The sequence below is a fragment of the Streptosporangium minutum genome, assembly GCF_002149035.1.
Classification (GTDB): Bacteria; Actinomycetota; Actinomycetes; order Streptosporangiales; family Streptosporangiaceae; genus Streptosporangium; species Streptosporangium minutum.
In genome coordinates, this window is sequence record NZ_NGFP01000032.1 from 1 (window position 1) to 50,758 (window position 50,758).

The 50,758-nt window shown below is 69.4% G+C and carries 49 protein-coding genes and 6 pseudogenes; 33 read left to right on the forward strand and 22 right to left on the reverse strand.

The features are described from left to right. The 5 genes from CA984_RS09840 to CA984_RS09865 all read left to right on the forward strand — a co-directional run. Positions 1–175, forward strand: a 175-nt coding sequence (locus tag CA984_RS09840; RefSeq protein ID WP_165781185.1) for a zinc ribbon domain-containing protein, incomplete at its 5' end; no start/stop codon positions are given. Between the two features lie 631 nt (positions 176–806). After that, a complete protein-coding gene (locus CA984_RS09850; RefSeq protein ID WP_086570478.1) occupies positions 807–1,181 on the forward strand; it encodes a VOC family protein in 375 nt (124 codons plus the stop codon). A gap of 195 nt (positions 1,182–1,376) precedes the next feature. After that, positions 1,377–1,784 (forward strand): hypothetical protein, encoded by a 408-nt coding sequence (locus CA984_RS09855; protein ID WP_086570481.1) that lies wholly within the window; start codon positions 1,377–1,379, stop codon positions 1,782–1,784. A gap of 56 nt (positions 1,785–1,840) precedes the next feature. Beyond that, positions 1,841–3,697, forward strand: coding sequence for a CocE/NonD family hydrolase (locus tag CA984_RS09860; protein ID WP_086570483.1), 1,857 nt, complete (start codon positions 1,841–1,843; stop codon positions 3,695–3,697). A gap of 78 nt (positions 3,698–3,775) precedes the next feature. Next, a complete protein-coding gene (locus tag CA984_RS09865) occupies positions 3,776–4,615 on the forward strand; it encodes an SDR family oxidoreductase (protein ID WP_086570485.1) in 840 nt (279 codons plus the stop codon). An 817-nt stretch (positions 4,616–5,432) separates the two neighbouring features. On the opposite strand, the gene CA984_RS09875 is transcribed toward CA984_RS09865, so the two are convergent. Further along, positions 5,433–5,984, reverse strand: a complete 552-nt coding sequence (locus CA984_RS09875) for a hypothetical protein (RefSeq protein ID WP_086570489.1) — start codon at positions 5,982–5,984, stop codon at positions 5,433–5,435. A 106-nt stretch (positions 5,985–6,090) separates the two neighbouring features. Beyond that, positions 6,091–6,708, reverse strand: coding sequence for a hypothetical protein (locus CA984_RS09880; RefSeq protein WP_086570491.1), 618 nt, complete (start codon positions 6,706–6,708; stop codon positions 6,091–6,093). A 382-nt stretch (positions 6,709–7,090) separates the two neighbouring features. Here CA984_RS09880 and CA984_RS09885 point away from each other — a divergent pair, with 382 nt between their 5' ends. Continuing rightward, positions 7,091–7,300: a hypothetical protein gene (locus CA984_RS09885; protein ID WP_207620804.1), complete on the forward strand. Its 210-nt coding sequence runs from the start codon at positions 7,091–7,093 to the stop codon at positions 7,298–7,300. Between the two features lie 439 nt (positions 7,301–7,739). Next, positions 7,740–9,116, forward strand: coding sequence for a M4 family metallopeptidase (locus CA984_RS09890; protein ID WP_086570493.1), 1,377 nt, complete (start codon positions 7,740–7,742; stop codon positions 9,114–9,116). Between the two features lie 208 nt (positions 9,117–9,324). Here the strand turns inward: CA984_RS09890 and CA984_RS09895 are convergent, their stop codons facing one another. Further along, positions 9,325–9,972, reverse strand: coding sequence for a TetR/AcrR family transcriptional regulator (locus CA984_RS09895; RefSeq protein ID WP_165781186.1), 648 nt, complete (start codon positions 9,970–9,972; stop codon positions 9,325–9,327). Between the two features lie 76 nt (positions 9,973–10,048). Between CA984_RS09895 and CA984_RS09900 the strand changes: the two genes are divergently transcribed. Next, positions 10,049–10,885 (forward strand): arylamine N-acetyltransferase family protein, encoded by an 837-nt coding sequence (locus CA984_RS09900; RefSeq protein WP_086570497.1) that lies wholly within the window; start codon positions 10,049–10,051, stop codon positions 10,883–10,885. Positions 10,886–11,020: 135 nt separating this feature from the next. On the opposite strand, the gene CA984_RS09905 is transcribed toward CA984_RS09900, so the two are convergent. Beyond that, on the reverse strand, positions 11,021–12,217 hold the full coding sequence (locus CA984_RS09905) for an IS701 family transposase (protein ID WP_108724548.1): 1,197 nt from the start codon (positions 12,215–12,217) through the stop codon (positions 11,021–11,023). Positions 12,218–12,347: 130 nt separating this feature from the next. Between CA984_RS09905 and CA984_RS09910 the strand changes: the two genes are divergently transcribed. Further along, positions 12,348–13,328 carry a serine hydrolase domain-containing protein gene (locus CA984_RS09910; RefSeq protein WP_086570499.1) on the forward strand — a complete coding sequence of 327 codons (981 nt, stop codon included), beginning with the start codon at positions 12,348–12,350 and terminating at the stop codon, positions 13,326–13,328. Here CA984_RS09910 and dnaE read toward each other — a convergent pair. The 7 genes and pseudogenes from dnaE to CA984_RS09950 form a co-directional block, all read right to left on the reverse strand. Further along, on the reverse strand, positions 13,279–15,975 hold the full coding sequence (gene dnaE, locus CA984_RS09915) for a DNA polymerase III subunit alpha (protein ID WP_242675843.1): 2,697 nt from the start codon (positions 15,973–15,975) through the stop codon (positions 13,279–13,281). The genes CA984_RS09910 and dnaE overlap by 50 nt on opposite strands. 265 nt (positions 15,976–16,240) lie before the next feature. Further along, positions 16,241–16,714 (reverse strand): hypothetical protein, encoded by a 474-nt coding sequence (locus CA984_RS09920; protein ID WP_086570502.1) that lies wholly within the window; start codon positions 16,712–16,714, stop codon positions 16,241–16,243. Between the two features lie 357 nt (positions 16,715–17,071). Beyond that, the gene (locus tag CA984_RS09925; RefSeq protein WP_242675844.1) at positions 17,072–17,521 is read right to left on the reverse strand and encodes a sigma-70 factor domain-containing protein; all 450 of its coding nucleotides are present in this window, start codon (positions 17,519–17,521) and stop codon (positions 17,072–17,074) included. Between the two features lie 160 nt (positions 17,522–17,681). Beyond that, entirely contained in the window at positions 17,682–18,353 is a 672-nt protein-coding gene (locus CA984_RS09930; RefSeq protein WP_086570504.1) for a ribonuclease FAU-1 family protein, read from the reverse strand. Positions 18,354–19,163: 810 nt separating this feature from the next. Then, positions 19,164–19,718, reverse strand: a pseudogene (locus CA984_RS44535) (sigma-70 family RNA polymerase sigma factor); the annotation flags it as partial. Positions 19,719–19,725: 7 nt separating this feature from the next. Continuing rightward, a pseudogene (locus tag CA984_RS44540) lies at positions 19,726–20,535 on the reverse strand (IS5 family transposase). Positions 20,536–20,603: 68 nt separating this feature from the next. Beyond that, positions 20,604–21,014, reverse strand: a complete 411-nt coding sequence (locus CA984_RS09950; RefSeq protein WP_043652228.1) for a PPOX class F420-dependent oxidoreductase — start codon at positions 21,012–21,014, stop codon at positions 20,604–20,606. A gap of 136 nt (positions 21,015–21,150) precedes the next feature. On the opposite strand from CA984_RS09950, the gene CA984_RS09955 reads away from it, so the two are divergent. After that, positions 21,151–21,717: a recombinase family protein gene (locus CA984_RS09955; RefSeq protein WP_133061598.1), complete on the forward strand. Its 567-nt coding sequence runs from the start codon at positions 21,151–21,153 to the stop codon at positions 21,715–21,717. Positions 21,718–22,315: 598 nt separating this feature from the next. After that, positions 22,316–23,173 carry a phosphotransferase gene (locus CA984_RS09960; RefSeq protein ID WP_086570516.1) on the forward strand — a complete coding sequence of 286 codons (858 nt, stop codon included), beginning with the start codon at positions 22,316–22,318 and terminating at the stop codon, positions 23,171–23,173. A 100-nt stretch (positions 23,174–23,273) separates the two neighbouring features. Here the strand turns inward: CA984_RS09960 and CA984_RS09965 are convergent, their stop codons facing one another. The 3 genes from CA984_RS09965 to CA984_RS09975 all read right to left on the reverse strand — a co-directional run bounded on the left by CA984_RS09965 (position 23,274) and on the right by CA984_RS09975 (position 24,526). Continuing rightward, positions 23,274–23,702, reverse strand: a complete 429-nt coding sequence (locus CA984_RS09965; RefSeq protein ID WP_086570518.1) for a hypothetical protein — start codon at positions 23,700–23,702, stop codon at positions 23,274–23,276. A gap of 204 nt (positions 23,703–23,906) precedes the next feature. Beyond that, positions 23,907–24,215, reverse strand: a complete 309-nt coding sequence (locus CA984_RS09970; protein WP_012891600.1) for a hypothetical protein — start codon at positions 24,213–24,215, stop codon at positions 23,907–23,909. A 41-nt stretch (positions 24,216–24,256) separates the two neighbouring features. Then, the gene (locus CA984_RS09975; protein WP_086570520.1) at positions 24,257–24,526 is read right to left on the reverse strand and encodes a hypothetical protein; all 270 of its coding nucleotides are present in this window, start codon (positions 24,524–24,526) and stop codon (positions 24,257–24,259) included. Positions 24,527–24,667: 141 nt separating this feature from the next. Here CA984_RS09975 and CA984_RS09980 point away from each other — a divergent pair, with 141 nt between their 5' ends. From CA984_RS09980 to CA984_RS10005, 6 genes and pseudogenes are all read left to right on the forward strand, one after another. Further along, complete coding sequence (locus tag CA984_RS09980; RefSeq protein WP_012891602.1) at positions 24,668–25,132, forward strand: helix-turn-helix domain-containing protein; 465 nt, start codon at positions 24,668–24,670, stop codon at positions 25,130–25,132. Positions 25,133–25,188: 56 nt separating this feature from the next. After that, the gene (locus CA984_RS09985; RefSeq protein WP_242675845.1) at positions 25,189–25,641 is read left to right on the forward strand and encodes a M78 family metallopeptidase domain-containing protein; all 453 of its coding nucleotides are present in this window, start codon (positions 25,189–25,191) and stop codon (positions 25,639–25,641) included. A 1-nt stretch (position 25,642) separates the two neighbouring features. Continuing rightward, positions 25,643–26,812 (forward strand): MAB_1171c family putative transporter, encoded by a 1,170-nt coding sequence (locus CA984_RS09990; RefSeq protein ID WP_086570525.1) that lies wholly within the window; start codon positions 25,643–25,645, stop codon positions 26,810–26,812. Between the two features lie 75 nt (positions 26,813–26,887). Continuing rightward, the gene (locus tag CA984_RS09995) at positions 26,888–27,316 is read left to right on the forward strand and encodes a hypothetical protein (protein WP_086570527.1); all 429 of its coding nucleotides are present in this window, start codon (positions 26,888–26,890) and stop codon (positions 27,314–27,316) included. Next, positions 27,313–28,605: a hypothetical protein gene (locus CA984_RS10000; RefSeq protein WP_086570529.1), complete on the forward strand. Its 1,293-nt coding sequence runs from the start codon at positions 27,313–27,315 to the stop codon at positions 28,603–28,605. Before CA984_RS09995 ends, CA984_RS10000 begins: the two co-directional genes overlap by 4 nt. 108 nt (positions 28,606–28,713) lie before the next feature. Continuing rightward, positions 28,714–30,594: pseudogene (locus CA984_RS10005) on the forward strand (transposase); the annotation flags it as partial. Here the strand turns inward: CA984_RS10005 and CA984_RS45385 are convergent. Beyond that, positions 30,569–30,757: a hypothetical protein gene (locus CA984_RS45385; RefSeq protein WP_133061599.1), complete on the reverse strand. Its 189-nt coding sequence runs from the start codon at positions 30,755–30,757 to the stop codon at positions 30,569–30,571. The pseudogene CA984_RS10005 and the gene CA984_RS45385 sit on opposite strands and share 26 nt — an antisense overlap. Positions 30,758–31,002: 245 nt before the next feature. Between CA984_RS45385 and CA984_RS47780 the strand changes: the two are divergent. Together CA984_RS47780 and CA984_RS10015 are read left to right on the forward strand one after the other, a co-directional pair. Then, positions 31,003–31,290, forward strand: a pseudogene (locus CA984_RS47780) (DUF4158 domain-containing protein); the annotation flags it as partial. Between the two features lie 38 nt (positions 31,291–31,328). Further along, the gene (locus CA984_RS10015; protein WP_242675847.1) at positions 31,329–32,144 is read left to right on the forward strand and encodes a recombinase family protein; all 816 of its coding nucleotides are present in this window, start codon (positions 31,329–31,331) and stop codon (positions 32,142–32,144) included. On the opposite strand, the pseudogene CA984_RS49010 reads toward CA984_RS10015, so the two are convergent. The 3 genes and pseudogenes from CA984_RS49010 to CA984_RS10030 all read right to left on the reverse strand — a co-directional run bounded on the left by CA984_RS49010 (position 32,086) and on the right by CA984_RS10030 (position 34,085). Further along, positions 32,086–32,831 (reverse strand): annotated as a pseudogene (locus CA984_RS49010) (recombinase family protein). The gene CA984_RS10015 and the pseudogene CA984_RS49010 sit on opposite strands and share 59 nt — an antisense overlap. Before the next feature lie 226 nt (positions 32,832–33,057). Beyond that, complete coding sequence (locus CA984_RS10025) at positions 33,058–33,801, reverse strand: hypothetical protein (protein WP_086570532.1); 744 nt, start codon at positions 33,799–33,801, stop codon at positions 33,058–33,060. Then, a complete protein-coding gene (locus CA984_RS10030; RefSeq protein WP_133061600.1) occupies positions 33,801–34,085 on the reverse strand; it encodes a hypothetical protein in 285 nt (94 codons plus the stop codon). The genes CA984_RS10025 and CA984_RS10030 overlap by 1 nt, the downstream gene beginning before the upstream one ends. Positions 34,086–34,321: 236 nt before the next feature. Between CA984_RS10030 and CA984_RS48630 the strand changes: the two genes are divergently transcribed. The 10 genes from CA984_RS48630 (at position 34,322) to CA984_RS10070 (ending at position 45,007) form a co-directional block, all read left to right on the forward strand. Next, positions 34,322–34,450 carry a hypothetical protein gene (locus CA984_RS48630; RefSeq protein WP_278248995.1) on the forward strand — a complete coding sequence of 43 codons (129 nt, stop codon included), beginning with the start codon at positions 34,322–34,324 and terminating at the stop codon, positions 34,448–34,450. 128 nt (positions 34,451–34,578) lie between these two features. Beyond that, entirely contained in the window at positions 34,579–36,336 is a 1,758-nt protein-coding gene (locus CA984_RS10035) for a YcaO-like family protein (RefSeq protein WP_108724550.1), read from the forward strand. 26 nt (positions 36,337–36,362) lie between these two features. Further along, positions 36,363–37,430, forward strand: a complete 1,068-nt coding sequence (locus tag CA984_RS10040; protein WP_086570538.1) for a hypothetical protein — start codon at positions 36,363–36,365, stop codon at positions 37,428–37,430. Then, positions 37,427–38,683, forward strand: a complete 1,257-nt coding sequence (locus tag CA984_RS45390; protein ID WP_133061601.1) for a hypothetical protein — start codon at positions 37,427–37,429, stop codon at positions 38,681–38,683. Before CA984_RS10040 ends, CA984_RS45390 begins: the two co-directional genes overlap by 4 nt. Further along, complete coding sequence (locus tag CA984_RS10045) at positions 38,680–39,663, forward strand: TylF/MycF/NovP-related O-methyltransferase (protein ID WP_165781187.1); 984 nt, start codon at positions 38,680–38,682, stop codon at positions 39,661–39,663. Before CA984_RS45390 ends, CA984_RS10045 begins: the two co-directional genes overlap by 4 nt. 56 nt (positions 39,664–39,719) lie before the next feature. Then, positions 39,720–40,748 carry a hypothetical protein gene (locus tag CA984_RS10050; protein ID WP_086570542.1) on the forward strand — a complete coding sequence of 343 codons (1,029 nt, stop codon included), beginning with the start codon at positions 39,720–39,722 and terminating at the stop codon, positions 40,746–40,748. Between the two features lie 89 nt (positions 40,749–40,837). Continuing rightward, positions 40,838–41,494, forward strand: coding sequence for a class I SAM-dependent methyltransferase (locus CA984_RS10055; RefSeq protein WP_165781188.1), 657 nt, complete (start codon positions 40,838–40,840; stop codon positions 41,492–41,494). Next, positions 41,491–42,726: an MFS transporter gene (locus tag CA984_RS10060; RefSeq protein WP_086570546.1), complete on the forward strand. Its 1,236-nt coding sequence runs from the start codon at positions 41,491–41,493 to the stop codon at positions 42,724–42,726. The genes CA984_RS10055 and CA984_RS10060 overlap by 4 nt, the downstream gene beginning before the upstream one ends. Further along, positions 42,723–43,847 (forward strand): hypothetical protein, encoded by a 1,125-nt coding sequence (locus tag CA984_RS10065; RefSeq protein ID WP_086570548.1) that lies wholly within the window; start codon positions 42,723–42,725, stop codon positions 43,845–43,847. The genes CA984_RS10060 and CA984_RS10065 overlap by 4 nt, the downstream gene beginning before the upstream one ends. Further along, positions 43,844–45,007: a hypothetical protein gene (locus CA984_RS10070; RefSeq protein ID WP_086570550.1), complete on the forward strand. Its 1,164-nt coding sequence runs from the start codon at positions 43,844–43,846 to the stop codon at positions 45,005–45,007. Before CA984_RS10065 ends, CA984_RS10070 begins: the two co-directional genes overlap by 4 nt. Here CA984_RS10070 and CA984_RS10075 read toward each other — a convergent pair. Together CA984_RS10075 and CA984_RS10080 are read right to left on the reverse strand one after the other, a co-directional pair. Further along, positions 44,977–46,209 carry a JmjC domain-containing protein gene (locus CA984_RS10075; RefSeq protein WP_086570552.1) on the reverse strand — a complete coding sequence of 411 codons (1,233 nt, stop codon included), beginning with the start codon at positions 46,207–46,209 and terminating at the stop codon, positions 44,977–44,979. The genes CA984_RS10070 and CA984_RS10075 overlap by 31 nt on opposite strands. After that, positions 46,206–46,802, reverse strand: a complete 597-nt coding sequence (locus CA984_RS10080) for a DUF2087 domain-containing protein (protein ID WP_165781189.1) — start codon at positions 46,800–46,802, stop codon at positions 46,206–46,208. The genes CA984_RS10075 and CA984_RS10080 overlap by 4 nt, the downstream gene beginning before the upstream one ends. Positions 46,803–46,883: 81 nt before the next feature. Between CA984_RS10080 and CA984_RS10085 the strand changes: the two genes are divergently transcribed. Further along, on the forward strand, positions 46,884–47,855 hold the full coding sequence (locus CA984_RS10085; protein ID WP_086570555.1) for an aldo/keto reductase family protein: 972 nt from the start codon (positions 46,884–46,886) through the stop codon (positions 47,853–47,855). 415 nt (positions 47,856–48,270) lie between these two features. Here CA984_RS10085 and CA984_RS10090 read toward each other — a convergent pair whose 3' ends face one another. After that, positions 48,271–48,525, reverse strand: coding sequence for a hypothetical protein (locus CA984_RS10090; protein ID WP_086570557.1), 255 nt, complete (start codon positions 48,523–48,525; stop codon positions 48,271–48,273). A gap of 152 nt (positions 48,526–48,677) precedes the next feature. Here CA984_RS10090 and CA984_RS45395 point away from each other — a divergent pair, with 152 nt between their 5' ends. The 3 genes from CA984_RS45395 (at position 48,678) to CA984_RS10105 (ending at position 50,532) form a co-directional block, all read left to right on the forward strand. Continuing rightward, positions 48,678–49,160 (forward strand): hypothetical protein, encoded by a 483-nt coding sequence (locus CA984_RS45395; protein ID WP_133061602.1) that lies wholly within the window; start codon positions 48,678–48,680, stop codon positions 49,158–49,160. A 101-nt stretch (positions 49,161–49,261) separates the two neighbouring features. Next, positions 49,262–49,957 carry an FAD-dependent monooxygenase gene (locus CA984_RS10100; protein WP_278248996.1) on the forward strand — a complete coding sequence of 232 codons (696 nt, stop codon included), beginning with the start codon at positions 49,262–49,264 and terminating at the stop codon, positions 49,955–49,957. A 128-nt stretch (positions 49,958–50,085) separates the two neighbouring features. Next, entirely contained in the window at positions 50,086–50,532 is a 447-nt protein-coding gene (locus CA984_RS10105) for a DUF998 domain-containing protein (RefSeq protein ID WP_133061603.1), read from the forward strand. Here CA984_RS10105 and CA984_RS10110 read toward each other — a convergent pair. Further along, a pseudogene (locus CA984_RS10110) lies at positions 50,484–50,758 on the reverse strand (IS110 family transposase); the annotation flags it as partial. The gene CA984_RS10105 and the pseudogene CA984_RS10110 overlap by 49 nt on opposite strands.

A 50,758-nucleotide genomic window follows, 5' to 3' on the forward strand; every position in this document is an offset into this window, starting at 1 on the left:
GGCCTACACCTCGCGAGGCTGCTCGGCCTGCGGGCACGTGGACAAGAAGAACCGGCCCGACCAGGAAACCTTTCTCTGTACGTCGTGCGGCTTCGCTGAGCACGCCGACGTCAACGCAGCTCGTAACATCGCCGCACGCGGTGTCACAAGCTGGGCAGTGAGTCACGCTGCCTGACGCGGACCAAACCGTCGAAGCCACCGACGGCGAGGAGCTGCAAGCTCGGTCGTTTACGGCCGAGAAGCTGACTTGATCACTGGCAGGGGGGGCCGGGCGAGCACCTGGGCACTCATGTGGCCGGCGCCGGTGCCCACGGCCGCCTCGACCAGGCAGCCGGCGCGCAGGATCGCCTCCTGGATGATGTCGATCAGCGCAGTTGTACGGTCAGCCCCAAGCGTGCTCCCGGTCCCCAACGCGGCGCATCCAAGAGCGCGTGCTCGCGCGACGTCAGCGTGAGTGCTTGATCAACCCCTCACGCCCGATGTCTTGGAACGACCGAAGTCGCTCCAACTGCTTATCCGGCAGAAACCTCATCCAGATCGACCACTCCAAGCGCTACAGATCACCTAGGTCGTGACGAACCGTAGCGGAGATGATCAATAAGAAGCGTGAAAGCCGAGAAGTCGCAGGTCAGACGTAGATCAGTTGGATTTCCGCCGTTTGCTACGGAAACCCCGTTAAGCCTGTGGTTAACGCGGCGTTGCGGGATCCCGCATTGCCGGCGGCGAGCCGTACCGGCAGTCTTGATCCAGGACGAATCAGCACATGGGAGGGAAAACGTGGCATACAACCATATACGAGCAGATTCATGAACATTATCGGCTCAAAAGTCGTCTTCACCATCGACGATCTGCCGAGGTCCCGCCACTTCTTCACCACTCACCTCGGGTTCCGCGAGATGCTCGACACGCTGGATCTCGTCTGGCTGAACCGCGATGACGCGGCCGTCGACATCATGCTGCACCAGCGCGATCTCGAACGGCCGCCCGAGCGGATCGCCCAGCCGGTGGTGGCGTTCGCGGTCACCGACCTGGTCAAGGAGTCCACGCGCCTGAGCGCCGAGGGCGCGCCCGTCACCACGCGGCTGTGGCGCAGCCCGTGGGGCGAGCGGCTGATGCGCCTGACCGACCCCAACGGCATCGTCGTCGAGCTGACCGAATGGATCCCGCCGAGCGGCGCCTGATCCACCCCACCGGCTCTGCCGGGAGCACACGCCGCTGCTGCGGCCGAGCAACGGCCCGTCCCCATCACACCGCGCACTGACAGGCGCGCCGGATGATGTCAGCGGCCGCGTCAGAGCGGCGACGGTACCGCATCAGGGCGGCCAACGATCGTCAACCTACCGAACTTCGCAACTGATCCCCAGGAGCTCACCACCATGTCCCTCACCCTCACCACCCAGGACAAGCTCACCCTCCGCACCGCCGCCTACGGCGCCGTCACGCTGCTGGCGTCCGCCGACGCCGCCGGCTCGCCGCACAAGGCCGCCACCGCCGGCTCGCTGGCCCTGTACAGCGCGACCGGGCCGGTCGGGCACGTGCTCGCCGAGAAGAAGCCGGGCGTCCACCTGGAGGGCAAGACGGTGGCCGCGATGGCCGACCACGTGCTGCCCGCCCTGACCGCCTCCATGACCCTGCTCACCCAGCAGGACCCGGCCGCGGCCGGAGACTTCCGCCACACCGTCCTGGTCGCCGTCGACGCCGCGGCCCGCTCCCACCGGGGCGAGCCCAGCCCGACCGCGGCCGGGATGACCCGCAAGATCACCGCAGCTCTCGACGCCGTCTGACGCGCCGGTCGGCGCGACCACAGTCGGCCGACTACGAACAACAACCAAGGACGCCCATGGCTGTTCATCCATGGCGAGCCCCGCTCGCCGCACTCCCTCTCGCGGCCGTGACCGCGGTCGCAGGGGCTCCCGCCGCCTCCGCCGGACCGAAGATCGAAGTCTCCGGCGGAGTCACCCAGCCCGTCTTCTCCTACACCGACGCCATCCGCGAGCACGTCCAGGTGCAGTCGCCGCTCGACAGTGACGGCGACGGCAAGAAAGACCTGGTCCGGGTGGACATCATCCGGCCGAAGGGGTCCGGCTCCGGGCTCAAGGTCCCAGTGATCATGCACCAGAGCCCGTACTTCGACAACCCCGGCGTCGGCTTCCAACTGGATCACAAAAAATACGACGCGAACGGCAATCCGACGAAGTTTCCGCTGTTCTATGACAACTACTTCGTGCCCCGCGGCTACGCGTTCGTTTCGGTCGACATGGTCGGCACCCGGCTGTCGGAAGGCTGCCCGACCGGAGGCGGCCCGTCCGACGTGCTGGGCGGCAAAGCGGTCATCGACTGGCTGAACGACCGCGCACCCGCCTACGACGACAACGGCGACCCGGTGAAGGCCACATGGACCACTGGCCGCACCGGCATGATCGGTCACTCCTACGAGGGCGCGTTGGCCATCGGGGTGGCGGGCACCGGGGTGGCCGGGCTGGAAACGATCGTGCCGCTCGCCGCGCCGAGCAGTTGGTACGACATGTGGCGAGCGAACGGCACCCTCACGGACTTCAAGGGCGGGCAGGCGTGGCTGGCCAAGCGGGTCGACGCCGATCCGCCCGAGAAGTGCGCGGCGGTGCACCAGCGGATGACCGCCGGCTCGGACGACGCCACCGGCGACTACAACGCCTACTGGGACGAGCTCGACTACCGGGACGGGCCGATCTCGAGCGCACGCAACGTGCGCGCCAGCGTCTTCCCGATGGTGGGCATGCACGACCGCAACGTGATGGGCAACCAGTTCTCCAAGTGGTGGGCCGTGCTGCCCCGCCGCGTCGAGCGCAAGGTGTGGGTCACGCAGTATGGTCACCTGGACCCGTTCTGGGCGCGGCGCGACGCGTGGGTCGACACCCTGCACAAGTGGTTCGACCATGAGCTGATGGGCGTGGCCAACGACATCATGCGCCAGCCGCGCGCCGACGTGCAGCTCGGCCCGGACCACTGGATCACCCAGACCGACTGGCCGGCACAGGCGCGTACGGTGACCCTGAGGCCGCGGCAGGACGGCTCGCTGGTCCGCAGCCCCTCCAAGGGCACGGGTAGCTTCCTCGACACCAAGCAGGCCGAACTCGCGATGGCCGAGAGCCCCGCCACCGTCAACCCGAACCGGCTGGCCTACCTGACACCGCCGCTGAAGAAGGCGGTGCGGTTGTCCGGGACGCCGGAGGTGAGCCTCAAGGTCAAGCTCGACAAGCCCGCCGCCAACCTGGGCGTCCTGCTCGTCGACTACGGCACCGACACCCGCATCCACGGCGTCGACCCCGCCCAGGGGCAAGGCCTCAAGCTCATCGACGGACACGACTGCGTCGGCGAGGGCACGGCCGACGACGACGGCTGTTACCTCAGGGCCGGGGACAACACGATCACCTCCGGCTTCCAGGTGGTCTCCCGCGGCATCATCGACGCGCAGAACCGCAGGTCGCTGAGCCGTCCGGCACCTTTGGCCCCGGGCCGGCCGTACCAGATCACCTGGGAGATGCTGCCGCAGGACTACGAGTTCAAGGCGGGGCACCGGCTGGGTCTGGTGCTGACCGGAACCAACGCCGACCTGGACCAGGCCGTCCTCGGCGAGGGCGAAACCGCCACCGGGGCCAGGGTCACCGTCGACCTGGCCGGCACCTCGATCGCGCTGCCGCTGGTGACCTCCGGCTGACAGCCAGCCGGGTTTCCCTTCCCTCATGCAGGACAAGGCGGTTCGTCTTGTCTCCTACTAGTTCAGGAGTATCCGCATATGCAAACCACCTGGCTCATCACCGGTGCCAGCCGCGGTCTGGGCCGCGCCTACGCCGATGCCGCGCTGGAGCGCGGTGACCAGGTCGTCGCCGTCTCCCGAAGCGTCGTGCGCGGCGACTTCCACGACGCCCACGGCGACCGCGTGCTGCCCTTGGCCGTCGACGTGACCGACCGGGACGCCGTGTTCGCCGCGGTATCCACCGCGGTCGAGCGCTTCGGGCGCCTCGACATCGTGGTGAACAACGCCGGGACCATGTCCTCGGGCATGGTGGAGGAGTTCACCGAGGCCGAAGCCCGCGCCCAGCTGGAGGTCAACTTCTTCGGCGCGCTGTGGGTCAGCCAGGCGGCCCTGGGACGGATGCGCGAGCAGGGGGCCGGGCACATCGTCCAGATTTCCAGCATCGGCGGCCTGGGAGGCTTCCCGAGCACGGGGTTGTACAGCGCGAGCAAATTCGCGCTGGAGGGCATGAGTGAGGCGCTGGCGATGGAGGCGGCGGCCTTCGGGGTGAAGGTCACCATCGTCCAGCCGGGCGGCTACTGGACCGATCTGTACACCAGCATGACCTCGACCGCTCCGGCGGAGCCGTACGACCCGCTCCGTGGCGAGCTGGCCAAGCAGTGGGCCGAGGGGTCGATCGACAGCGATCCGAGGCTGGCCGCCGAGGCGATGCTGAAGCTGGTCGACAGCCCGGAGCCGCCGCTGCGGTTGCTGCTCGGGAGCATGGTGTACGACCTGGCCTTTGACATCTCGCGTCGGCGGATGAAGGAGTGGGCGGGCTGGGAGGAGGTCAGCCGGGCCGCCGAGCACGCCGTACCCGCTCCCGGGAGCACCGGCTGACCTTGATGCGGTCCGGCCTGGGCGGATGTTTCGCCGACGCGCTCAAGGCGCGCCGAACCGTGCGGCGCGCCGAGAGAGGTGACGGTGTCGGATCGTGGTCGGCCCGGTGGCCTGGCGTCGCGCGAATGTCGGGGTTAACGGGACCGCGGTAGCAGTGGAAATACTAAAGATCGTGCTACCGCGCCGTGGCCGCGGCATGGCCCTCTCCTCGGGGGCCATGCCGCGGCCACGGCACCCCAGGCACTCTAAGTTGTAGATCCAGCACGTAGAGCGACTATCTCTGATAGCTGTGATCCATGCCCACCTCGATGCGGCGCACCGCCGCCGTCTTCACCCTGCCCTCGCCCTGGCCGTCCTCGCCGCCCCCGCCGGTGCCGCCGCCCACAGCGCTACTGGCGGCTGGGGCCGCGTTCGGGAGAAGACCCCCTCACTTGGTGACGCGACCGCAGCGCGGCGCTGACGGCGGACACCACGTTGAAGGCCATCGCCGAGGACCTCCACGTGGGCTACGAATGGCTACGGCAAAGAATCAAGGTATACCGACCAAGCACGGCGATCTTCCTGCAGGCGTTCAACTGCCCTACCGGCGCTGGGACAAGGACAAGTTCCTCGCCGAGGTGTGGCTCAGCATCAACACCCGGGCGTAACCCCAACGCACGAAGCCCAGGTCGAGCGGCCGGGGCTTCGTCATGTCCGGAAGAGCGGTGTGTTGATGATCGGGGTCATCGGCAGCATCACCCGCGCCGCACTCGTCCTTACCCATTTCGAGTATGGCTGACTCATTTGAAAGTCGCTGAGATCACCTCATTGAATTGAATCAGTCCTGGGGAAGTTGAACCAGCAGCCCTTGCGAGGTGAAAAAGTCATGGTCGAGGAATCGCCCAGCAACTCTTCCCAAGATGCATAGATACTCCTCCAACTGTCCTTCTTCCGACGTAATATCGTATGCCAGATCCTCCCAGTAAATTCGGTATTCTTCCTCATCGTAGATGGTTCCGGTACATATCCCGTCGTGGGTGTAGAATAGTTCTTCGATTTCGTCGATGCCGCGGATATATGAGACGTCGAAAACGCGCTGGCCGCCGAGACTAAGCGCATCCGAAGATGACATCAAGCCGTTGAGATATAGAACTAGAGACCAGCCAGGAGCAAGGCGGGTGATCCAAGCCTGCTGCGGTTCCCCGGACTTAGAACCGTACGACCTTACGGCAGTCTGAAAGTTGCACGCGACTGTCGCCTCTATTACGACTTGCAGTCGCTGGGCTACCTCGTTGATGTCTTCGATACTGACCCACTGGGCCATAAAGAAGCCATGGATTCCATGTTCGAGCAGGAGAAGCTGTTGATTTTCGACAGGCAAGGCATTCATAGAGGATATCCAGGTTCTGCATGATGCGTGTCGAGATGGTAAGGGGCGAGAAGTGCCATCGTATCACTCCTCACCCCTTATCCAGAATGGGTTCATCTGGTCAATCTTAAGGTTCGATGAGCACCCAGAAGCTGTTGCCTTCCCCTACTCGAAATTCTCCATAGAACGTTTCGAGCCTTGATCCATGGAGATTGTTTTGGCGGTTATTTAAGGCTTTCACGGTCCTGTGTGTATGCGAGATGCGGCTCCGCACGTACGCGCGCTTGCTGTTGTGCGCTTCGTCGTCATCGCCGTCATCAAGCCCGAACGCGCGGCAGACCTTCGGCAGGTCGTACGATCTCACCGGATGAAGCGCGTCGGCGATCGCATCACGAAGCTGAATGGTCAAGGTTCCGGTGCCGCCCAGTTCAGCTTTGGCGAAGGGGTCGGCCAGCATCGCGGCGACCGTCACCCCATGGCGAGGACTACCGCCAAAGACCTTCATCTTGTCCATTTCGGTGGCGATGGCCTGTAAGTCAGCGGGCTGGAACAGATTCAGGGAGATCGGACGCACTCGCAGTACCACGGTCTCCGTCTGGTCGAAGGGGTTCGAGACGGCCGACTCCGCATCTTGCACCAGCGACAACAGCCGCGCCGCGCGTTGATTACCCGCCTGCAGCAGAAGCTCAGAGAGTGTGGCGAGCTCTCTGCTCCAGAGGCCAACACCGCCACGACCATTCGACATGTTCATCACTGTATGAGCTGAGACTGACGATCTCCCATACCAGCAAAGGCGTTCCGTGGTTTCCTCACAGACCGGGCAGTGTTGAGACTTGCGAGAAGACCCATTCCCGTGAGCCGGGAACCCGTTCGTGGCGTGCGCCTATCCCGGAAGACCAACTTTTGGGCGCTCGGGGACACCTTCGTCGGCATCCCTACACGGGTAAGCAACAGTTCTTGAGTTGAAGGCGCTGAATCCTCCTCACCCTGCACGCGCACTGCCTGCGAACTGCGTCTTCTCCCATTTGCCAGATCGATCACCGCGGACCGACGTAGCTTCACTCTGGGTGAAGCTATTGTCACCGGAGTGATGGAGTGGCGGTGGCGGTGAAGTCGGGAGGTGTGGGTTGGCGCTGGGAATCGTACGAGACCTACGCGAGCACCGGGCCCCAGGCAGCGAAGAAGATCTCGTCGCCTTCGAGATCGACGTCCTGGCAGGGTTCGTCCTAGACCGCCCCTCAGCAGGGCTGACCGACAGCACCATTCGCAACGACGCCAATCATCTGGAGCTGATCCGGGACTGGTTCGGGGTCTTGGGACTATCCGGCTGGAATTGAACGTTAAGCCTTCCGCTGCTGGTCAGCGTGGGGTCAGTAGTCTCCGAAGACGCCGATCGAGAGGGCTTTTCCGAGGCTTGGATGCCGACTTCCCACAGCTCAGAACGCGCCGGTCGGTCTTAACGTTCAATCCTGCGGAAATAGTCCCAGCACCCCGGTTTCTTCACAGTAGGCCAGACGGCCAAAGCTGAATCATCTTCCTGTACACGCAGGTCAGGCCCTACTTCGTTGGATTCACGGCCGAAACTACGAGGACCCCTCCCGGCGGCCGGCACACGTTTTCCGGCCCCGGCCCGTGCGCCCGTCGAGAGCGCTATACACGCCATACGTCCGAAATATGGGGATTTGCAGGGTTGTCCGCCCCTCGAGTCGATGTCACCGTTAGGGCAGCCCTGGCCGGCCACGGCTCCTTGCGCTTGCGGACAAGGAGTCATCGCGTATGAACCCCAAAACCACGCTGGGAGCGTTCGCTCTCATGATGGTCGTCGCCATGGGCGCGACGGCGCCGGCGAGCGGCGCGGAGACCACGAGCACGGTGTCCCGGCTCGCCACGGCACACAGTGCGGGCACGGACGGGAGCCTCTCCTCCGGCCAGGCGCTCCTGGGCTCAGGTAACAGTCACTTCAACGGCAACCCGGTAACCATCCAGACCACGAACTCCGGGAGCCTGTACTCCCTGAACGACCCCACCCGCCCTGCTCTGAGCTGCGGCCGTCTCAACGGCCCTGTCTTCACCAAGACGAGCGACACCTGGGGCGACGGAACCGGCACCAGCCTGGAGACCGCCTGCGTCGACGTCATGTTCGCCGCGCAGAAACACTGGGACATGCTGCGCAACTGGCTGGGACGCAACGGCGTCGACGGAGCCGGCCGCTCCTACCCGGCGTCCGTCGGCCTGAACAACGTCAACGCCTACTGGGACGGCACCCGCACCGTCTTCGGCCACAACAGCGCCCACACCAAGCAGCTCACCTCACTCGACGTGGTCGGCTATCAGTACGGCCTCGCCGTCTATGAAATGTCCGGTTCCGATGACGGGAACGGCGCGGAGGCGCTGGATCTCAACAGGTCGGCCGCCGACATCTTCGGCACCCTGACCGAGCACTACGTCAACCACCCCCTCGCCCTGGATGAGCCCGACTATCTGATCGGCGAGGAGGTGAACACGGTGGGCACGGGACCGCTCATCCACATGTACAACCCCTCGCTGACGGGGCAGTCGAACTGCTACGGCTCTCTCCTGCCGCCCCCCGGCGGGGGACCGCAGGACCACTGGTTCTACCTGCTCGCCGAGGGCACCAACCCGCCGGGCAAACCCGCCAGCCCGGTCTGCGCCGGCCCGTCCACGCTGGTCGGCATCGGCATCCAGAAAGCCGCCCGGATCTTCTATCTGGGGATCCAGCGCAAGTCCCTTGGCTGGTCATACGCCAGGGCACGTGTGGCCACCATGCAGGCCGCCAAAAACCTCTATGGCTGCCCCGAGATGAACGCGACCAGGGCCGCGTGGACCGCCATCCGCGTCCCCGTCCAGGCCGGCGAGCCGACCTGCTCGATGCCCGCTCCCACTCCTTCCGCTACTCCCAGTCCTACCAGCCCTTCCGGTCCCTCCCCCTCTCTCAGCGGGATCACGGTCGACCCGCCCTCGGCCAGGGTCAGCCCCGGTGGATCCACCACCGTCCAGATCAAGCTGTCGCCCGGCACGGCCCAGCAGGTGACCCTGTCCGCCAGCGGCAGCCCTGCGGGGACGACCGGCCGCCACCGGCGAATCCCACGTGCTGGCCCTGCTGCGCCACGGCAAGCCTGGTTTTGTAGGTGACTCCCGACAGCGTTTGTAGGCCAGCCACGGCAGCGGCGTCTGTTGGCGTCAGGGTGTGTTGCTGGGTTTTGACAGCGCCCGAGTACTTGCGATGGAGCTATCGAGCTGCTGCGCAGTATGAGGGAGCCCTTGTGCCTCCGATGTCCGATGAGTTCGGCGGGACGCGCTGACCTGGATGGATCAGGGCTGACCATGGTGAAGGTGACCATCAATCGCCGCCGAGGTCGGCCAGGCCGATGTCGCTGTCGGGCAGTTGCTGGATGTCCGGGTGGGCACGTAGGCCGTCGAGCATGAGTGTCAGGTAGCGGTCCACGCTGCGCTGGGTGAGCTCGGCACGCAGGCCAGGGATCGGCCGCAGCAGCAGGGCCATCATCAGCGTCAGGTCGCCGGCGTCCACATCGTGGCGCAGGTCACCGTCGGCTTGGGCGCGGCGGACGAGCCGACCGAGGATCTTCAGCAGGATCTGGCGCAGCCGCCGTTCCTCGGGGTCGTCGCGGACTTGTTCCCAGGTGCTGGTGAACCAGATCGACAACCAGGTGGCCAGCCGCAGCTCGGCGGCGGCCCGGCGGATGAAGCGCGACAGCGCCCGCCAGGCGTCTGACTCCTCGTCCTCGGCGTCGCGCACGATGGCGACCACGCGGTGGAAGCCGTCCAGCGCGACCTCGCGCACCAGCGCCTCGCGGTCGGGAAAGCGGCGGTAGAGAGTGGCGGTCCCGACGCCGGCGCGGCGGGCCACCTCCTCCATTGGCACCTCGGCGCCGCGCTCGGCGATGAGGGCGCGGGCGGCCTCGATGATCTGTTCGCGGTTGAGCCTGGCGTCGGCTCGGAGCTTGCGGCCAGGGCTCTCGTTGTTCACTCCAGCAGTATACGGGTGGGTATCCCTCATTTATGCTAAATAAGTGGTGGATCTTCTTTCACTTATGGAGGCAGAGATGACCATCGACCCGATACTCCACAGGATCGGGCACCGCGGGCCCGTGGCCGCCGACCTGGAGACGCTGTTCGCCCTGCACCGGGCCTGGCGGCAGGCCGTGCCATACGAGAACCTCGACATCCAGCTCGGCAGGCCGATCAGTCTCGAACCGGACGCGCTGTTCGACAAACTCGTGCGGCGGCGACGCGGCGGCTACTGCTACGAGCAGAACGCCGGCCTGGCCATGCTGCTACGCCTGGCCGGCTTCCAGGTGACGATGGTGGAGGCCGGTGTCTTGCGCGCGGCCCGGGGCGAGGCGATGTGGGGCAACCACAACGCGCTGCTGGTCGACCTCGACGGTCGCCGCTGGCTGGCCGACGCGGGCATCGGGGACGGCTTCGTCGAGCCGCTGCCGCTGCGCGAGGGGCCGCACCCCCAGGGGGATCTGACGTACCGGCTGGAGCGGCTCGACCCGGACACCTGGCGCTTCCACCATCACCCCGGCGGATCGATCGCCTCCTATGACTTTCGGCTGCTACCGCGCGAGACCGCCGACTTCGCCGCCCGATGCCGGGAACTGTCCACCTCCGCCGAGTCGGCGTATGTCACCACGCTCATGGCCGCCCGACCGGTCGCCGGGCATACCCTGCTCCTGCTGTCACGCACGCTGCGCCGACTGGGCACCGACGGCAGGACGTCCCGGACCATCGGCGACGCAGCGGAGTTTGCCAGGACGCTCTCCACGGACTTCCTCGTCCCGCTCAACGAGCTCGGCCAGGACGGGGTCGCTCGGCTCTGGTGCAAGACAGGCACTCAAGACGACCTGTGGCGCGCACGCGTCAGCGACATCCCCTAGTAGTGCTTTGTTAAGTGGCTAGGGCGGCTAGTAGTGCTTTGTTAAGTGGCTAGGGCGGCCGTTGGTGACAGGTCGGGCATCGGCCTGTCCAGGCTGCCAGCAGCGCCTGCAGCTCTTTGAGGACCCGGTAGAGCGTCAGGCCGCCCCGACCGCTTTTGGGCTGCTCAAGCGCAGCTCGGTGCAGAACAAGTGCGCGGCGCTGACCAAGGTGACGTGCCGATGCCACCCAGTCCAGGAGCGGCCTTCGAAGTGGTCCAAACCCAGGCCGGTCTTCAGTTCGCGGTAGTCGTGCTCGATCCGCCAGCGGATCTTGACCAAGGTGACCAACTGCGCCGCCGGCGTGTCGGCGGGCAGGTTGGACAGCCAGTACTTGACCGGCTCGACCGCGCCGTCGGGCCATTGCGCGATCACCTGACTGACCGGCAGCGAACCGTCATCGGCCAGACGGGGCCTGCGGCTGGCCACCCGGACCGCCACGATCACAAACTGCGAGGTCAGTGATCCTTTGGAGCCGGCCCGCCAGGTCAGCGTCACCGCTGCGGCACGGCCCGCGGCCAACACGTGCTCACGCAGGCTGACCGGCTTACTGCGATAACGCGGCTGGGGATGCGGCCCCAACCCCGAGTAGGTGATCGTCTCGGGCTGGGCGCACACGCCATGGGCGGTGACCGCGCCTTTGACCTGCACCACATAGGCCAGGCCGCGCATCTCCAGGGCGGTGCGCAGGTGCGCGTTGTCGCCGTATCCGGCATCGGCCACCACCACCGGCGGCGCCAGGCCCCACCCCGCGAGTTCGTCGAGCATCTCCACGGCCATCTGCCATTTGGGACGATGCCGCTCGCTGTCGGGGATGACGCAGCGGGCGCGGCGCAAGCCGACCCGCTCAGCGCTGTGCGGATCGGCCGCTTGGCCCGCATCCCAGGACGCGGGCAGATACAAACGCCAGTTCAGCGGACAGGAGAGCGTATCGGTGACGGCATGCACACTCACGCCGATCTGGCAGTTGCCGACCTTGCCCAGCGTGCCGCAGTACTGCCGGGCCACACACGGTGAGGCGCTGCCGTCCTTGGGGAAGCCGGTGTCGTCGATCACCCACGCGCGCGGGATGATCACCTCGACCGCGCGGACGGCCAGGCGCTGCCGTACCGCACGGAAGTCCCAGGTGGAGGAGGTGACGAACTGCTGCAGTCCCTGGTGATCCACGCCGAGGCGCTCGGCCATCGGCTGCATCGACTTGCGGCGACCGTCCAAAAGCAGTCCCCGCAGGTAGGTCAGGCCCTTGACCCGTTGGTCGGAGCGGGGCAACGGGGTGAACACCTCAGTAGCGAACATCTCCAGCCGCTGACGGATGTGAAGGAGTTGTTTGGGGGTCACGACCGGATCGAACCACCACCCGGCCAACCCGACCAGCCATAACAGGCTGACCTAACAAAGCACTACTAGGCACTGGAAGGATCATGTCGTGTCCCAACTGCACCAGCGCATGACAGCCCTTATCTCCGAAGCCGGCTACCGCAGTGACGAATCGATCGTGGTCGGGATGCAGCAACGCGGCGCGCCACCCATCCTCCTGGCCCAGGGGCTGACATCCACCGGTGGGTCGATGACCGCCGCGACGCTTACCTACGCGGCGTCTCTGTCGAAGCAGATGACCGCGGCCTGCGCGGCGCTGCTTGCCCAACATGGCGCGCTGGACATGGAATCGCCCCTGTCACGCTGGCTGCCCCAGCTGCCGGCATGGGCCGGCACCGTCCGACTCCGGCACCTTGCCCATCACACAGCGGCCCTTCCCGCCGACTCCGAGATCGATGCCATCATCGCCGGCGACGCCGATCGGACCACCCCAGGCATCATCCGAGCACTCACCCAGTTCCCGGCCCTGGACCGCCAGCCGGGCACCGAACACGTTTATTCCAACGCCGGATACGTCTGCCTAGCCGCGGTGGTGGAACGAGCGGCGGACATGCCGCTGCCCGACTTCGCCCGGCGCCACCTCTTCGGTCCGCTGGAGATGGCCGACACCCGCTACTGGCCCGGACCTGACCCCATGCCCGCGGGTGCCGCGCCGCTTGCCCGTCTTCATCCCGCCCCGCTGTCCCTGGGGGACGGAGGGGTATGGACAACCCTCAGCGATCTGCTGCGCTGGGGCCAGGCGCTCAACGCCGACGAACTCGGCATCTCGGGGCTCATGCAGACCCCAGGACGCCTCGATGACGGAACACCGATCGACTACGCCTGGGGCATCGGAGTCCGGTCACACGCCGGGCACCGCGTCTATCGGCACGGAGGAGGCTGGATAGGTCTGCGTGCCCTACACGTCCGAGTACCCGACCTGGATCTGAGCGTGGCTCTCATTGCGATCAACGATCACACCGAACGCCGGGTCCCGCTGCTCAACAGCCTTCTCGATGAGATAACCAAACTCGGCCTCCCACCCCGTTGAAGGATGGGCAGAAGTGATTCCTGTCACACATCACGGCAGGAAACGCAACACGAGTGGTCGTGTCGATCGCGAACATGATCGCCGCCCAACCGCGGGGGAGGGGTTCAACCCGATACGGGCCGGCGCTGTGGTTGACATCCAGCGGCAAGATCGTGACGCCGCGGCGGCGGACGTCGGCCAGCAGCAGCCGCTTGGGATACATGCCCGGATCATGGGTGAGCACCGCGGCGTAGAAGGCGGCCGGATGGTGGGCTTTCAGCCAGGCCGACTGCAGGGTGGGCAGGGCGAAGGCGGCCGCGTGGGCTTTGGCGAAACCGAATGAGCCGAAGCCGGCCAGAGTCCGCCAGACATGCTCGACGACCGTGGGGTCGTAGCCGCGGGCGGCCGCCGCGCCGGTGAACCAGGCGCCCATCCGCTCCGCTTCGCTGGTGTCGGCCAGAGCACGGCGAACTTCGTCGGCGTCACCGAGCTCGCAGCCGGTCATGATGGCGATGATGCGGATCACCTGCTCATGGAAGACGACCACGCCGCAGGTTTCGGCCAGCACCGGGGCCAGATCCGCATGCGGATAGCCGACCTGGCGGTGGCCGTGCCGGACGGCGAGAAACGGCGTGATCATGTCGGCCGCGACCGGGCCGGGGCGAAACAGCGAGATGCCGATGATGAGGTCACCGAAGTGCCCGGACTGCAGGCGGCTCAGCAGATCGCGCTGGCCGGGCGACTCGATCTGAAAGCAGCCCACCGTCTCGGCCGAGCGGATCAGTTCGAAGGCGGCCGGATCGTCCAGCGGTACCTGGGCAGGGTCGTCGATGGCGACGCTGTGGCCTTCCACCCGATCAATCTCGGCCACCGCGTGGGCGATCGCCGACTGCATCCGTACCCCCAGCACGTCGAGCTTGAGCAGTCCGAGCGCTTCGACGTCGTCCTTGTCGAACTGGCTCATCATCAGGCCGCCGCCCGCACCGGTCGGCACGGACTGGACGGGGCTGCGATCCAGCAAGGTGGCGTCGGAGACGATGATCCCGCACGGATGCATCCCTTGCTGGCGGGGCAGGCCGTCCAGGGCCTCCACCAGGTCCCACAACAGCCGCAGCCGGCCGGGGCGGATGCCGCGCGCGGCCAGCTGCGGCAGCTCGGCCATCGCCCGGCGCGCGTCCCGGGCCCGGATGTGCGGGAAGGCCGTGGCCAGGGCGTCGATCTCACCCGGGTCCACGCCGAGCGCGGCGCCGGCGTCGCGGATGGCGCTGCGCACCCGGTAGGTGGCGGGCGCCGCCACCGCGGCGACTCGCTCGGGCCCGTAGCGGCCGAGGATCGCCCGATACACCTCCAGACGGCGCGTCGATTCCACATCCAGGTCGACGTCGGGTAGCGAGCGGCGCCGCACCGACAAAAACCGCTCCATCAGCAGATCGTGCCGGAGCGGATCCACCCCGGAGATGCCGAGGGCGTAGGCGACCAGGCTGCCCGCAGCCGACCCGCGGGCGGCCACCCGCACCCCCATCGCGCGGATCATGCCGACGATCTCGGCGATCGTCAGGAAATACGGCGCGTACCCCAGCTGCGCGATCACGGCCAGCTCGTCTTGCAGCCGTCGCAGCGCCGCCCGATCCGTGCCCAGTGTCCGCGCGTTCAGGCCGGCCTCGCAGCGAACGCGCAACACCCCGTCGACGCCGCCGTCGACGGCGGGATCGGTGCTGAGGACGCCGAGCAGGTGCGGCTCGGGAAAATGCACCCGCCGCTCGCCGATCCCCAGATCGGTGACCGGATCCAGCGTGCATGCCCGGGCGGCGGCCAGGGTGCACGCCAGCAGATGCCCGGCGGCCGCCGGGGCCAGGCCGGCGGCCGCGGTGATCTGCTCGGCCATCCGCGTCATCTCGGCAGGGGATTTGAGGTAGGCCTCGGCGTTGGCATGACGGGCGCGGCTGACCGGCAGGCGGCGACGGCAGGCCGCCAGCACGTCTCCCACCCGGGCTGCGGATCGCTCGGCGTAGCGCACCGCGTTGGTCAGCACCGGCACGGCTCGCTGCTGGGTGGAAAAAGCCAGCATGCGCCCGGCCAGGACGAGCGAGCCCGGCCCAGGAGCGGGGGACAGGTGGCAGACGACCTCCACCCGGACGGCGTCCCGGCCGACGCTGTCCTGCCAGGCGTGCAGCCGCCTGAGCGCCGTCTCGGCGTCGCGGTCGATGATCGCGCCGCCGACGTCGGAGTCCGGGCCCAGCAGCACCAGCAACCCGCCCCGGCCGGCGTGGGCGGCCAGCATCTGACGGCTCAGGAACGGCTCGTCGCGGTCGGCGGCGTGCGCCGCCGAGACCATCCGGCACAACGCGCTCCACCCCGAGGTGTCCCGCACCAGGAACGTCGCCCGGCACCGGCCGGCGGCATCGCCCGGGGGCGTGCCCCGCCGCTGCCCGGACGGCGGACCGTCGACGGCGACGGCCAGGTTGGCGCCGAGCAGCGGCCGCACTCCCGCGCCCGCGCATGCCTGGGCGAAGCGGACCGTGCCGGCCAGGCTGTCGCGGTCGGTCAACGCCAGCATGCTCATGCCCAACTCGCCGGCGCGGGCGACCAACGCGTGCGGCTGCGAGGCCCCGTACAGCAGGGAGAACCCGCTGGCGACGTGCAGATGGGCGAACTCGCTCCCCGGCACTGGTCCCGCCTTTCAGGAGCGGGCCGGGAGGCATCCCGCATCGAATACATGTTCGATCAGTATGCGCCGGCGGTCACGTCGATGGGCTGTTCGACGCGCCCGCACCCGCAAGCGGAGCGCGCTCATTTCCTACCGCGCAGGGGAGCGCCGGAGCTTCTCCGGGCCGGCCTTGTCGGATCGGAGACTGAAACGCGCCGGCAACTCGATCCAACCCGCCACTTTCAGCCCGCGCCAAGCACCGGCCGCACCGCAGATGAGCGGCTCATCACTCAGATGCCCGCAGGCGCGGCACCGGCCGGTAGTCCTGGCCGTCCAGCCGCTGAACCTCCGCCGCCGGAACACGGCGGCCGACGACCCGCGGCCGCCGCGGCGACAAAGCCGGGTCATCGACGATCCGCAGGAGGTCAGCCCACCACATCCGCGGGCCGCTCTGCCACCAGGCACTCAAAAACAGCGACGCCCCCTCATACGTCACCAGCGGCGGCGCAGTCAGCATGCGGCCGCAGGCGCCACGGAAAACGTCGTAGTTCTGGCCGTCGATCATGTCGATGTCGCCGATCAGCACCTGCGCGCCGGCCAGGACGGGTTCACCGAGCGGCTCGCCGCTGTCGTTGTTGTGCACCCAGGCGACGTCGACCACCGGTGGCCCGTCCGGCGAGGCCCGCTTACCGCACCACAGCACCACCGCGCTGCGATAGATCACCAGCGGCGGCAGCGGAAGAGGACCCAGGTCACGCACATGGCGAGCCTACCGGCCCATCACCTGATTTCCGATCACCCGTTCGAAAGACCCTCCGAACGCCGACCTCGATCCGCAGGTCACCCGCCAGGAGGTGACCCGCGCGTGCTCACCGAACCGGCCAGGTGGTCTGCGGCGAAGGGGGAAAACAGATCTCGCAGGTAACGGCCGAGCAGGCCACCGCGCAGCCTGGGCGCCCGCACCAGTGCCGGGCCGCCGAAGCGGCGATCTCACCGCAGGCCGCAGTGTGGATCGGGGTGGGGCTGATGGCCTCGTTCAGCGAACTACTCCTGCAAGCATCTTCATGATGGGCACGGCTCGGTGCCCCGGGCACAGCGGCCGGTGACCGGCTGGTGATTATGCCGTGGAATGCGCGCCCACCGATAGCGCCGCAACCAGGCAAGCAGCCAAAGGCGTCGACCGGAGGGCGCGCAGACGCCGACCACGACGCATGGGGGAGTGGGCAGCACCGCGCTCAGCGAACGCGGCGTGCAGCCGGAGGTTGGCCTCCAGCAGGTGATTCTTGGCGCGCATGCCGTCTTCGGCCAGCCATTTCAGCTCCGCCCGCACATCCGCGGACGGCGCCTTGGCGTCGGTGCCGAGGGACTCGGCGGCGAACAGCCCGGCCTCGATGCGCCGGGCGAGCTCGACCTCCTGCTCGGCCGACAGCAGCGCGACCTTGCCGATCCGCCGGAGGTAGTCCTTGACCAGATCGGAGCTGGCGGCGGTCGCCGCGGCATTGGAGGCGCGGTCCTCTTCGTCGTGGTCGGACAGGATCAGCACGTCGTCATCGATGGTGGTCGTCACAGCGGCGGCACCTTTCCCGGGGCGAAACCTGTGCCGATCACGGTATGTCGCACACGGGCATACTGCGGTCACTACCACCACCTCCGCCGACTTCATCCCGGCCGTCGGGCAGCCGCAGGAGACCTGGCCGCCATGACATCGGCCACCGACCGGCCGGCCGTCAGAGCCCCGCGGGGACGGTCATCACGTCGACGGGCAGGACCGGAACCGGCCAGGAGTCGTCGGCCCGCCAGCCGGCCCAGGGCGCCCCGAACGCACCCTGGCGTCCCTCGATCATCGCGACCGCCTCTTCGCGTGCCCGCTGGACATGCTGGTGGGTGCCGTCGTCGACGATTCCCAGGCGCCGGCCGTGCCGGTACTCCTCCTCGTCCTTCCAGACGTAGGACGACAGGTCCGGCGCCACGACGAGATCGATGAACAGGTCGAAGGTGTCCACGCCGATGGGGGTACGCGTGTAGGGGCGCTGAAAGTTGACATACCAGCGGTCCAGGCGGTGCCCGCTGGTGAAGAACAGGTTGACGCTGAAGAAGGACTCGGGGGTGAGGATGCTGAGCCAGGTGGTCTCGCGCCACGTCCAGCGGCCCAGATCCCATCGCCGGGCAGCGAGGCTGGTGATCGCGGCATCGCGCGCCGTGGTGTCGCCGGTCTGCAGCCAGTCGATCCAGGTGGTCGGAGCGAGGCTCTGGATGCCGGGCCAGTAGGCCAGGGCGAGCTCGTGGCCGCTGTCGTGGAGGACCCGGTGCGGTGAGGCGGTCCACACTCCGCCGTCGAAGGTGTCGCGCCGGATCGCGGTGGCACCGCCGGGAAACCTGGCCGTTGCGGAGACCGTCATGGGTGCATGATGCCATCAGGGGCGGGCCGTCTTCGAGCAGATGGTCCAGATGGCACCATAACAACCAGCGGGCCACGCAGTAGGGGCCGGCTCCTGCGTCGTACCCGGCTGCGGGTACAGGCGTGTCGCAGCGACGCCGGTTGGACCGGCTGTCGCACGACGGGGCCCTTACGGCAAGCAGGACGTGTGCACTCCTTGCACTCCCCGGTTCAGGCGTAGGTGCCGCGAGGAGGCAGGAGAGACATCCGCGTCTGCGGACGCGACCTTGGCCGAAGCCACGATGAAGCAGCCGGGTTTTTGAGCTGGTCCGGCAAGGCGGATCGGCTCCATGCAGCATCCCCATCGCCGTGGCGGGCATCAGCTGATTGGCCGGAGGTTCGTTGAGCGCGACGGTTTTCACAGGCGGCACTCGCCGATGCTCCCGGCATTCAGGCTGCTGCCGCCTGGCGGCCGCCACGATGAGCAGCCTTTGATCGTTATCAACTGGTAAGCGATCATTCCCAGGCTGGGCTGGCCGCATCCCTAAAGTGAGGGGCCTCGCTCGCCACGGCCCTCTTTCTCCCGTCAGGGGGCGGCGGCGGGTTCTCATAGAACGCGGCCTGAATCGCGCCCTGCCTCACTGCAGGCAGGGCGTTGGCTTCCTCAACGCCCTGCCGTCGTGACGGCCGAGTGGGCAGCGACGGCCCATCTACGAGTCACAGCCGCTGGACGAAGCCAGCCGATCTAGCCGTCGCTTTCACCCGGCGAGGTGAAGAACCGGCGCTCGCAACCGCACCGGCGCACCACCACGGCGCGCTCACCCCGAGATAGTCAGTCCAAATAGCCGCGCAAGAGCTGGGCCCGGGACGGCTGGCGGAGTTTGCCCATGGTCTTGATCTCGATCTGCCGGATGCGCTCACGGGTCACCCCGTAGACCCCGCCGATCTCGTCCAGGGTCTTGGGCCAGCCGTCGGCCAACCCGTATCGCAGCATCATCACCCCCGCCTCCCGTTCCGACAGGCTTCCCAGTACTTGACGCAGTTGATCTTGCAGCAGGATCGATCCCACGGCGTCGTCGGGCGTGAGGGCATCGCTGTCCTCGATCAGATTGCCCAGCTCATTGCCGTTCTCAGCGCCGAGCGGGGTGTGCAGGGAGATCGGCTCGCGTGCGTATTTTTGCACCTCGGTGAGCCGGTGCGGGGTCATGTCCATCTCGGCGGCCAGTTCCTCCGGCGTGGGCTCGCGCCCCAGATCGGCCAGTAGCTGCCGCTGCACCCGGGCGACCTTGTTGATCACCTCGACCATGTGGACCGGAATCCGGATGGTGCGTGCCTGATCGGCCAGCGCGCGAGTGAGGGCTTGGCGGATCCACCAGGTGGCATAACTGATCGTTTCAGAATGAAGTTCTGAGGCGGCGGAGGCAGATAATGCTGCAGGCCAGTTCGAGCAGGCCCTGATGGAGGTCGGCCCGGCGCTCGTAGCGGATGCGTAGTCGTTTGAACTGGTGAAGCCAGGCGAACGCGCGTTCAACCACCCAGCGCACCTTGCCAAGCCCGGATCCATGGGCGGTTCCGCGTCGGGCGATCACGGGTTTGATGCCGCGCTTCCACAGCAGGCGGCGGTATTTGTCGAAGTCGTAGCCCCGGTCGGCGTACAGGCGCCGGGGCTTACGACGGGGGGCGCCCCCGCAGGCCCCGGATCGGTGGGACGGCGTCCAGCAGCGGCAGCAGCTGGGTGACGTCGTGGCGATTGCCTCCGGTGAGAGCGACGGCCAGCGGGGTTCCGTGCCGATCGACGATCACATGGTGCTTGGAACCGAGCCGGGCCCGGTCGACGGGCGAAGGGCCGACATGATCCCCCCTTTGAGGGCCCGGACATGTGAGCCGTCGACAGCGCAGTCATCCAGGTCAAGAAGGTCCGTCTGCCGTAGCTCGGCCAGCATAGCGGCGTGCAGGCGGGGCCAGACGCCGGCTTCGGTCCAGTCCCGCAGCCGGCGCCAGGCCGTGACTCCGGAGCAGCCCACGGTCTCCGCGGGCACATTGCGCCAGGCAACACCGGTCCGCAGCACGTACATCACGCCAGTGAGCGCCGCCCGGTCCGGAATACGCAGACGTCCCGGGTGGCGACGACGGCGCTCGGGAACGGGCGGCAGCAGCGGAGCCACGCGCTCCCACAGGTCGTCCGGAACAAGATCAGCACTCACCCACACAGCCTCCCGATCAACATCGCCAGGCACAAGAGCGCGGGCTCAACTCGCTCTGAAACGATCAGTCAGTCGGCGAAGGTGCCGACCAGCCGCTGCGGGGTGACCCTGACGACCACCCGCACCACCTCCGGCGGCAGTTCCAGGTACTCCTCACCCGCGCCCGGCCCCTCGTACTGCTCGGCCAGTGCGACGGCCAGCTTCCGGCCCAGATCCTCGGCCACCGTCGCGGTACCGCGTACCTCCAGGTATCGCAGCGGGTTGGCCCGGTCGTAGACCGTCAGGCTGACCCGCGCGTCGCGCTCCATGTTGGTGACCTTGCGGCGGCCAGCTGCCGAAGAGATCAGCAGGTCGCCGCCGTCCCGGGCGACCCAGACCACTGAGGTCTGCGGGCTGCCGTCGGGGTTCACGGTGGCCAGCACCGCGGGATTCGCATCGTCAAGGAGCCTGCAGGCGGCATCGTTCAACTTGATCCTCACGCCCGCGACCCTAGCCAGGTCGCCAGGCGGCGTCGACCGATATGTCCCCTGCCGGCGCACGCACGTAGGGCACCCTCGCCGACCGAGATCGCAAACCGCAAAACCCGGGCTCATCTCATTCTGAAACGATCAGTTAGTGGTGGTTCCTGGGGGTTCGGGTGGCGTCGATCGATCGGACGGCGTAGCTCTGGCGGCCAGCGGCTACGACGAACTGGTCATGGAAAGGGAGTCGGGCAAGCGCGGGGTCGCGCGGCCGGCATGGGAGGCGCTCCTGGCGCTGCCCAGGGCGGACGACACGCTGAAGTTCTGGAAGTCCGACTGGTGGGGCCGCTCGACGGGGCACGTGCTGACCACGGTCAACCAGCTGCGCGACCGCGGCATCACGGTGGTGTCGCTGACGGAGAACTTTGATTTGGGTACCAAGGAGGGCCGGTTCATGTTCGCGGTCCTGGCCGCCGCTGCGGAGTACGAGCTGGAGCTGCGCGCCGAGCGCCAGGCCGAGGGAATCGCCGCCGCCAAGCGCCGGGAAGCCACCAGTGCCATGCTGCCCGGCAAGAAGACGACCGGCCAGCCGCGCACTATCAGCCCCGCCGAACTGGCCACACTACGCCGCCCGGTCGACGACGGTATCTCAGTCACCGAGGCTGCCCGCACTCTCAAAATCGGCCGCTCCACCGCCTACGCGGCACTCGCGGCCCGCTGACACCAACTACTCCGTGCGGCTTCCGGCAACTCCCGGTGCGCATGGTGTCCACTCCCCTTACTCTCCGGAACGCACGCCGTAGGATGAGGGGAGGCTCATTACGTTCCCAGGGGATTGACACCCAGGCCCTCCGCCGACACCGGCAATAAACCGAATGCGCGGAACCGACCGGGTGGTATTGCATACGGACATGACCGGCGGACCCTCGCACTTCTCCAGGAGCAGTCGACCGCACGCGGGTGCTGACGCAACGTTGGCCGCCCACCGGACGAACCCGCGACCGCGTCGCCACCGACGACGCCCGCCGCTTCGCCCCCTTCCCACTGCTGCGCGCCCTCCCGATCAGGCCGACGCGCTCACGTCCACCCTCTCCGCGGCCGGCTGCCGACTCAGCGGCGACGGCTGCAGCACGGCGCTGCTTCGGGGCGATCCGGACGTGAGCGCTCTCCTTGACCGGCCCCTGACGGCACAGGACGACTACGGCCTCGGGGTCCGCTATGCCCGGCCGCGCTGACCTGGTCACGACGCATCAGACGCCCGGCCGGGCCAAGGGCCTGCGCCGCACACATCAACTCCAGCAGGGAGAGGCACCGAACACGTGAAGGACACCGAGATCCCGCGGGCGGTGGCCGCGGCCGTCGACACGGCCGCCGAGTACGGTCTGGGCGCCGACGACGCCGCTGTGCTGCACAACTCGAACCGGATCGCCGTCCGGCTGCGGCCCAGCGGCGTGCTCGCCCGGGTCGCGCCCCTCGCGCACCGCCTCGACTTCGAGGTCGAGATCGCCCGGCGCCTCGCCGGGACCGGCAGCCCGGTGGCGGGTCTCGATCCGAGGGCCGAGCCCCGCGTCCATGTCCGCGACGGCTTCGCCGTCACCCTCTGGACCTACTACGAGCCCACCGCCGCACCCGAGAACCACCCGCCCGCCGCCTACGCCGACGCCCTGGCCCGGCTGCACGCCGGCCTGCGCCGCATCAACTTCGCCGCACCGCACTTCACCGACCGCGTCGCCGACGCCCTCCGGGTGGTCGAGGATCCCGCCGTCAGCCCGGACCTCGGCGCCGCGGAACGCGCCCTGCTGACCGACACCCTCCACGGAATCAGCCGCGCGATCCTGGACCGCGGCACGCGGCAACAGCTCCTGCACGGCGAACCGCACCCCGGCAACCTGCTCGCCACCGCGGACGGACCGCTCTTCATCGACCTGGAGACCGCCTGCCGCGGACCCGTCGAGTTCGACCTCGCGCATGCTCCGGAGGACGTCGCCGCGCACTACCCAGGCGCCGACTCCGGGCTGCTCGCCGACTGCCGGATCCTCAGCCTCGCCCTCATGGTCTCCTGGCGTTGGGACCGCGACGACCAACTCCTCGACGGGCGCGGAAAGGGCCGGGAGTGGCTCGCCCAGATGCAGGCCGACCTCGACCGCCGGGAGCACGCCGCCGGTGGCGGCCACTGAGCGGCGCCCCCACCGAACTGGCCACACTGCGCCGCCTGGTCGACGACGGCGTCTCGATCACCGAGGCCGCCCGCACCCTCAAGATCGGCCGCTCCACTGCCTACGAGGCGCTGGCCCAGCGCTGAGCAGCGGTTCTGCCGTCCCGCGGCCTGTTTCTGCCGTATTCCGGTGGTACCCGCTGGTCGCGGGCCAGATAAGAGTTGAGGGTGCGAGAGGCGATCCCCGCGCGCTCGGCGATCTCCTCGGTATCGAAGAGCGGGCCGCCGAGCACGACGCCCCGGTTGTCGAGGTCAGCCAAGATCGCACTGCGGTGCTCCAGGAAGTTGGCGGCGTAGCGGCGGGGCTCGCCATGCTGGCCGAGTAACCGCATCGTCTCGGCCGGCACCTCCTCCTCGACGCCGAGCAGCGACTGCCTGTTGCGCAGCGTCCAGGCCCCGTCCAGGCTCAGGCGGTGGGCGGCTTGAGCGACGGTCTCGTCGGTGTCCCACTCCAGGTGGCCGCCGGCCGCGGGGCTACGGGGGAAGGACAACGGACCGGTCCGTTGTTCTCCGACCCCCGAGCACGCGCTGTACGGGGTGCTCGACTCCACCGTCGGTCTCGGGGGTTCGTGATCCGTGCCGTCAGTCCATCGTGAGCAGGCAGGGCAGTCGCCCGGAGGTGGGCTGGGGGTGCCATCTCCGGGCGGTTGACGGCGGTCAGCGGCGCGGCACGGGCGCGACTGTGACCGCCGGCATCAGCGGGTACACCGAATGGAGGCACTGCCCCAGTAGTAGCCCGGCCCGAGCCGGGACGAGTCGGCGAACAGCAGCACGCACTGCTCGTTGCTGAAGCCCGAGATCAGCGCCTGGCGGCGGGCGTCATTCTCCGCCTCGCGCTTGGCCTCTTTGGGGCTGTTCTCGAGGGCCATGCCGTTGAAGCCGCGCTCCTCGAGCACGCTCGCCTGTCCCGTCGCGGCCGGCGCGGCGAACGCCGCGGCCGGAGCGAGGACGGCGAGGCCGGTGACCATGGCGGCGACGACGCCGCGAGCAACGATTGAACGCATTCCTGAAGTCTCCTTCTGTTCTTTGGTTCCCGTACCGGGGCTCAGCGCTGGCAGTTGACTGTCGCGGTGCCGAACCAGCTGCCCGGAAGGTCTCCGGCCCTCGCGCTGGAGTTGCTCACGTAGCACTGCGAGTGCAGGAATCCGGCCCATTCCGCCTTGCTGTAGGCGTGGTACACCGCGCTGTTCACCGCGCTGGCCTGGCTTGTGCCCTGAGCGGTCGCGGTGAACGAACGGGCTTCCGCCGACGCCGGCCCCGCCGCGATCACGATCGCGGCGGCGGCCAGTACGGCGGCACCCAGCATCTTCTTCATCCGCCCCCTTCCTCATTCATCTCAGCTAATATGATCAAGACACAAGCTAGCCATGCATCATGGCAATGTCAACTGATATGAATGATCTCCCCATGGTCATTCATATCAGTTGACATTGCCGCCTACCATCCAGAGGCGCAGATGACCGACGAGCAGGACCGCGCACCGGTGGCCGGCACGCTCAGCGACCGGATCGACCACCTGTTCCAGGTGGTCCGTCGCCCCAACGGCGAGCAGCACAGCCACGAGGAGGTGGCCAAGGCCTGCCGGGAGAGCACCGGTGAGACCTTCTCCGCGACCTACCTCTGGCAGCTTCGCACCGGCCGCAGGGACAACCCGACCAAGCGGCACCTGGAAGCCCTCGCCGCCTTCTTTCAGGTGCCGCCCGCGTACTTCTTCGACGACGAACAGGGCGCGGTGATCGCCAAGGAGTTGGAGCTACTCGGTGCGTTGCGCAACAGCGCGGTGCGCGATGTGGCACTGCGTGCGGTCAACCTCTCCGAGGAGGGCCTCGGCACGGTCGCTGACATCATCGATGCCATCGAGCGCCGCGAGGCGCAACAGGGCGGCGCCAGGGAGGCGCACGGTCGCAAGCCGAGGGAGTGAGGTTGCGGTACGCGCGAAACGCGCTCTGGCGACACTGCGCACAGATCGTGTCTACTGTGGATATACCAGATCCCTTTGACGTCGCCACGCTCGTCGCCGGGCTTGCCGCCGGAAGAGGCCGGCCCATCGAGCTGATCCCGCTGGCGGCACAACCCAGCACGCCGTGCGGCGTGCTCGCGGCGACCGACCGGACCGACTACGTCTTCTACACCGCCGACACCAGCCCCCTGCACCAGGAGCACATCCTGCTGCACGAGCTGGGCCATCTCTTGTGCGGCCACGTAGGCTCCAGCGGACTGGACGAGACGGTCTCCTCGGTGCTCATGCCGAACCTTCCGGTCGAACTCGTACGGCGGGTGCTGGGCCGCACGACCTACGCCGAACAGCAGGAGCAGGAGGCGGAGATGGTCGCTTCGCTGATCATGCACAAGGCCCGCCGCGGCGTGCCCGCCGAACCAGTGAGCAGCGAACTGGAACGCCTGCACTCGGCGTTCGGCCCCGGTGACTGAGGTGATCAGCTATTTCGCGGCCGGGCTGCTGGTGCTGATCAGCGCGGGCAAGCTGGCCACCGCGCGGCGCATCCCGTTGAGCCCCGGTATGCGATACCTGCTGGGGTTCTTCCTGAGCATGGCGGCAGCGCTGGCGGTCTCGGCCGAACCGACCGTGCGATTGCTGCTCGCCCATGACCTGCCCACGGTGGCTCTGGTGTGCCGGCTGGTGAGCAACGCGTTGCAGGTGCTGGCTGTGCACTTCCTGATGCGGCTGGCCCGCGCCGTCCAGACCCCCGTACCGCGCACCCGGCTGTGGCCGCTGGTGCTGTGCTGGGCGCTGATGGCGGTGTGCTTCGTTGACGTGGTGCTGCATGTCGATCAGTTCGACGCTCCCGGTTTCGGTTGGCGGTTCGGCGCCGTCGGATACCAGGTGGTGCTGGTCGGATACGCGGTCGGCTGCCTCATGACGTTCATGCGAGTGCTCACCCGGCATGCCCGGCAGTGCCCGCCCGGCAGCTTCCGCACCGGACTGCGGGTGATCGTGACGGCCTCGGCGGTGACCGTGGTCTGGGGCCTGTACTCCGGCCTTCCCACGCTCTGGCTGTCGGTGACCGGCCTGTCCGGTGACGACTTCCTGCCCATCGGCCGGATGATCGGGCTGATGGCAATGGCGCTGTGGGTCGTGGGCGCGGTGGTGACCACCTGGCAGGGCATGGTGGAGCGACCGCTGCGGTGGCTGACGGCCCGGCGCGACGTCCGCGCGGTAACGCCGCTGTGGTCGGTGCTGGTGGCCGCGTTACCCAGGATCGCGTTGCCGCCGACTGCCCGGTGTGGCGCGGAGTTCGCGCTGTATCGCAAGCTGATCGAGATCCGGGACGGACTGCTGGCCCTGCGCCAGCATGTGCCACCCGAACTGGCGGACTGGGTGCGCGAGTCGGCCTGCCGGCACGCCGCCGCCGAGGACGAGCCGACTGTGGCGGCCGCCGGGCTGGCCGCCGCGCTGGTGGCCCGGAAGTCCGGGCGCAGTTGGCCGCAACCGCCCGCCGTGCGCACCTCCTCGGTACCCAGCATCGATGCGGAGACGGCCTGGCTGAGCGCGGTGTCGGTGGCATTCACCAGCTCACCGGTGGTGGACGAGGTCCGGAAACGGGCCCGCGCGACCTACCCGGCGCCCGCGGAAGCGGCCTGAACACCGTCATGCCCTGGACGACCTGCGACAGCTCGCCGAAGCTCCGCGCGTCATTCCGTCCCCACGCCGGGCGAGGTGGGCCGCGCGCATGCCGCGTCCCTGTCCAGCCTCGATGTCGATGCCCGGACTCGGCGGCTTCTGGCCCGGGGCGGCTACACCAGCGGCGCTGCGGCCACGATGCGCGCTGAGCGTGATGCGCTGCGCGGCCACCACATCCCCGACTACAACGGCCACTACGACGCTCCCGCCACCAACTGCCGGCTGCGCTGCCCCCTGGCCCAGCACCAGGTCTGCGCCGACGCCGTCCGGCCGCAGCAGGCGCAGGTCCGCCAGCTGCTGCACCGCCTGAGGCGAGACGAGGAGCGCTTCACCATCACCAACGCCACCGTCGTCATCCACGGCGCCCTGTCGGCGTTCGAGCGGACCTTCCTACGTCAGAACCTGCTCTACCCCGTCCACACGGCGCCGCAGGCCGCCAAACTGATCGCCGGGAGGCTCCGTTGACAACCAGCACCCCATCCGCCGGCGCAGACACACCCGCCAGCCCCCTGTTCACCCGGCAAGCGCCCCTGCCGGAGTTCAGTGACCTGGCCGCTCATCTGGCCGCGACCGCCGATGCGGCCACCGTGCGCACCCTGCTGACCATCAGCCGCCAACCCGCCGCCGACCGCATCGCCGCAGTCCTCGACGAACGCACCGACCTGCCGGTGGAGGCGCTGGCCCTGCTGGTCGCCGTCCGGCCCGGCCTGCGTTCGGCCACCACCCGGCTGAAAGAGCATCTGTTTCCCACCGGCCGCGGCTGCCACCGCTTCACCCGCGCCATCGCCGCCCTGGCCCACCGTCCCGAGAGCCTGGAGCTTGACTTCACCGCCGACGAACGGTTCGCCGAAGCCGCGGTCGAGGCCGACCCCGGCGCCGTGCTCGGCGTCTTGACCGATGCGCTGGCCGTGCCGCGCCTGGACCTGCGGCGCGAGGAGGGCCTGCGCGCCCTCACCGTGGCCCGCGCAGCCCGCGGCCACATCAGCGACCCTCTGGCCCACGCCGCACGCCAGGTGCTGGAGCGCACCCGCCTGGCCGCGCTCACCGACCCCCTCATGCGCCGCCGCGCCGCGCTGCTGGAGGACCTCTCCTCCCACACCGGCGGACTGACCCGGGCGCTGCAGGTGTGGTTCGACGACCTCGTCGCCGGTGTCGACACCCCCGAGCAGGCCCGCGCAGCCTCCGAACACCTCGACCGGGCCTGCGCGCACCTGGCCGCCGCACACCGCCTGCACCTGGCCGCCGACCATCTCACCGGATGCGACGGCCAACGCCCCCTGGACCACTTCGACGATGCCTTGTTGATCGCCTTCACCCGAGCGCTCACCAAGAACCACCGCGACAAGATCCCAGCCGCTGTGCACATCCACGCGATGATCGCCGCGGTGAAGGCAGCCCGCTCCAAGGCCTTCATCAACGACGCCACCGCCGACCCGCGCATCGGGCTGGTCATCCCGATGCGCGATGAGGCAGGACGCATCAGCGCCCCCAGCCTCCAAGCCCCGACGGCCTTGACGCCATCGGCGTCAAACTCGCCCAGCTCGCCTGGCTGTTCGACGCCCGGCCCGGCGCCCGCGCGCACGTGCTGCTCGTTGACGAAGCACCTGATGCCGCATCCGCCCGCGCGGCCCGCGCCGTGTTGGAGACCGCCCCGGCCCATCCGCAGGTCAACATCAGCGTCGCCACGCACCCGGCCCACCTCGGCGACAGCGCCAAAGGCGGAGCCGTGCTGTGGGGCCTGGCTCGGCTGCTGAACGACGGCTGGCCTATCCTCACCCATCCTCGCCTACACCGACCTTGACCTTACCTATCCCCTTGACCAGCTCGGCCTGCTCCTGCACCGCCTCGACCAGCCCGGCGTGTACCGGTTCTTCAAGAAGGACCGGCCGGCGCTGTTTGAGCTGGCGGGCAAGCTGCGGCTGAAGGCCACCTCCAGCGACGATCCGGTGCTGGCCGCGCTGGCGCACGCCCGCGAGCATTCACCCAAGCGGCGCGACTTCATCCCGCTGCCGCCACCGGTGCAGGAGGATGAGCCGGAGTCGGGTATCGCGTTCGCCTCGGGTAACTGGCGGCGCGCGGTGACCGACCGCAGGCGGCCTGGCATGGTGGCGCGGCGGCACTTCGAGGCGATGGTGCTCTGCTACCTGGCCGAGGAACTGCGCACCGGCGACGTAGCCGTGCTCGGCTCGAACGAGTACGCCGACTGGGGCGCCCACCTGCTGCCCTGGGAGGAGTGCCAGCCGAAACTGGCCGCCTTCTGTGAGAAGGTCGGGCTGCCCGACACCCCCGCCGGCTTCGTCGCCCGCCTCAAGGACGCCCACCTGAGCGCGGCCGCGCAGCTGGACGCCGGCTACCTCGACAACGCCGACCTGGTCATCGACGAAGGCGGCGTGCCCACCCTCAAACGCCGCCCCGGCAAGGGCAGCGATGCCGAGGCCGAACCGCTGGCGGCCGAGATCGAGCGGCGCATGCCCGAACGCTCGCTGCTGTCCATCGTCGCGCGCACCGCCCACCGGCTCACCTGGTATCGCCACTTCGGCCCGGCCTCCGGCTCCGACCCCAAGATCAAGGACAAGCTGGGGCGGTACTCGCTGGCGGTGTTCACCGGCGGCATCAACATCGGCCCCTACGAGGCGGCCAAGCACATCACCGGCGTCACCGCCCGCGAGCTGTCCATGGTCCGCAACCGGCACATCACCCTGAAGAAGCTGAACGCCGCGGTCGTCGATGTGGTCAATGCCTTCGCCGAGCTGGATGTGGTCAAGGCCTGGGGGGACGGCAGCACGGTGGCCGCCGACGGTACCCAGGTGGACACCTACATCGATAATCTCCTGGCCGAGACCAGCATCCGGTACGGAGGACTCGGCGGCATCGCCTACCACTACATCTCCGACACCTACGTGGTGCTGTTCTCCCGGTTCATCCCGTGCGGGGTGTGGGAGGCGGTGCACCTGATTGAAGGGCTACTGGCCAACACCGCCGACATCCAGCCCTCCCCGGTGCACGCCGACACCCAGGGCCAGAACTTCCCGGTCTTCGCCCTGGCGACGCTGTTCGGGTTCGACCCGATGCCACGCATCCGCAACTTCAAGGACCTGATCTTCTTCCGCGCCTCAAAGAAGATCGCCTACCCGCACATCGACCAGCTGTTCGGCGAGAGCGGCCGCAACGTCATCGACTGGAAGCTGATCGACAAGCACTGGACCGACCTGATGCAGGTGGCCACCTCCATCAGCGAGGGTCGGCTGAGCTCGGCCACGCTGATGCGGCGGCTGCGGTCCAACTCCCGCAAGAACCGCATCTACAAGGCCTTCCGCGAGGTCGGGCGCAGCGTGCGCACCGTCGCCCTGCTGCGGTATCTGGCCGACCCGGCGCTACGGGCGCGGGTCACCGCGGCGACCAACAAGGTCGAGTCCTACAACGGCTTCTCCAAGTGGCTCGGCTTCGGCGGGGTGCTGGCCGACAACGACCCCGAAGAGCCGGAGAAACTGATCAAGTTCAACACCCTGCTGGCCAACCTGGTCGTCTTCCACAACGCCCTGGACATCTCCGGCATCGTCCGGCAGCTGGTCGCCGAAGGCTGGCAGATCACCGCCGACCAGCTCGGCCAGATCGCGCCTTACCCGCGCTCCCACATCAGCCGCTTCGGCGCCTACGCCACCGACGAACTACGTCACCGGCCGGATCCGTTCGACCCACTGCTGAAAGAGGTCGACTTCACAACCGTCGACCTGGCCGCCTGAGCGCGACGGATCCGGTGAGGACGCGGCAGGGTTGAGCAGCCCTGGCGACGGCCAGTGCTGCCAGGGCCTCGGGCTCGTCGGTGTCGGCCTCCCAGACCAATCGGCGCAGTAGCGCGTCGCGACGATGCTCGGGGAAGTCGGCGGGTCCCAGCCAGGCGATCATGAGGCTGCTGGCAGGGCGGTGGGGTCGAGAGCACGTGTGGTCTGGCCGGCGCGCAGTTGCTGCAGGTCGGGGATGTGGTTGTACAACGTCCCTGCTGAGACGCCGAGCAGCTTGGCGATCGAGGTGATCGAGTTCTCCGGGTTGGGGTCCCAGTAGTAACCGCCGAAAATCGGGCGGATATAGCTGAATAGGCTTCTGAGCTTGATATCTGTGGGACCGGCTGGAGGTCGTTCTTGGCGACGCAGGTGTTCGCGGATGAGGATCTGGAGCGGCTGCGGGGATTCCCGGAGATCGGTCGAGACGAGCTGTTCCGGTTCTTCACCCTGACATCAGCTGATGTCGCGTTCGTCGATCCCGGCCGGGGCCGAGGTCCGGCCGATCGGCTGGGGCTGGCCGTAGCCCTGTCCACGTTGCCGTGGCTCGGATTCGTGCCGGACAAAGTCTCGGCGGCGCCGCCGGTGGCGGTGGCCAGGCTGGCCGACCAGCTCGCCGTCGACCCAGCCGAACTGCGGTCCTACAAGCGGCGCCAGGCACCCCGCCGCCGGCGCCGATCCCCGCCGACACCCCGGCCATGGACATCCGCGTCGCCTACGCCCGCTGCTCCCACCTCACCCAGGAACTTCAGTCTCAGCTGGCCGCGCTGGCCGCGCACGGCATCCCGCGCGAGAAGATCTTCGCCGAGAAGGTATCCACCCGCGTGCGGGTCCGCCCGAAGTTCGAAGCCGCCCTGCAGGCCTGCCGCGAGATCAAGGCGCACGCCCCGCACTGCCGGGTCATCCTCACCGTGTACGAGATGAAGCGGCTGGGCCGGGACTCGGCCGAGCTGACCGCGCTGGCCGACCACCTCACCGCGCACGGCATCGCCTTGGAGATGCTCGCCGGGCCGCTGACCGGGATCTACGACCCGTCCGGCACCGGGCGGGTGCTGTTCGCCTTCTTCGCCGCGATGGCCGAGACCGAACGCGAGAACATCCGCGAGGCCACCTTGGAAGGCTTGAGTGCCGCAGCCCGCAAGGGAAACCACGGCGGACGTCCGCCGGTGATCACCGACGACATGCTGCACACCGTGCTCCGCCGCCGCGTGAACGGCGAGTCGGTGGAGGACATCCGCCCGGACCTGATCATCCCCACCGGCAAGCGCAAGGGGCAGCACCCTAGCCTGGCTAGCATCTACCGCGCTGGCCGAGCACGAGAAGCGGCAGGCGTATCCCGGGGTCGTAGAGCAGGCCCATGCCGACTTCGCCATGCTCCAGGCGAGCACCTGATCGGCACGGCCAATCGGCCGCATCATCGCTGGCCAGCGATATCCGCCCGATTTTCGGCGGCAACTACGGCCACCCCGGGTTGGGCAGCATGTCCCGCGCTGCCCGCAGGAGTTCGGGAGTGATGACGGTGGGGCGGCCGCCGGTGCGGCCGCGGGCCTTGGCCGCGGCCAGGCCGTCGCGGGTGCCGACGACGATGAGTTCGCGGATGAACTCGGCGAGGGCGGCGAAGACGTGGAAGATGAGCCGGCCGCCGGGGGGTGGTGTCGAGGTTCTCGTGCAGCGAGGTGAAGCCGATCTCGCGCTTGCGGAGGTCACCGACCATGGTGATGAGGTCGGCCAGAGAACGGCTGTAGCGATCCAGGGAGGGCACGACCAGTGTCGCCCTCCTGGAGGAAGACGTGGCACGCCTGGAGCTCGGGCCGGGCAGCGGTCTTGCCGGATTTCTTGTCGGTGAAGACGCGGCGGCATCCGGCTGCTTTGAGCGCGTCGAGTTGGCGTTCGAGGTTCTGGCCGGCGGTGGAGACGCGGGCGTAGCCGATGCGGATCTCGCTGCGGTGGGCTTGGCGGACGTTGCCCCAGGTGAAAGCACGCAAGAAGGAGCCCGGCGTGGACGGCGCGCGCACGCCGTCGAACACGGTGCTCATCCCGCTGTGCCGCAGCACGTCCAGATCGGTGATGCTGTCGGCGCCGCAGGCCATCCCGGCCACGATCGCGCTGACCTTGGCTTCAGCGTGGGCGCCGTCCGGGGCGGCCAGGGCCACCCGCTCACCGGCCAGCCGCTCCAGCCCGCACCGCTCGGCCAGCCGCATCACCGGGGCCAGCCCACCGTAGGCGATCACGTGCTCATCGTCGAAGATCGCATGCGTACGGCTGGCGGCGTGGGAGAATCGCACTTACGAGGTGTCCTTTGTCGTTGGGCTGCTGGAAGCGTCAGAACTCCCATCATCCCAGCTCGAAGGGCACCTCACTTCATTTCACGACCGCTGCGTCAGATTCCGCCCCGTGGATCCAGGCTCAGTAAGCGGCGGCGTGCCGTCAGGCCTGTGGCGCGGCCTTCCACGCGGGCCAGCGCTGCTCGACCGGGCGGGGCAGGTCGGCGGCGTACCACGTGCGCAGCGGCACCGGCACCGGATTCGACCGCTCGGCCGGCACCGGCGTGTCGGTCAGCTGTGCCAGGGCCTCGTGGTCGGCGGCTTCGGTCGCCAGCCGTGCGTTGCTGACCATCGGGCTCGGCCACCAGTTGATCGGCATGCTGGTGCGGACCTGCTGCGCGTGCTCGCGGCTGGGCAGCACCGCGTGTACGGCGTCGCCCCGGGCGACCACGAACCGGTTGCGGCGCGGCGCGATGGTCCACGCGCGTTCGAGGCGGCGGGGGACGAGCGCCGCGCCCTCCTGGTCGCAGACCTGGGAGGAGAAGATGGTCGCTCCACCCGCATCGCTGAGGTAGAGGATGCTGGCGGCGGCCGGCGGCCGGACGACGCCGTCGCGCATGAACAGCGCCTCGTCCTTGTCGACGTGCCAGGGCTGGAAGTGGTAGGCGGGGGCTCGGCGGACCCACCACTCGACTCCGGCGTCGGGCCGTTCGAGCTGGGGGAGTCCGACCAGCGCCTTCAGGTGGCGTAGGACGGTCGCGATGAGCGGCGGCTCGGGTGCGTCGAGGCCGGTCCAGAAGGACAGCGTGCGGTTCGGCAACACGGCGGCCGCGACGCTGAGCACTTCGAGCAGCGCCGGGGGCAGCACATCGTCGAAGACACGCGGAGCGAACGGATCGACATCCATCAGGCGCTTCCCCAGGAGCATCGTTCGGCCAGCGCCGTGCGCACGACGCCGAGCCGTTCCAGTGTCGTGAGCGCGTCGGCCAGCTGAGAGAAGGGGACGGACAGCTCCCGTGCCAGGTCGCCCGCGGCGCGCGGCGGCCGCGCGGCAAGGTGCCCGGCCAGGGCGGTCGACCACAACGCACCCCGGATCCGGCCGACAACGGTCCCGGCGCGGACGATCTCGACACCGTCGGCGTCGGCCTTCAGCACGACGCCCTCGGATAACACCGGCTCGTCCTGCGGCACCCAGTCATGATAGGGCGACGCGACCTCTTCGATCCGGTCCAATGCCCAGAGTTCTGGCACGCCAGCATGACCCACCATGCAACGACCCTTCAGAAGACATGTCAACGTAATTCGTCCTCGTCGAATGCCGACCTTAACAACGGTCTACCATTCCCGCCAGCCCGTCCCCATTGAATTCGATGTCGGCGGCTGTTAACTTTTGTCAGAATTGTCGTCCACCCTCGAAAGAGGTATGCATGGCCGAGAATCTGCCTCCCGAGTCCGAGCTTCCCACCCCGGGCACCGACGAAGAGCACGTGCCGTTCACTGTCGAGATGATGGAACTCGACAGCAACCCCATCATTCTGCAGCCGAAGTCCTACTAACGCTGCGCATGGCGAATTCGTATCCGGACGTCTCCGGATCACATTCCGTGACATCCACCGGCAACGATTTCGCCTATCGGCTCGCCCCTTGGGTGGTCACGGCCGTCCGGGGGGCGAGTGCATTTCTCTTGGGCCCGAAGCTTTCACTGCTCCACCTTGCGACCGCGACGGTCGACGCCTCCGCAATCGCGCAGGCCATAGGCGTCGACAACGCGGTGGGCGCGGGTTTTATCGAGCCCCGCGCACCCGCCGATGATGTCGACCCGGACGACTCCGGGCCCGACGCGCCGGTGACGGGCGTACTCGTGCGCGGCGCTGGCGTGCCGGCCCGCGCGTGCGCCGAGCTGGCCCGCCGGCTGACCGCCGCCGGGCAGGGCCGGTGGGCGCTCGGGCGGCCGCCGTTACCGGGCACCTTGGTCCTGATCATCACGCATCGCCGGGCGGCCCACGACGCACTGGCCCGCACCCTGCCCACGGGCCGGCTCCTGAGCGTGGGCGAGTCTTTCGAGGGTCTGTACGTGACCGGCCCCAGGCCGCTCACCGAGCGCGGACTCGCCGGACCCGGACCCGATCGGCGCTGGGCGTTCGAGCACCGGCTCGCCGGACTCGGCCTGCACGACCGCCCCTCCACGACGCTGTGGCAGTTGCGCACCGACCCGGACGGCCTGGTCCGCGCCGTGTTGGCCGCGGCCCGCCGCACCGCGGACGACGCCGTCCTCGCCGGCACCGGGCGGCAGGTCTCCTTCGCCACTCCCGCCGCCGTGCGCCGCACGGTCTTCCGCGATGTGCCGGACACGCAGGCGTGGACGTTCGGGATGGTGCGCGGGCTGAAGGTCCGGCCAGGGGCGGTCGTCGGCAGCCACATCGCCACCTGCCGGACCCCCGCCGCCGGCCAGGACCACCTGGAGGGCAACAGCGGCAAGGGGACCGACGCGCGGAGCGCGGTGACCGGCGCGGTCGGTGAGGCCGTCGAACGGTACGCGGCCTACGAGGCCAACTGGAGTCTGCCGCCGGCGGCCGCGACGTCACCCCGGGTTGATTTGTCGCAGTTCCATCCGTACGGCGACGCCTGGGACAACGATCCGGCACCCACGGCCGACTACGTCGACGGCACGGACCTGGCCGGCCACGGCACCGTCGCCGTGCCCAAGGCCCTGGTCGCATTCCCCTACGTCGGTGCCAACCGGCCCACCTACGGCGGCACGACCGGTCTCGCGGCGGCGCCGGACGTCGCGGACGCCACCCTGCGCGGCCTGCGCGAGGTGCTCGAGCGCGACAGCCTCTACCACCACTTCACCGGGATGCGACCCGCGCACCGGCTGGACGGCGCGGCCTCCCTGCGCCGCCTCGGCCTGGCCGGCGCCTTCCGCGGCGACCTCTGGATCCTGCACTGGCCGAACCGGAAATACCTCATGCCCGACGTGCACGCCTTCCACCACGACCCGCACGCCGGGCTACTCGTGCGCTCCAGCGGCTCCGGCCTGACCTTCGACGAGGCCGTCGACTCGGCGATGCTGGAGCTCTGCCAGGTCCACCACGAGGGCGTGCGCGCACACCGCGCGGGCGCCGCGACGAGCTCCGTGCACGCGCGGTGGCGGCAGCCGTCCGTCATCGACGAGTGCCGCCGGTACCTGGACGCCCAGCGTCCGCATGCCGTACCCGAGATGCCCTACCACGACGCGCCCGGACAGCTGGAGCACCTGGTGCGCCGGCTCGCCGCCACGGGCCGCGGGCCGATCACCGTCCGGCTGCCGCTGCACGGACCCGACTGGACCGTGGTGCGGGTGCTGGTGCCGGGGGCGGCGACCGTACCGTACGCCTCGGCCAGCCGCGGCGGGGCCCGGTTGCCCACCGACGCGCCGTGGCGGCACGGCATACCGACCTGACCGACCGACGACGACAAGGGGCCGAAGTGAGCACCATCGACGCGTTCCGTGAACTCCAGGACGCTCTGACCGCCGTCGAGGCGCAGGCCGATGCGGCCGACGACGACCGCTCGGCGCATGCGCTGGCCACGGTCCTCGCGGACTCGACGGCACTCGCCCGGGTGGACCCGGGCCTGCTCCTCGCGGAGCTGCTGGCGGACCCGCGCGGCTGGCCGGACCAGTCGTGGGAGAACTACTTCGGCAACGCCTGCATCACCGTGGTCCAGACCGAGACGATCCGGGTCGACGTGCTGTATTGGCTGCAGAACGCCTCTACCCTGCACAAGCACGTGTCGTCCGGGGCGTTCCTGGCGCTCAGCGGCCGCCGCGTCCACCTCGAGTACGACTTCTCCGCACTCGACGCGCTTGGCGACGGCGTCACGTCCGCGACGCTGGCGGCAACCAGCCGCACCATGATGCGCGCCGCGTCGGTCGTGCCGATCCTGCCAGCGCTCGTCCACGAGCTCTACTGGATCGAGAAACCGTCGGTGACGGTAGCGGTGCGACGCGCACCCGCGGCGGGCGGGCCCGCGCATCGGCCGCACGAGTTCATCGGCCCCGGCACCGGGTACCTGCCCGCCGCCTTCCACCGCACGTCCAACGTCCAGCGATGGATCGACGGGCTGGGCATGCTGCGCCGCGCGAGCCGGCCGCTGTACTGGCGGACGCTCGAGCAGGCGATGGCCGTGGTGGACCCGATCCACCTCATCCACGTGCTCGACGAGCTGAGCGACAACCCGCCGGACGAGGTGTCGGCGCTGCTGGAACGCGCCGCCGCGGCCCGCTCCGACGACAGCCTGGCCCGGCTCGCGCCGACGGTGCCCGAGTTCCGCCGCCGGAAGGTCTTCTCCCGCGTGTTCGCCCCCAGCACCGATGCGCAGCTACTGGCCGCCCTGCTGTGGGCCGGTGCGGAGGGCGGAGAACTGGCCGCCTTCCTCAAGGACGAGGGCATCACCGATCCCGACCGGTTCGTCCGTGACCACGGCGAGTCGCTGAGCGCCCGGGATCCGCGCACCGCCCCCTACGTCGAGCACGCCAGGCGGTCGCTGCGATGAGCGGACGACCGGACCTCGCCGCGTTGTGGGAGACCGGGCCCGGCGTGATCGACCCGCCGTGGGACACCGGCGCCTTCACGGGGGAGCGGCTGTTCGCGCTCGCGTGCACCGCCGCGGCCAGCCGCACGACGCTGCCCGACCCGCAGGACGTGCGGCTCTTCACCGACGACAACATCGTCAATCCCACCCAGCTCGCCCCATACCTGCCCGATCGCGAACGGGACAGCGGCTTCGCCGGATACGCCAGCCGTCTGCGCGGTCAGGTGACGTCCTTCGCGCTGACCATCAACTCGCTCCAGCAGTTCGACTGGGACTTCTGGCGCATCCTGCGCCGCCAGGTCGACGCCGTCCTGGCCGCGACCGGTCCGGGGTCGGCCGGCGGCGTCGACTGCCATCTCATCGCCTCCGCGTACGGCACCGCGCCGACGCTGATCCACAAGGACACCGCAGGCGTCTTCACCCACGTCATCAGCGGCACCAAACGCTACTACACGTGGCCCTTCGACGTGTTCGCCCCCATCGCCGGCGCCGAGGCGCTCCAGCGTCAGGTGAACCTGCCCGCGTCGGTGCGCGTCGAGGACCACCGCGACACAGCCACCGTGGTCGAGGGCGGCGCGGGCACCGTCATGTACTGGCCGTCGGACCGCTGGCACTGTGCGACCTCCGACGGCGCGGCGACGGTGTCCCTGCACGTGGCGCACTATCAGTGGGACGACCGGCTCGCCACGGTGCTGCGACGGCTGCGCAAGCAGGCCGAGGCCGACCTGGGCACCGCCCGGTACCTGGGCGGCACGCCGGGGGAGGCGGGCACCGACCGGGCCGACGCCGTCGAGGCGGCCGTGCGCAAGACCCTGTCCCGCATCCTTGAAGACACCGGCCTGGACCTGCAGACGCGCCTCGGCCGACTGCGGCGCCGGACCGCGTCGAACTTCGAGGTGGTGCCGCCGCCGCGGCCGTGCCCCGACCTCGTGGCCGCCGACCTGCTCACGGTCCCGGACGTGTCGGCCGTGGCGACGCTGGCCGTGGACGACACGACGCACCTCGCGGCCAACGGGCACGTCATGCGCGTACGCGGCGGCGGCTGGCTCGACGGATTCCTGGCCGCGCTGGAGCCGGGTGCGGCGCGGACCCTCGCCGGATGGAGCGAGGCGATCCGCGCCGCCGGTGGCCCGCCGGGCCTGGCCGAGGCCGCGACGCTCGTACGGGAGCTGGTCCGGCGCGGCGCGCTGGACCGGGAAGGGGCGACGCCGTGAAGCTGACCGACGGGGCGTTCGTGGCGGTCAGGGACGGCCGGCTCGTCCTCGGCCACGCCGACCGGCCGTTCACCCTCTGGCAGGTCGATCCGGGCGTCCTGGTTGTACTGGCGGAGATCGCGCGCGGCACGACGGCACAGGACCTCCACGAGGCGCTCGCCCCGCTCACCGGGCTCGACCGGAAGGCGGTCGAAACCCTGCTCGGGCACCTGCGCACAGCCCGGATCGTCGCCGAAGAACCGGGCGTTGTACTACGTGACGTAAATGCGGAAATTGCCAAGGTCGTTTCCGCCGCTCCCGACCTCGACCAGGACCCCGACTTCCTCGAGGCCGCCCGGCAGTGCGAGGACCTCACCCTCACCTCGGCCGCCGCGCAGTACGCCCTGTGGTCGGCGGTGGGCCACATCGCCGCCAACGCGATCCCCGGTGCCGTGGTGGAGTGCGGCGTCTGGCGGGGCGGCAGCATGCTGCTGGCCGCGCTGGCCCTGCTCCACCACCGGGTCGAGGACCGCGACCTGTACCTGTTCGACACGTTCGACTGGGCCTGGGAACCGGCCGGCGACCGCGACGGCATGGTCGGAGCGGAGGAGCAGACGCTCGGCGCCGAAGCAGCGACGCCGTCGTACATGTCGACCGGCACCTCCGCCGCCGACATCCACAAACGGATCACCACGGCGGGGTACCCGGGCGCGCGTGTGCACTGCGTGACTGGGTTCGTCCAGGACACCGTCCCCGGACACGCGCCGGACAGCATCGCACTGCTGCGCCTGGACACCGACCAGTACGAGTCGACCCTGCACGAGCTGCGTGAGCTGTATCCGAGAGTGGTGCCGGGCGGCGTGGTCATCGTCGATGACTACGGCAAGCTGAGCGGCGCCACGCGAGCCACCGATGAATACCTCGCCGGACTGGACCGCCGGGTGCTGCTGCACCGCATCGACACTCAGGGCCGCGTCTTCGTGAAACCCGCGTCTTCATGAAACCCGCGTCTTCATGAAACCCGCGTCTTCATGAAACCCGTTGAAAGGTAGGACCGATGTCTGACGTCATTGATTTCGCGGTACGCCCGCGGTTCAGCGACCGCGCGTCCCTGACCGTCGACGACGGCGTGGTGCGCATCGAGGACGGCACGTACCGCGCCGAGTTCTCGGCGCGCACCGCCGAAACCCCGGACCTGACGCGGCTGGCGCACGGCGTGCCGCCGCAGCAGCTGCTGTCGGAGGTGCGCGGCTGGCTCGAATGCGACGAACGGGAGGCGCGCGCGGCTGTCCAGCGGCTGTTCAGCACCGGCCTGCTGGTGGACCCAGACGCCGCCCAGCAGGAGCACGTGCCCGGGGCGTACGTGGCGTGCCGGCTGCTCGACGTGTTCCGCCGCCGGTTCCCGGCCGCGGTCCGCGACGCGCCTCTGCTGCGCGCCCTGGCAGAAGGCCCGAACCCGGGACTCGCGCTCGGGTTCCTGGCGGAGACCTACTTCGTCGTACGGACCGCCCGCTGGTCCAGCGAGCCGGTGTTCCGGCACGACATGACCGGCGCCCAGCGCGCGGCACTGGAGGACTTCCGCAACTCGGAGTCCGGCCACGGTGAACTGCTGCTGAGCGGCTTCAACGCCGCCGGCCTCGACGTCGAGGCCCTGCGCCGGGCGCCGGAGGCTATCGAGACGATGGCCTACAGCCACGCCTACGGCGCCTTCGCCTGGCAGGGTGTGGCGCAGTTCGCGGCGGCGCTCGTGCTGCCCGAGGTGCCGGCGCCACGGCCCGGCGGGGTGCGAACGGGCGACGACGTGCTGGACCTGCTCGCCCGTGACCACGGCGTGCCGGACCACCTGATCAAGGTGTTCCGCGCGCACGAGGACGACGACGTCGAGGGCGACCACGCGGGGCTGCCCGCGTTGCTGCTGTCCGAGGAGCGTCACCTCACGCCAGCCGTCGTGGAGCATCTGTTCGTCATCCTGCGGCAGATGATCGACCTGTACCGGGGACACCTCGACGCGGTGCACCGGCGGTACGCGCGATGGGTCCCCGACGCGGTGGCGCCACGGCTGCCCGACAACGCATTCCGGGTCTGAGTCGCGTGACGACGACGAGCTTCTATGATGGCCTCCTCGGGACCGTGTACGCCAATGCCATTGCCGATCAACGTTTCGTTGAGGACGACGTGTTCACCCAACTGGTCGCCGACGCCGACGGCCCAGCCCTGGAGCTGGGCAGCGGAACCGGACGCCTGACGCTGCGCCTGCTCGCCGCCGGGCACGACGTCGAAGGACTGGAGATCTCCGATGAGATGACCGACGTGTGCATCGCCGAGGCGAGCCGCCTCGGGCTGCGCCCGGTGGTGCATCGCGGCAGCTTCGCGCCGCTCGACGCGTCGCTGCGCGGATACGCGATGATCTTCTGCCCGCTCAACGCGTTCAGCTTCATCGTGGACGACGCCGCCGCCATGACCGCGGTGCACAGCTACGCGGCCGCACTCAAGCCCGGCGGCGTCCTCGCGCTCGCCGGTTCGGCCGGCGAGAACGCGCTGCGCGACGGCACCGGCTGGACGAGGCGCCCCGACGTCCAGGTCGCCGAGGCCACACTCGCGCAGGTCGAGGAGCGACGGACCCCCGACGACGACGGCCGGTGCCTGCGGATCGAGCGGGTCATCCGGATCGTCGGCCCCGACGGAACCGTACGGCAGACGCAACGCGGGACACAGCTGCGGCGGTTGCGCCCCATCGCCGCGCTCGCCCAGATGTTCGCGGGTGCGGGGCTCGGAGCGCTGCACGCCTACGGCAACGACGCCGACTACATTCTCACCGGGCGCAAAGGATGAACTCCACCACTATGTCCACCGATGTCGCCCAAGCTCGCCGAGGTGCGGCCGCTGTCTTCCTCGTCGCGGTGTTCGTCTCGGCCGTCGGCGACGAGATCGCCGCCATCGCGGTCATGTTTCACCTCGCCGAGACCGGGCAGTCATTCCTCGTCGCCGCGCTGCTGGTGCTGCAGCTGGTGCCCGCCGTACTGCTGGCGCCGCTGGCCGGCCAGCTGCTCGACCGGCGCGACGCCGGGCGGATGCTCGCCCTGGTGTCCGGGGTGCAGGCCGTCGTCGTGCTGGCCATGAGCGCCTGGCCGAACACGGCCGTCCTGCTCGGCGGCTCGACGCTGGTCGGCCTGTGCGCGGCCGTGTCCACCCCGGCGGCGATCGTGCTGATCCCCCTGCTGGCCGGCGAGGCCTTCCCGACCCGGGCCAACGGACTGCTGGAGGTCAGCCGCTCCGCGTCCACGCTCGCCGGGCCGGTCATCGGCGGCGTGCTGGTGGCAAGCGTCGGGGTACGGCCGGCGCTGCTGGCCGACGCCGTGTCCTTCGCCCTGGCCGCGGCGGCGATCGTGCTCATCAAGGTGCGCCGCCCGGTCAACGACGACGGCAAGGTGTGGTGGACGGGCGCCACCGACGGCATCAAGTTCCTGGCCCGCCAGACCGAGCTGCGCACCGTCCTGCCGATCGTGATCATCACCGTGTCGGCCAGCTCGATGGTCAACGTGGCATTGGTGTTCTTCGTCAAGGGGCCCCTGCAATCGGGCGCCACGGCCCTGGGCGTGCTGACCGCGGCGTGGGGGGTCGGCGCACTGGTTGGCGCCGCCCTCGGATCCCGCCGCGAGTTCCGGGTTCCCGAGCGTGTCGTGTTGATCGGCGCCGGCGTCATGGGCGTGGCGATCCTCGCGTACGGACTTGTCAGCGTTGTCGTGCTCGCGGTCGTCGCCGCGCTGGCGGCGGGCGCGGCCAACGCCTACCAGAACATGGGCATGCGTACGGCGGTGCAGATCCGCACCCCGAATGAGCTGCTGGGCCGCGCGCACGCCGCCGCGGGTTCGATCATCAACTCGTTCTTCCTGGTCGGTTTTGTGCTCGGCGGCATCTTCGCCGCGAGGGACCCCCGCGCCACGTTCGTGGTCGCCGGCGTGGTCACGGTGGTGGCCGCCGCCGTCGGTCTCGTGCTCATGGCCGCTCGGCGGGCGCCTGCGCCGCAGGACGACGCCGCCGTACCCCAGGGAGATCGTGAGTGATCGCCTCCTCGCACCGCGGCGGCGTCAGTGCCGCGGTGCGTGTGCTGCCCGACAGCCTCTACAGCGCGATCTGCGTGGTGGTGGCCCGCGGCTACCTTGACGACCCGCCGTCCGGCGCGGGTCTGGCCCATCTGTTCGAACACGTGTGGTTCGCGCACGGGCTCGACGTGCCGACCGTCGAGTGGGGTGAGACCCGCGAGCACGCCGTCGTGCTGCACCACGTGTGCCCGCCGGACGAGGTTCCGGCGGTCGTCTCCGCCCTGGCGCGGCGGCTTCACCGCTGCCGCGCCGCCCCGCCCGAGGCGATGGCGCCGCGCGTCGCGGCCGCGCTGAAGCTCATCGCGCTGGAACGGCGGACCGGACGGGAGCGGCGGGTCTTCGGGTTCCCGCGCCGCGACATCGCCCGGGCGTTGCGCGGCGATCCCGACTTCGATCCGGTCGCCGTCGACACCGACGGTCTGCGGCTCGACGGCATCACCTCGTTCCTGACCGGGCACCGCCTCGCCGTGTGCGTCGCGGGACCGCAGGCGTCGCCCTCACCCGGGGAACTGCTGGCCGCCTTCGCCGTACCGACTGACCAGGGCGGGACGGTGAGCGCGCTGGCGCCGGCACTGACAGGCGGCTGGTCCGTCGCCACCGAGGACGTCGAGGCGCGCGCCACCGCCTGGCTTCTTCCGTCCACCGTGGACGTCGCGGCAGCGGCCTGGCTCGCCACCGGGCTGATCGAGCGATGCCCGCCACCGGCCGGGCTGCGGTGGGTGTCGGGACGGGTCGTCTCCCCGTTCGGCACGGCGGCGGTGCGCGGCGGTCACCTGTTCGCGGTGGCCGCCGGCCTGGCGGACGGACCCGCCGCGGACCTCGTCCACGATCACCTGCTCCCGCTGCTGCGCGGTGACCTGGCGCAGTTCGACGCGGTGCGCGCCGCCACCGACGCGACCCGGATCGAGGCCACCGACCAGGCCGCCATCGACGCGATCGATCTGATCGGCCCGGCGATCGGTCACGACGCGGTACGGCAGGCGGTCCGCGAGGCGTCGACGGCCACGATGCGGGACTTCGCCGAGCTGCTCGCCACAAGCCCGCACGCGGAATTCCGCGCACACGCCGGGTCGCGGCGGTGAGCGCCTGGGAGCGCCGCGACGGCAACCGCAGCGTGCGGTACGTGCACACCGGTGACCCGCAGCCGCGCGTGCACCTGCGCGCGGACAGCGCTCCGCCGGACGGGCCCGCCGTCCAGCTCATCCACGACGCGCTGACCCTCCCAAGGGTCTGGACCTTCGGCGCCCGGCTCGGCGCGGCCGCCCCCCTCGTCGACCACGGCCGCGTCATCGGCGTGGACGTGACGGTAACGGCGCTCGACCCGACCTGCGTCTGGGAGCAGGCGGCGCGCCTGCACGACGCCGTACGACCGGCTCCCGTGCCTGCCGAGCGGGCCGGGCGCGCGCTGGAGCGGGCCGCCGCCGCGTCCGTCGAAACCTCGCATCACCTCGCAACCCTGGCCACGCTCTTCGCCCGGCCCACAGGCCCTGGCCGGATCCATGCGGGGCAGCTCGTCGCCGACGTCGTGCGCGCCGCCCGGCGGCTGCTCGAGGAGCCCGCGGCCGTGCCGGTCGGCGTGGCCGTCACCGCGGCGCTCGGGCCGGACGCCGTGGCGTGCGGCGAAGATCCGGTRATCAACCTGCGTCGGCCCCGCAGGCCACCGGCGTGGCTCGAGGTCGGCTCACCACGCGCGGATCTGGCCTACCTTCAGGTCCGGCGCGCCGTTCCGCCGGTCCGCACCGTACGGGAGCTGGCCGCGACCCTCATCGCCAACCAGGCGGCGTTCGGCCCGTACCACTCGGCGCTCGACGACATCGTGCGGTCCCGTGCGGCGGTGAGCTACCTGTGGGACTGCGTGACCGACCTCGCCCGCGGCGAGTTCGTCATGCTCGCCGCGCCGGACATGGCGACGGCCGACCGCGTGGTGTCGCTGATCCACGCGGCACACGCGGACGCGGCACGTCCTTCGGCACGCCCGGTCGAGGACGCCAGGCGCATCGTGCGGACTCAGGTGCTGCGCCGTCTCGCGTCGACGAACTCCCTGCTGCTCGCGCACGGCGAGGCGCAACGCGCCGGCCTGCCGGCGAACCTGTGGACGGACCTGCCGGCGGCGCTGCGGGACGTGACCTTCACCGAGGTCGACGCGGCGGCGCCCGGCCTGTACGCCGAGCCGCTCGCCACCACCCTGGTCGTGCCGGTGCGGGCGGAGGCTCAGCTGGCGTCCACCGCCCCGGCGACATAGGCGACGTCGAGTATCGTCACCACGTCGGCCGGCAGCCCGTCGGTCCCACGCCACGCGTCGAGGCTCAGGATCGCACCCTCGGCCAGGTTGTCCAGCGCGCTCAGCAGCGACACCGACGGCTGCCGCGCCGCGATACGGAACGAGCGGCCGTTGACGGCCACGATGATCGTGTTCGGGTCCGCGGCGTCGGGCACCCAGGAAACGGGGGTGCGCTGCGCCGCGCGTACCCCCGCCGCCTGCTGCCAGTCGGGCGGCGTGCGCCGCGGGAAGTCGGGGAGGATCTCGAAGTTGGCCGTGCTGTGCCGCGTCACGCTCCACTGGTGTACGGCGGAGGTGGCGGCCGCGGCGGCGGTACGCCCGAACGTCAGCGCGTCGGCGGCCAGTTCGCGCTCCGTGGTGCTCCACCGCGGCGCCTGCGCACCGAGCCCGGCGCGAGTGAAGGCACCGGCCCACACCGGTCCCATGTCACGGAAGTTGTGCGTGGCGAGGTGCAGGCTCAGCGACGGCTGCCCGTCGGACTCGCCGCAGTGCCAGTAGGACGCCGGCCAGTAGAGCACGTCGCCCGGCCCGCCTGTCAGCCGCAGCGGCGGCGTGTCGACGGCGTCGGCCCCGATGCCGAGCGCGACGTACTCGTGCCCCGGGTCGCAGTCGTCCGGCGCCTGGCCGGCGAGCGTCTCGAACGGCCACAGCAGCATCGTCTTGACGCCTTCGGCCACGTACAGGAAGACGTCGGCGGTGTCCTTGTGGATGCGGGTCGGCCCCGACGCGTACGAGCCGGCGACGATGAAACAGTCCGAGATGCCTGCGGGTAGCCCGCGCTCGGTGCCACGTAGCCGGATGAACACGTCACGGGCGAATCGGTACAAGTCCGTGGATTGCGACTGTGCCGAGTTGGCCACCACGCTCCAGCCGACGTCCAACGACTGCGACACCCGCCGCGCGTACGGGCCGAACTCGGACTCGCCGGGGCCGGGAAGGTACTCGCCGAGCTCCGCCGCCACCTGCGGGACGGTGAAGACCTTGACGTCGTCGGGCCGGCGGCAGGTCCCGTCGCGTACGGCGGCGCCGATGCGGCACAGGATGCCATATGTGTCGACCGCGTCGACACCGTCGAGTCCGCGCAGGATGCACGGGCCGTGCCCCCAGTCCGCAGGCAGCCGGTCGAAGTCGACGACCGGGACGGCGGTGGTGTGCCCGGTCACAGGGCCCTGGCCGGCGCCGCGGCGGGGCGTCGATACTCCGCCGATCCCGACCGCTCGACGAGGCCGAGGTCTGCCAGCAGCCGCCGCAGCCGCGCGACGTCGTCGCCCGCGTGGGCGAGGATCGCGTTGACCTCGCTCTCGCTCAGCGTCTGGTCCTCGGGCAGGAGGCTGGCGAGGGCGTGCGCGATCACGTCGAGGTCTTCTGGCCGCTTCGGCAGGTCGACGATGCGGCCGTGGACGAGGTAGCGGCGCAACGGCGACTCCGGTGGGATCGCCTGGCACAGCGCGGTCATCTCCACCACCGAATCGCCGATCCGTCCCAGCGAGGCGATGTCGGCGATCAGCGCGTCACCGTCGCGCCGCAGCACGCCGGCCTCGACCAGTCGCATCACATCGCGGGAAAGGGGCTTGAGGTCCAGTCCCAGAGCGCGGCCCAGCTCCGCCAGCCTCACCGCGCCGGACTCCTTGTTCATCGTCACGACCGTGTTGACGATGGACAATCGTCGATCGTTGGACAACGCCAGCAGAATTTCAGAGGCGTCACTGAGAATGGCGGAAGCGGCCCGGGACTCCGATTTTGCTGCGGCGGACATGGAGCGACACTTTACCAGTTGCCGGATATCTTTCAATGAAAGATGATTCATTATGGTTAACTTCAGTGGGCGGTCGTCGGCGTGAAATTCCGGCGGCTCGGGCGCAGTGGCCTCGTGGTCAGCGAAATCGCCTATGGCAACTTCCTCACCCACGGCTCACAGGTCGACGAGGAAACGGCGCTCGCCTGCGTGCGCGCCGCGCTGGACGCCGGCATCACCACTTTCGACACCGCCGACGCCTATGCCGGCGGGCGCGCCGAAATGCTGCTGGGCAGGGCATTGGTCGGCGAACGCCGCGAAGGACTTGAAATATTGACCAAAGTCTACTTCCCGACCGGGCGTGGCGCCAACGACAGAGGCCTGAGCCGCAAACACATCATCACGTCGATCGAGCGGTCGCTGCGCCGCCTGCGGACGGATCACATCGACCTCTACCAGGCGCACCGATTCGACCACCGCACCCCCTTGCGGGAGACGATGAAGGCGTTCGCTGACGTGGTGCAGTCCGGCAAGGCCCTCTACATAGGCGTATCCGAATGGACGGCCGAGCAGATCCGGTCCGCGCACGCCTACGCCCGTGAGCTCGGCGTGCCGCTGGTGGCCAATCAGCCCGAGTACTCGGCGCTGTGGCGGGTCATCGAGGCCGACATCCTGCCAGCCTGCCGTGAGCTCGGCGTGGGTCAGGTGGTCTGGTCACCGATCGCCCAGGGCGTACTGACCGGCAAGTACGCATCCGGCGGCGCGGTTCCCCACGGAAGCCGGGCCTCCGACCACAACGGCGGCGGCGCCCTGAACATCCAGGGCTACCTGCGCGACGACGTCCTCGAGCGGGTGCAACTGCTCCGCCCGCTCGCGCGCGAGGCGGGGCTCACCATGGCGCAGCTGGCGGTGGCGTGGGTGCTGCGCAATCGCGACGTCGCCGCCGCGATCGTCGGCGCCTCCCGCCCGGACCAGCTCACCGAGAACGCGGCGGCGTCCGGCATCACCCTGGACCCCGCCCTCGTCGCCCGGATGGACGCCGTGCTCGCCCCGGTCGCCACCCTTCACCCCTGACCCTGGAAGAAGGCCCCGCCCTCGACGTGGCCGTGCTCGACCAGGCACTGACCGCAGACCGGACCGAGCTGTGGACAGCACCGTGGGCGCCCCGGCTGCTCGCGCGGCCCGTTGATCTCCGTCGATGGGATCACCGGAGTCGGCAAGACCTACCTGAGCAGACCCCCGAACCCGTGCCGGCCCCTGCCATGCCAGCACACCGAGACGGCCGCGCCCACGATCGCGGCCATCCTCCCGGCCCCGCCCTCCTGCCCGCAGCATCGCTCATGACGACTAAGGAGCACCGGCGCTTCACCGAATTCGCCGACGCCGTGCGCCGCAATATTGGTAACCACCGGAATCGGAACGTGCCGAATGATCACCTGCGGGAGACCTGGGCGGCGTAGGCAGCCGAGGAGCCGCCTGCTCGTTCTGCCTAGACTCCTGCGGTGCTGAGGTGGATGCCGACCAGCCGGGCGAGCGCAACGGGTGGGAGCTTGGCAGCCAGGTCCATCAGGGCGGCGTTGCGTCCGGAGCGGCCGTGGATGCTCAGGCGGGCGAGCCGGGCCTTGAGCCGGGCGGTGGAGATGTGGTGGTTGTGGGGTCTGCCGGGGAAGAGCCACTGTCTGGAAGTGGCGGCGCCTGTGCTGCCGTTGGTGCGGTTGAGGAGCTGACAGACAAGTTCGTCCAACGGCGCGGGCAGGTCCAGGGGGGGGCGGATCCGAGGCGCAGTTCAACCCGGATCGGGCTCTGGATGATCTGGTCGCTGGTGAGGCGGACGATCCGGCTCAGTGGTTGTCCGTAGAGCAGTACGAGTAGGCCGGCCACGCGATCTTCGAGGGCATGGCTGTCGTCGTGGAGCAGGGCGCGGGCCAGATCCCACCGTTGATCGTCGTCGATCCGGGCGAGGGCCTCGCTGCGGGTGGGTTGGAGAATCTCCAGCTTGTGGGTGTGGCCGCGTCTGCTGGTCCAGAGCACGAAGGCACGGGCGTGGTGGTGGGTGCCGGGCGACTCGGCGAGCCAGGTGTCGATGTCGTGCTGGGTGCAGGTGGCCAGGCTTTTGCCGCTTTCGTGGAGCCAGGTGATCAGCTTGAGCGCGGCGCGGACCTCGTTGTGTATGAAGTCGGCCTGTTCGGCGGTGATGTAGCGGTGTTCGGACTCGCGGTGAAGCCGGCGGAGATGATGCCAGGTGGCGAAGCTGCGAAGGATCCGTCGTTCGGCGGGGTCGGCGATCTGGGCGGTCTTGAGCGTGACCCAGTGTTCGAGGTCGGCAAGGCGTTCATCACGCTCGGGCAGGATCCCGCCGGTGACCAGGACCCGGCGTAGATGGTGGGCGGCGCGGCTGGGGCGGTAACGGTCGAGTGTGTCGTGGGTGGGCGGCTGGTCGACGTGGCTGATGTCGCACCCTCGAGGAGGGCGATCTGCTGATCGGCGCCGATGGCCTCCATTCGGCCACCCGCGCCCTGCTGTTCGGCYCGGAGGAGGACTTCCTGCTCGACCTGGAGCACAAGGTCGCCGTCTACATGCTCGACAAGCGCCCCGCCACCATCGCTCCGGGCGCCACCGGCACTCTGTCATCCGGCGGCCGCACCGCCGCGGTCATCAGCATCCCCGACGGCCGCAACGTCGCCTTCTTCGGCTACCGCACAAGCCACGCCCGCCCAGGCGAGGACGTGACTACCGAACTGCAGCGCGTCTACGGCGACCTCGGCTGGGTCGTCCCCGAAGCCCTGGACGGACTTCAGCGGGCCGATTCGGTCTACTTCGACACCATCAGCCAGGTCGTCGCAGCATCCTGGAGCAAAGGCCGGGTGGTCCTGCTGGGCGACGCCGCCTGGTGCGTCACCCTCTTCGCCGGGTACGGCTCTTCCCTGGCCGTCGGCGGCGCCGACTGTCTCGGCATCGAACTGGCGGCCCACCCCGGCGACATTCCCGCAGCCCTGGCCGCGTGGGAGGCGGCCATCCGACCCGAAGCCGAACGCAAGCAGAAGCTCGGCCGCCGGGTCAAAGGCGTCTACGCCCCCACCAGCCCGTTGCTGCTGTGGCTGAGCCTGCTACCGCTGCGCCTGGCCTCCCTGCCCCCCGTCCGCCGTTATATGACCCGCCGCTTCATCAAGGGCTGAGCTTGTGCGGCACCTGGCCGAGCGGGGGGCCAGGTGTTACATTTCCAGGCGACTGTAGGAACGCGCCCCAAGCGGGGACGCGCACGTCAGTGAGCCGGGAAGCCTGGTCGGCCCATGATCTTCCGATCGTGGAGTTTGGAGGCTGCTCCCCGATGCGCCCGACCACACCCCTTCTCGGCTGCGGCATCGCCGCCGGAGTACTCGTCCCAGCCCTGATCCTGATCGACGGCGCCACCCGCCCCGGCTACAGCCTGTGGCATCACGGCGCCAGCCAGCTCGGCACTGGCGAGCGCGGTTGGCTGCAAACGGTCAACTTCGTGATCGGCGCTCTCCTGCTGCTCACCTTCGCCGCCGGGCTGCGCCGTGCCCTGCCTCCGAGCCGCAGCGCTGTGTGGGGGTCGAGCCTGCTGATGACCGCAGGCCTGGCGCTGGCCGTGGCCGGGATCGTGCCCACCGATCCCGCCCTCGGCTACCCGCCCGGCCGGTCCGATGCGGTCACCATTGGGGGGTGTCCCTATGGTGTTCGTCAAGCGGCCGCGGGCTTTCGGGTGTGGTTCTTCCGGCGGGGCTGGTAGGGCTTGCGGTCGCGGAGCATGGCGTAGATGACGTCTGAACGGCGACGGGCGAGGCAGATCAGGGCGGCGTTGTGCTTCTTGCCCTCGGCGCGCTTCTTGTCGTAGTACTCCCTGCTTTCGGGGTCGGACAGGGACGCGAACGCGGCGAGGAACATGGCCCGTTTCAGTGCCTTGTTGCCGCCTTTGGGTGGGTGTTCACCCTTGATCGAAGAACCGGATCGGCGGG

What these genes read in the sequence shown, in the direction of transcription:
- CA984_RS09900 (WP_086570497.1), top strand. Translation starts at nt 10,049, where the DNA reads ATGACCATCGACCCGATACTCCACAGGATCGGGCACCGCGGGCCCGTG.
- CA984_RS09875 (WP_086570489.1), bottom strand. Translation starts at nt 5,984, where the DNA reads ATGAATGCCTTGCCTGTCGAAAATCAACAGCTTCTCCTGCTCGAACAT.
- CA984_RS09850 (WP_086570478.1), top strand. Translation starts at nt 807, where the DNA reads ATGAACATTATCGGCTCAAAAGTCGTCTTCACCATCGACGATCTGCCG.
- CA984_RS10060 (WP_086570546.1), top strand. Translation starts at nt 41,491, where the DNA reads ATGAACTCCACCACTATGTCCACCGATGTCGCCCAAGCTCGCCGAGGT.
- CA984_RS09855 (WP_086570481.1), top strand. Translation starts at nt 1,377, where the DNA reads ATGTCCCTCACCCTCACCACCCAGGACAAGCTCACCCTCCGCACCGCC.
- CA984_RS10050 (WP_086570542.1), top strand. Translation starts at nt 39,720, where the DNA reads ATGTCTGACGTCATTGATTTCGCGGTACGCCCGCGGTTCAGCGACCGC.
- CA984_RS09930 (WP_086570504.1), bottom strand. Translation starts at nt 18,353, where the DNA reads ATGACGGTCTCCGCAACGGCCAGGTTTCCCGGCGGTGCCACCGCGATC.
- CA984_RS10080 (WP_165781189.1), bottom strand. Translation starts at nt 46,802, where the DNA reads ATGTCCGCCGCAGCAAAATCGGAGTCCCGGGCCGCTTCCGCCATTCTC.
- CA984_RS09860 (WP_086570483.1), top strand. Translation starts at nt 1,841, where the DNA reads ATGGCTGTTCATCCATGGCGAGCCCCGCTCGCCGCACTCCCTCTCGCG.
- CA984_RS09980 (WP_012891602.1), top strand. Translation starts at nt 24,668, where the DNA reads ATGACCGACGAGCAGGACCGCGCACCGGTGGCCGGCACGCTCAGCGAC.
- CA984_RS09880 (WP_086570491.1), bottom strand. Translation starts at nt 6,708, where the DNA reads ATGTCGAATGGTCGTGGCGGTGTTGGCCTCTGGAGCAGAGAGCTCGCC.
- CA984_RS10015 (WP_242675847.1), top strand. Translation starts at nt 31,329, where the DNA reads ATGGACATCCGCGTCGCCTACGCCCGCTGCTCCCACCTCACCCAGGAA.
- CA984_RS10025 (WP_086570532.1), bottom strand. Translation starts at nt 33,801, where the DNA reads ATGGATGTCGATCCGTTCGCTCCGCGTGTCTTCGACGATGTGCTGCCC.
- CA984_RS09905 (WP_108724548.1), bottom strand. Translation starts at nt 12,217, where the DNA reads ATGTTCGCTACTGAGGTGTTCACCCCGTTGCCCCGCTCCGACCAACGG.
- CA984_RS09865 (WP_086570485.1), top strand. Translation starts at nt 3,776, where the DNA reads ATGCAAACCACCTGGCTCATCACCGGTGCCAGCCGCGGTCTGGGCCGC.
- CA984_RS45395 (WP_133061602.1), top strand. Translation starts at nt 48,678, where the DNA reads ATGGCTGTCGTCGTGGAGCAGGGCGCGGGCCAGATCCCACCGTTGATC.
- CA984_RS45390 (WP_133061601.1), top strand. Translation starts at nt 37,427, where the DNA reads ATGAGCGGACGACCGGACCTCGCCGCGTTGTGGGAGACCGGGCCCGGC.
- CA984_RS48630 (WP_278248995.1), top strand. Translation starts at nt 34,322, where the DNA reads ATGGCCGAGAATCTGCCTCCCGAGTCCGAGCTTCCCACCCCGGGCACC.
- CA984_RS45385 (WP_133061599.1), bottom strand. Translation starts at nt 30,757, where the DNA reads ATGATCGCCTGGCTGGGACCCGCCGACTTCCCCGAGCATCGTCGCGAC.
- CA984_RS09970 (WP_012891600.1), bottom strand. Translation starts at nt 24,215, where the DNA reads ATGCGTTCAATCGTTGCTCGCGGCGTCGTCGCCGCCATGGTCACCGGC.
- CA984_RS09890 (WP_086570493.1), top strand. Translation starts at nt 7,740, where the DNA reads ATGAACCCCAAAACCACGCTGGGAGCGTTCGCTCTCATGATGGTCGTC.
- CA984_RS09975 (WP_086570520.1), bottom strand. Translation starts at nt 24,526, where the DNA reads ATGAAGAAGATGCTGGGTGCCGCCGTACTGGCCGCCGCCGCGATCGTG.